Source organism: Variovorax sp. 01N425, from assembly GCF_056399465.1.
This window is the reverse complement of the sequence record NZ_JBFTRJ010000005.1, coordinates 113,169-167,435: the sequence shown is the minus strand read 5'-3', so window position 1 is coordinate 167,435 and position 54,267 is coordinate 113,169. Positions and strand designations below refer to the sequence as shown.

Genomic DNA, 54,267 nt, shown 5'->3' with positions numbered 1-54,267 from the left:
GGACGACGCCGCCTTGTTCGGCGCGCGCCAGCCGGTGGGCACCGCGGCGCCGCACGACGCCGTCTATGCGCTGCTGCGCGCAGTGCGGGGCGGTGCCTGATGGCGACGGTACTGCTCACCGGCGCCGGCGGCGGCATCGGCCGTGCGGCGGCGCTGGGCCTCGCGCGCGCCGGCTGGCACTGCGTGCTGGTCGATGCCGATGCGCAGGCGCTGCAGCGCCTCGAAGCGCTCTGGCCCGCCGAGGCCGAGCGGCCGCTCGGCCTGGTGGCCGACCTGACCGATGCCGCGCGGATCGAGCGCCTGGGCCAGGAGATCCCGCCGCTCGATGCCCTCATCAACAACGCAGGCCTGTCGGCCGGCGGCACCGAGGCCACGTCCGCCCCCGACGACGGCACGGCCGCACGCCTGCTGGCGCTCAACCTGTCGGCCCCGGCCCGCATGGTGCAGGCCTGCGCGCCGCGGCTTCGGCCGGGCGCGCGCGTCGTCAACGTGGCGTCCGGCGCGGGGCTGCGCGCCATTCCGTGGCGCGGGCTCTACAGCCCGAGCAAGGCCGGACTGATCGCGCAGGGCAGGGCGCTCGCGCAGGCCCGGCCCGATTGGACGGTGACCACGCTCGCGCCGGGCTTCGTGCGAACCGAGCTCGTGCAGCGCCTGATCGATGGTGGCCGGCTGAACCTGGCGCAGGCGGTCTCGAAGATTCCGATGGGCCGGATGGCCGAGCCCGAGGACATGGCCGAGGCGCTGTGCTTCCTGGCCGGCGCGGATGCGCGCGTGCTCACCGGGCAGCTGCTGGTGCTGGATGGCGGCTCCTCCATCTGCGGCGGCAGCCAGCCCTTGCCGCCATGCGCGCATGCGCCGTTGCCGTTGGAGGCACCGCTGCAGCCGCATTGCGAGGCGGTGCGCGAGGCGCAGTGGCAAGCAGCGCTGGACGAGTGGGCGCGTTCGCATGCGGACCGCGCCGGCATCCAGAGCTACCCCGCCGTCATCGACGGCCGCGCTCTCGATGCGCCGCCGGGCGCGCAGCTCGATGCCGTGCTCGATGCGGCCCGCCGCTTCCGCGCGCGCCATGCGGCGCTGGCCAGCCTCACGCTGCTGTTGCCGCGGCCTGCTGCGCGGTTGCCCTGGGAGCTGGCCGGCGACGCCGAAGCCGCCCGCATGCTGGTCGCCACGCTGGCCGCCGAATGGGGCGCGCATGGACTGCGCATCAACGCACTCGAACTGCAGCCCGGCCTCGCACCGGACGGCTGCCTGCCGCTGCTCGGCTACATGGCCGGCGCGCGCGCGCAGTTCCTGACCGGGCAGGTGCTGCGGCCCGGCGCCGGCGCGGCCGAACGCTGAACCAAAGACAAGGAGACCTCCGCATGATCGACACCCTCGTTTCCCGCCGCCGCCTGCTGGCCGGCGCGGGCCTGCTCGCGCTGCAAGCGCGGCTGCACGCCAGCGAAGCCGGCGGCTGGCCGGCACGGCCCATCCGCATGGTCGTGTCCGGCCCCGCCGGTGCGGGCTCGGACATCTTCGCGCGCCTTCTGGCCGGGCCGCTGCAGCAGGCGCTCGGGCAGCCCGTGGTGGTGGACAACAAGCCCGGCGCCAACGGCCTGATCGGCAACGATGCGGTCGCCAAGGCACCGCACGACGGCTACACGATCCTGCTGTCGCCGTCCTCGGCCATCGCGATCAACCCGGTCATCCAGCCGAAGATGCCCTATGGCGCGCAGAAGGACCTGCTGCCCGTCGCCCAGGTCGGCGCCGCGGGCATCCTGCTGGTGGCGAACCCGGCCACGGGCCTCGCGTCGCTGGCGGACCTGGTGCGCCATGCCAAGGCCAACCCCGGCAAGCTGGCCTATGGCTCCTGGGGCAGCGGATCGACCGGCCACCTGGTGATGGAGGGCCTCAAGGCGCAGTACGGCATGGACCTGGTGCACGTGCCCTACAAGGGCGTCTCGCCGCTGCTGAGCGACCTGCTGGGCAACAGCATCGGCGTGGGCTTTGTCGACATCGCGTCGCCGGTGCCCCACATCCGCAGCGGCAAGCTGCGGGCACTGGGCTGCACCGGCTCCGCGCGCGGGCCGGCACTGCCCGACGTGCCCACGCTGACCGAGCAGGGCTACCGCTTCGATGCGGACGGCTGGTACGGCGTCTTCGCGCCGGCCGGCACGCCGCGCGAGGTGGTGCTGCGCCTGAACCAGGAGATCAACCGCATTCTCTCGGCCGACGAGATCGTCCAGAAGTTCGCCGCGCAGAACATGCCGCGCCCGCCCGTCAAGGATGCCGACCAGTTCGCGGCCACCGTGCGGCGCGATCTTGCGGCCTGGCAGTCGCTGGCCAAGGTTGCCAGGCTGCGGCTCGACTAGCGCTCGCCCGAACTATTTGGCCGTAGCCTCGTACCGGACACCCACGACGATTGATTGCCAGGAGTCACCTCTTGAACACCGTACAGATCGCAAGCAAGGCGAATGCGCCACGCATTTCCTCGTGCGGTTGATTTTGGTGCTGCACGGCGCTGCTGTTGCTTCTCTGCCCGGCTCCTGCCGTCGCCTCCCTCGCCAGGCGCTCGCCGATTCCGGCTACCCGGCGTTCTCGTGCCGATGCGTCGGCGAGGATAGGCCTCACGCTGCTGGTCGTTCCGTTCGCAACGCAGAACATCGCCCCGCGGCGGTACGTGCTGGCGACCCAGACGGCGGCGCGTGTCTGGCGAGGCCCCGAAGAAGTTTGAGGTCAGGGAGGCGGCAAGCCTTCGCCTGAGCCGCCCGAACCCGGCTCATAGCCTGCCTCCCGCTGGTGGCGCAAGGCCAGCACCGTGACCACATCCCCCTCGCCAGCGTAGCGGTACAGCGCCACGTAGCCACTTGCGCCAAAGTCGATCACCCACTCGCGGTATTCAGGCGGCAGATCCTCCAGCGGCCGGCCCACCATCGGCTGTTTGCGCAGGACCTGGACTGCCTTGATGATGGTTTCCCCCGCACGCGCGGCAACTGCCGGGCTCTTCGGTCGCAGAAACTCCCGCAAGCGCTCCAGATCGCGGAGTGCCGCCGGCGCGAACCTCACTTGTGGCATGCAGGCGCTGGCAACTCTTCGTCAGTACCCCAGGTTTCCAGCCAGGCAACCATCTCGTTATCCGAGACGTGCAGACCGGTCTCCTCGAACTCTGCCCATGCGGCCACCGCGTCCTGGTGCAGGGCTTGGCGCCTTTCTTCGCGATCGACGTACTGGGCAATGGCCTCGCGCATCAGCCAATGCGGCGCTCGGTGGCGCGCCGTGGCCAGGCGCTTCAGGCGCACTTTGAGTTCGGGGTCGAGCTTGACCGGCGTCGGGCTGATGGCGGTATTCATAGGTAATACTCTACCAATGATGCCTTGGCCAGCCAACAGGCGCGCCTCGATGGCCACACAACGTGCAGTGCATATGTTGCAACGCGATGGCTCAGGCTGCATGCGGTCCTGCCCGGATACGCTGCGATTCGGGACATGGGCGGCGGTCAGCCCAACCCGCGCCAAGCGCGATTCAGTATTTCATCCCGTTCGTCCCTGGCCCGGGCGCGACGGGACCTGCGTGAAGGAATGCGCGGGGCGTCGATTGCGTACTCCGCTGGATTTCTTGCCCGATCCAATGGCGGCAGCGCGCCTTGGCAGATGGAGACGGGCCGGCGGGTTAGAGTCTTTTGCAAAGGCTCCAAGCAGCATGGCCCCCAGACACCACGACACGGCCGCCGAGGGCAGGCCGCCACAGCACGCGATGGCGCAGGTCATCGGCGCGCGCACGCCGGGCGCGGGCGACTTCGAAACACCGATCGCGGGCCTGGCCTTCTTCAGGCGCGAATGCCCCGCGCCGCCCGCCGTCTGCATGATCGAGCCGAGCATCGTGCTCGTTGCCCAGGGCGCCAAGCAGATGTGGGTGGGCGGCGAGGCTTATGCCTACGACACCTCGCGGTTCCTCGTCACCTCGCTGAACGTGCCCGCCAATTCGGAGGTGATAGTGGCAAGCCCCGGGCAGCCCTGCCTGGGCCTGGTCCTGAAGCTCGACGTGCGCATACTGGCCGAGCTGATTGCGCAGGGCGGCCTGCCGCCGCCGCGCGATCGCCCGGTCGGCGTGGGGGTGGGCATCGGCGCGGCCACGCCTGCGATCCTGGGGCCGTTCGCGCGCCTGCTCGAACTGCTGGACGAGCCGCATGCCATTCCCGTTCTTGCCCCGCTGATCCAGCGCGAGATCCACTACCGGCTGCTGATGAGCGACCAGGCCGCCCGGCTGCGGCAGATCGCCTCGGTGGACGGACAGGGCTACCGGATCGCGCGGGCCATCGACTGGCTGAAGCTGAACTACGCCTTGCCGCTTCGCATCGACGAACTCGCGGCGCGCGTGCAGATGAGTGCGCCCACCTTCCACCACCACTTTCGCCAGCTCACCGCGATGAGCCCGCTGCAGTACCAGAAATGGCTGCGGCTGAACGAAGCGAAACGCTTGATGCTGAGCGAACACTTCGATGCAGCGGGCGCGGCGTTCAGGGTCGGCTATGAAAGTCCCTCGCAGTTCAGCCGCGAGTACAGCCGGCTGTTCGGTGCGCCGCCCAAGCGGGACATCGAGGTGCTGCGCGGGGCGGCCAGGGGCACCGATATGCCCAGGCACGCGCTGGCGAACCCGGCATAGGAACTTCCGTTCTCAGGAGCTTTCGAGCTCAGCGGATCGGGCAAGAAAACAAGCGGAATGCCCTACCAATCCCCGCGCGGCGCCAGAAAAATAAGGAGCCGAAGACACGATGAAACTGTTCGCAGGTGCATGGCATCCGTTCTCCTATTGCGACCGCCGATGGCGCGTGATATCAGAAAGGGAAACGATGGCCGATCGATGCACCCGAACCTCGAACAACAGGAGCCGACATGGACAGTCCCACGATTCCCTTGATCTCGCGGCGCGACGCGCTCATTGCCGGCGCCGCCACCGCCACTGCCGCGGCGGTTTCTTCTTCGGCACCTGCCGAAGCCGCGGCCCCCAAAGCAGCCGCAACGCCAGGACCCCGCGCGAAGCTCTCGCTGAACGTCAACGGGCAGGTCCACGCGCTCGATCTCGACACGCGCACCACCTTGCTCGATGCACTGCGCGAGCACCTGCACCTGGCCGGCACCAAGAAGGGCTGCGACCATGGCCAGTGCGGCGCCTGCACGGTCATCCTCGATGGCCGGCGCATCAATTCCTGCCTGACGCTCGCGGTCATGCATGACGGCGCGCAGGTCACCACCATCGAGGGCCTGGGCACGCCGCAGAACATGCACCCGCTGCAGGCCGCCTTCGTCAAGCACGACGGCTACCAGTGCGGCTACTGCACGCCCGGGCAGATCTGCTCGGCGGTGGCCGTGCTCGACGAGATCAAGCGCGGCGTGCCGAGCCACGTGAGCGCCGATCTCACCGCGCGTCCGCTGCTGTCGGCCGAGGAATTGCGCGAGCGCATGAGCGGCAACATCTGCCGCTGCGGCGCCTACTCCAACATCGTCGATGCCATCACCGAGGTGGCCGGGAGCCGCACATGAAGCCATTCACCTACGAGAAAGCGCAGTCGCCCGCGCAGGCCGCGGCGGCGGTCGCGCGCCACCCAGGCGCCAAGTTCATTGCGGGCGGCACCAACCTGCTGGACCTGATGAAGCTGCAGATCGAGGCGCCCACGCACCTGGTCGACGTGAACGGCCTGGCGCTGGACAAGATCGAGCCGACACCCGAGGGCGGCCTGCGCATCGGCGCGCTGGTGCGCAACACCGACCTGGCCGCCGACGAGCGCGTGCGCCGCGACTACGGCGTGCTGTCGCGCGCACTGCTGGCCGGCGCCTCCGGCCAGTTGCGCAACAAGGCCACGACGGCGGGCAACCTGCTGCAGCGCACGCGCTGCCCCTACTTCTACGACACCGACCAGCCCTGCAACAAGCGCCAGCCGGGCAGCGGCTGCAGTGCCATCGGCGGCATCACGCGACAGCATGCGGTGGTCGGTACGAGCACGGCCTGCATCGCGACGAATCCAAGCGACATGGCCGTGGCGATGCGCGTGCTCGACGCGGCGGTGGAGACGGTGCGCCCCGACGGCCGCACGCGCGTGATCCCGATCGCCGACTTTCACCGCCTGCCTGGCAACACGCCGCACATCGAGACGGCGTTGGAGCGGGACGAGCTGATCACCGGCGTGACGCTCCCCAAGCCGATCGGCGGCACGCAGATCTACCGCAAGGTGCGCGACCGCGCCTCCTACGCCTTCGCGCTGGTGTCGGTGGCAGCGGTCGTGCAGCGCGACGGCTCGGGGCGCGTGGCGCTGGGCGGGGTGGCGCACAAGCCGTGGCGCGTGGAGGCCGCGGAGGCCGCGATGCCGCAGGGCGCCAAGGCGGTGGCCGCGCGACTGCTGGCCGGCGCGCAGACTACGCACGAGAACGCATTCAAGTTGCCGTTGGCCGAGCGCGCGCTGGCCGCGGCACTGGCGCAAGCAAGGAGCTGAGCAGCATGAAATTCGACACGCCCGCCACGACCAATCCGATCGACCAGCTCAAGATCATCGGCAAGCCGACGGACCGCATCGACGGCCCGATGAAGACCACCGGCACCGCGCGCTACGCCTACGAACGCCACACCGAAGTACCCAACGCCGCCTACGGCTGGGTGGTGGGCGCCGGCATCGCGAAAGGCCGCATCGCCTCGATGGACCTGGACGCCGCGCGCGCCGCACCGGGCGTGCTGGCCATCGTCACGGCGCGCAATGCCGGCAAGCTCGGCAAGGGCGACTTCAACACGGCCAAGCTCCTGGGCGGCCCCGAGATCGACCACTACCACCAGGCGGTCGCACTGGTCGTGGCCAACACCTTCGAGCAGGCGCGCGCCGCGGCGCAGCTGGTGCGCATCGCCTACACGCGTGCGCCGGGCCGCTTCGACCTGGCCGCCGAAAAGGATGCGGCGCAGATGCCCAAGGCCGATCCGTTTTCCGGCGAGCCGCTGACAAAGGCGGGCGACTTCGCGGGCGCGTTCGCCGCGGCCCCCGTGCAGCTCGATGCCACCTACACCACGCCCGACGAATCGCACGCCATGATGGAGCCGCACGCCTCCATCGCGCAGTGGCAGGGCGACAAGCTCACCATCTGGACCTCGAACCAGATGATTGCCTGGGGCGCCGGCGATGTCGCCAAGACGCTCGGCATTCCGAAGGCGAACGTGCGCCTTGTTTCGCCTTTCATCGGCGGCGGCTTTGGCGGCAAGCTGTTCGTGCGCGCCGATGCATTGCTGGCCGCGCTGGGCGCCCGGGCGGCCAGGCGGCCCGTGAAGGTGGCCTTGCAGCGGCCCTTGATGATGAACAACACCACCCACCGGCCCGCCACCATCCAGCGCATCCGCATCGGCGCCGAGAGAGACGGCAAGATCACCGCCATTGCGCACGAAGGCTGGTCCGGCGACCTGCCGGGCGGACAGCCGGAAACCGCGGTCAACCAGAGCCGGCTGCTGTACGCCGGTGCCAACCGCCTGACGACCACGCGGCTGGCCGTGCTGGACCTGCCCGAGGGCAACGCCATGCGCGCGCCCGGCGAGGCGCCGGGCATGATGGCGCTGGAAATCGCGATGGACGAGATGGCGGAGAAGCTCGCGCTCGACCCGGTCGAATTCCGCGTGCGCAACGACACGCAGGTCGATCCGGAGAAGCCGCAGCGTCCGTTTTCGCAGCGCAGGCTGGTCGAATGCCTGCGCACGGGCGCCGAGCGCTTCGGCTGGAGCCGGCGCAATGCCACGCCGGGGCAGCAGCGCGACGGTCGCTGGCTCGTGGGAATGGGCATGGCCGCGGCGTTCCGCAACAACCTCCTGATGAAGTCGGCCGCGCGCGTGCGGCTGGACAACCGGGGCATGGTCACGGTGGAAACCGACATGACCGACATCGGCACCGGCACGTACACCATCATTGCGCAGACCGCCGCCGAGACGATGGGCGTGCCGCTGGACCGGGTGCTCGTGCGCCTGGGCGATTCGGCCTATCCCGTGTCGTCCGGCTCGGGCGGGCAGTGGGGCGCCAACAACTCGACCTCGGGTGTCTATGCAGCCTGCATGAAGCTGCGCGAAGCCGTGGCAAGCAAGCTGGGCTTCGGCGCGGCCGACGTGGAATTCGCGGACGGCATGGTGCGCGCCGGCGAACGTGCGGTGCCGCTCGCCGAAGCGGCGGGCGCCGAAGGTTTGATGGCCGAGGACGGCATCGAGTACGGCGACCTCGACAAGAAGTACCAGCAGTCCACCTTCGGCGCGCATTTCGTGGAGGTGGGCGTCGACGCCGCCACCGGCGAGATCCGCGTGCGGCGCATGCTCGCGGTGTGCGCGGCGGGGCGCATCCTGAACCCCAAATCGGCGCGCAGCCAGGTGATCGGTGCCATGACGATGGGCGTCGGCGGGGCGCTGATGGAAGAGCTGGCGCTCGACAAGCGGCATGGTTTCTTCGTCAACCACGACCTCGCGGGCTACGAGGTGCCGGTGCATGCCGACATTCCCCACCAGGAGGTGATCTTCCTCGACGAGACCGACCCGATCTCCTCGCCGATGAAGGCCAAGGGCGTCGGGGAACTGGGCATATGCGGCGTCGCGGCCGCAGTGGCCAACGCGGTCTACAACGCCACGGGCGTCCGGGTGCGCAACTATCCGATCACGCTCGACAAGCTGCTGGACCGGTTGCCGCCGGTGGTGTGAGGAGAGGAGCGCGGTCGCGAAGGCGATCGTGCGTGGCCGATATTCAACAGATTGGACCGCCCCGTGCGCCTGAGAAGACGACGGATCGATCTTGCTTGAGCTGCAAGGGCTGGGAAGGCTCTAAAATGAGCAAAATATTGAGCACTTCTCGGCTCTCGGAGATTCGCATGTCTATTTCCGTTCGCGACATTGTTCCGTTTTCAACAGCGCGCACCCACCTTTCGGACCTCGTACTCGAAGTGCAGAACGGCGCGGAAAAAATCATCACGAAGAACGGCGAACCGGCTGTGGCCGTGATCGATGCCAAACGGCTTGACCACTACCACCGGCTGGAGCGTGCACGCATCCACCTGCTGCTGCTCGACGAGGTCGAACGGGGGTTGGCGGATGTGCAGGCCGGCCGCACGGTCGATGCGCTGGAAGGCCTGGCGGAGCTGAAACTGAAGCGCAAGGCGCGTTCCGGCGGCACTGCCGGCTGAAATGGCTGGCCGCGAAGAAGAAGGGGCGGCACTGGCGCGCGTGCAGTACGCGCGCAACTTTGCATCGAACCTCGAAAGCATCGAAGCATTCTGGCTCGACAACGACTTTGCACAAGGCTATGAGCGCCTGCTCGATGCGCTGACCGATGTCGTTGTTCCGAACCTGCAGCGGCACCCTCGCATGGGTCGGCATTTTCTGAAACGGGCCGTCGAATCCGTCGAGGCGAAGCGGCTTCTCGAGCGCATTGGCTTGCAGCTGTCCGCTTTGGGCCCCAATGCCGAGCTGCGCGAATACGTGATGGATGAATACCTGGTCCTGTACCTTGTGTCCGATGGCGATCCAGGTGATGCGGGCATTGTTCAGTTGTTGGCGATCAAGCACCACAGGCAGCTCGGCTTCGATTGGCCAACCCGCTAACCCATCATCGCCGCAGCCGCCTTGATCGCTTCGCGCACGCGCCCATAGGTGCCGCAGCGGCACACGTTCTCGATCGCGTCGATGTCCGCGTCGGTGGGGTTGCGGGTGCGCCGCAGCAGGTCGACCGCCGCCATGATCTGGCCTGGCTGGCAGAAGCCGCATTGCGGCACGTCGAGGTTCATCCAGGCCTGCTGCACCGGATGCAGCGTGTTGCCGTTGGCCAGGCCCTCGATGGTCGTGACCTGCCGGCCGCGCACGTCGGCGACCCGCGTGGAGCAGGTGGTGACCGCCTTGCCGTCCACGTGGCAGGTGCAGGCCTTGCACACGTTGATGCCGCAGCCGTACTTCGGGCCGGTGATGCCGAGCTTGTCGCGCAGCACCCAGAGCAGGGCCATGTCGTCAGGCGCCTCGACGTCGACGTTGCCGCCGTTCACCTTGAAAGATTGCACAGGCATGGCGGGCTCCTCAGTGGGGTACCGGCACGACGACCGGCGTGGGCAGCTTGCCCGGGGGGATGGGGGTGAAATCGACGGGGAAGTTCAGCGGAAAACTCCGCGGCTTCTTGCCGGTGGCGCGCGCATAGGCGTTGGCGATCGCGCCCGAGCTGGCCGACAGGCCCACCTCGCCCAGGCCGCCGATCGCCTCGCCGCTCGTGGGGGGCATGATGATGACCTTCACGTCCTTCGGGTAGTTCTTCATGCGCGCGAAGTGGTACTGCGAGTAGCTGCCTTCCAGCGGCAGGCCGTTCTGGATGTGCAGGCCGGCCGTCAGCACGATGGAGATCGACTCGCACAGGCCGCCCTGCATCTGCGCCTCGATGCCCGAGGGGTTGATGGGGGTGCCGACGTCGATCGCGATGGTGGCGCGGGTCACCTTGAGGTCGGTGGGCACGCGCGCGTCGAGCTCGACGATGCAGGCGGTGAAGGACTTCGACTCCTGGTGCACGCCCACGCCCTGTGCGAAGCCCGCCGGCATGGCCTTGCCCCATTGCGCCGCCTCGGCCACGGCCTTGAGCACCGCGCGTGCGCGCGGCAGGCGCAGGTATTCGAGGCGGAAGGCGACGGGGTCCTTGTGCAGCGCCCTGGCCATCTCGTCGACCAGGATCTCCTCCACCATGCGCGAGGGCTGGATGTGCACCGAGCGGTAGGAGCAGGTGTTGATGTCCATCGCGACCGGCGTCAGCAGCTTGGTGGTGACGCCGAAGTTGTACGGCGAGCTGACCATGGTCTTGAACATGACCTGCTCGATGGCGAAGTTGCCCACCGTCTGCGGAAATCCGTTGGGCAGCGCGATGGCCGCGGCGCCCAGCATCTCGCCGAAACCGTGGCGCGTATCGAGCCGCACGCCCGCGATGCGCTGCTCGAAGGAGATGACCTGGCCCAGCAGCATCGTGGCGCGCGCCCGATGGAACATGGGCGGGCGCACGCGGCCGTGGCGCATGTCGTCGGTGCGGTGGTACATCAGGCGGCAGGGCCGGCCCAGCGCCTTGGAGATCTGTACTGCTTGCAGCGTCGCGTCCCAGAACAGCCGCCGCCCGAAGGAGCCGCCGGAGGGCACCGCATGCACCTTGACCTTGTCCAGCGGCAGGCCCAGGTCGGCGGCCACCGCCTGCTGCGTGACGATCGGGCTCTGCAGGCCGGACCAGATCTCGGCGCGGTCGGCGCGCACGTCGGCAATGGCGCATTCTGTTTCCATCGGGCAGTGCGAGACCGCCGCGAACTCGAACTCGCCCTCGACCGTCAACGCGCCCAGCGGCGGCAGCAGGAAGGGCAGCAGCGCGGATTTGAGCTTCTGCTGGATGCTGGCGTTGGACTCGCCGGCGACCGGGCCCGCGGTCCAGGTGACGTCGAGCGCGTTCACCGCGGCCCAGGCCTGCCCGAAGGTCTCGGCCATCACCGCCACGCCGGGCGGCGTGGGCACGATGCCGTTGGTGGCGGGAATCGGCGCGATGCCCAGCACGCCGGGCATGCCCATCACCGCGGTCGTGTTGTTGATGCGCACGAACTGGCCGTTGATGGTGGGCGGCCGGCACACCATGGTCGGCTTCGCGTCGGGCACGGCCTGGTCGAGCGTGAACTTCTTGCGTCCGGTCACGATGTCCAGCGCGTCCAGCCGCGTCACGCGCTGGCCGACCACCGCGCTGGCGGAGCCCGCGGCCAGCCCGCCGATCAGCGGCATGCCCGCATGCAGCGAGCGCACGCTCGAGGAGCCTCCGGTGAGCTGGTTGTACATCAGCTCCGGGCTGGCGTCGGCGGAGCCCACCTCGATCGCGTTCAGCGGCAGGCCCAGCTTGTCGGCCAGCATCATCGCGGCGGCGGTGGCGATGCCCTGGCCCGACTCGAAGCGCGGCAGCTCCAGCCGGACGCGGCCGTTCGCAAGCTTGCTCACCTTGACCAGCGGCATGGTCGGCAGCGCCGTCACCGTCACCGCATCGCCGATGTCGACCAGGTCGGTCGTGTCGGGCGGGGTCATCGGCAGTATCGCGGCCCGGGCCGACGAAGGGGCCGCGAGGCCGCCGAGCCCCGCGGCGGCCGAGATCAGCGGCGCGGAGGCCGCATATCCCAGCAGGTCGCGCCGGCGCATGCCGGGCGGTTCGTCATGAGAGGGCGCAGGCGTGGGGCCCGCGCCGGATTCGGGATGTTCCATCCTTGTCTCCAGTCTTATGGTTGTGTGGCGAACGGGAGTCAATATGTCATGATCGCCGCGACAAAAATGTCTTTTCAAAGACATTACTTACGGATGTGTTCGCCCGCCTTCCCACGCAGGCCCCGGTGTGCACGGAGGAGCGAGCAAGCAACAGGCGAGCGAGGCAAGCACGTATGTCGTCGAAGGCCATGGAGACCATGCTCCGCGAGAGCTTGTGGGCGCAGACCCTGGCGGCCGAGGAACTCGACCGCGTGGTGCGCGAGTCGTACGAGCGCGAGGTGCCGGCCGGCGGTTTCGTGATGCGCCGCGGCGAGCCCGCGGACCTCTGGCTCGGCGTCATCGAGGGCCTGGTGAAGATGTCGCTCTCGCTGGCCGATGGCCGCGTCTCCACATTCACCGGCGTGACCTCCGGCGGCTGGGCCGGCGAAGGCTCGCTGCTGAAACCCGGCCCCTGGCGCTACGACGGCGTGGCCATGCGTCCGACGCGCGTGGCCTGCGTGCCGCGCCATACCTTCGAACGCCTGGTGTCGACGAACCTCGAGTTCGACCGGTTCCTGCTGTCGCACATCAATGCGCGCCTGAGCCTGTTCATCGGACTCATGGAGTTCGACCGCCTGCTGGGCCCCGACGCGCGCATTGCACGCTGCCTGGCCAGCCTGTTCGACCCGATCCTCTATCCGCAGGCGAGCAGCTTCGTACGCCTGACCCAGGACGAGATCGGCCTCCTGTCCGCGGTCTCGCGCCAGCGCGCCAACCGGGCGCTGCATGCGCTCGAGCGCGCAGGCCTGCTGCGGGTGGAGCACGGCGGCGTGGAGGTGATCGATCTTGAAGGCCTGCGCAACTACCTTGGTGAAGGGAGCTCCTAGCGCAGCCGGCGGTATCCGGGTTTATCCTCGTTTTTTGGTTATGGATCAAAACTACATTGGTTATCTTCAATAACCTTTGTGGCCGACGGTGCCGCCGGCCGAGGAGACCAGCATGGATCACATCGTGTCATCGTCCTGGCGGTCGGCATGGGCCGCGGTGGGTGCGGCCGCATTGCTCGCGGCCTGCGGCGGAGGTGGCGGCGGCGGGAGCGGCGGCTTTGCATTCCTGCCGATCGTTCCGGCCGCGCCGGCGGCACCGCCGCCTGCGCCACCCGCACCGCCGCCCGCGGCCTCGCGGGAGGCGAGGCCCGGCACGCTGCAGTCGTGCAGCGACCTCGCGAGCAAGGCCGCCTTCAATGGCACGGCCTACACCAGCATCACTTCCGTGGCGGCCGGCACCCTCACGGTGGCGGGCGTGGGCACACCCACGCCGGCGCACTGCCTGGTGCAGGGAAAGATGAACGAGCGCAGCAGCAGCGTCGACGGCCGCACCTATGCGATCGGCTTCGAGATGCGCCTGCCGGTCGACTGGAACGGGCGCTTCTTCTACCAGGCCAACGGCGGGCTCGACGGAAGCGTGGTGCCGGCCACGGGCGGCGTCGGGGGCGGGTCGCCCACGACCACGGCGCTGCACATGGGCTTTGCCGTGATCAGCTCCGATGCGGGCCACTCGGGCGCGCAGAACCCGGTCTTCGGCATCGATCCGCAGGCGCGCCTGGACTACGGCTACAACGCCGTCGCGCAGCTCACGCCGATGGCCAAGAACCTGATCGCCAAGGCCTATGGCCGCGCGGCCGACCGCTCCTACTTCGGCGGCTGCTCGAACGGCGGCCGCCATGCGATGGTGGCGGCCGCGCGCTCCGCCAACGATTACGACGGCATCCTGGCCGGCAATCCCGGCTTCAACCTGCCGAAGGCCGCGGTCGCGCAGCTCTACGGCGTGCAGCAGTACGTGCAGGTGACGACCGCCAACACGCCGGCCGGCAAGCCGGACCTGCAGACGGCCTTCACGCAGGCGGAGATGGACACGGTCGCCGGCGCCGTGCGGGCCAAGTGCGACGCGCTCGACGGCGCAACCGATGGCATCGTCGCGAACGTGCAGGCCTGCAAGACGGCCTTCAAGCTGGCCACCGACGTGCCCACCTGCAGCGGCGCGCGCGACGGCAGCTGCCTCACGGCGGCGCAGAAGACCGTGCTCGACAACGTCTTCGGCGGTGCGCGCAACACCGCGGGCGCCGCGCTCTACAACGGCTTTCCGTATGACGCGGGCATCAACGGCGCCGATTGGCGGCAATGGAAGTTCTCCAACTCGCAGAACCTGGACACGGCCGCGGTCGGCTTCGTGTTCAGCTCGCCGCCGCTGGGCACGAGCCGCCCCTCGGGCATCGACTTTGCGCTGGGCTTCAGCATGGACGCCGATGCGCCGGGCATCTTCGCGACCACGGCGCTCTACACCGAGTCGGCCATGTCCTTCATGACGCCGCCGAACCCGGGCAACCTCGCGGTGCTGCGCGACCGCGGCAGCAAGCTCATGGTCTACCACGGCACCAGCGACGCGGTGTTCTCGTCGGACGACACGACGCGCTGGTACGACGAACTGCGCGCGGCCAATGGCGGCGATGCCTCCGGCTTTGCGCGCTTCTTCCCGGTGCCCGGCATGAACCACTGCGGGCGAGGCCCGGCCACGGACCAGTTCGACATGCTGACGCCGCTGGTGGCCTGGGTGGAGAAGGGCAAGGCGCCGGATGCCGTGGTCGCCGCCGCGCGCGGTGCGGGGGCCAACGTGGTCAACACGGAACTGCCCGCCGGCTGGTCGGCCACCCGCACGCGGCCCCTGTGCCCGTACCCGAAGGTGGCGACCTACGTGGGCGGCGATCTCGAATCGGCTGCCAGCTTCGCCTGCAAGTAGGCGGGCCTACACGCGAAGCAACCCGCGAAAGCCCCTGGCCGCGTAGTACGACTGCGCGCCGTTGTGATAGACGAACACCCGGCCATAGCGCCGGTCGCCGAAGAGGGCGCCGCCGAGCGCCCGGATCTCCGGCGGTGCCTGGATCCAGCTCGAGGTCTTGAGGTCGAACTCGCCGAGCGCCTGCAGGTCCCGGTACTGTTCTTCGGTGAGAAGCTCGATGCCCATCGCGGCGGCCATCTCGACCGCGCCGCTCTTTGGCTTGTGTTCCTTGCGGGCGTCGAGCGCTTCGCGGTCGTAGCAGAGGCTGCGGCGGCCGCCGGGGGTCTCCACGGAACAATCGCAGAAGCTGAGGCGGCCGGTCTTCCTGTCCTGGCCGATGAGGTCGGGTTCCCCGCCCGTGGCCTCCATCTCGCGCAGCGACTTCAGCGCGCCGGGATGGGCCTCGAGCCTGGCTTGCACGTCGGCCCAGGCGATGGCCTTGTGCCGGTGCATGTTCTTCTCGAAGCGGGTCTTCAGGGCCTGGAGCAGCGCTTCCCGTTCTTGCGCCTTCATGGTTCTTGAATGAGTGCGTTGGGGTTGGTTGCAGGTCTGCCTTGCGCGTGACAGTTTGCCAGATGACATGCGCGGCCCGCGGGATTAAGCTTTTGCCCCGCGCAGGAAATCGCTTGCGATGGAGGTCTCGCCATGACCAGTCCAGCCCGTTCGTTGCTCCGCACTCCGGCACCGGGGAAAGAGATCGATCTTCCGGCCAGGATGGTGGGCGAGGGGTTCCAGATTGCCGCCCGCTCGCAGAAGACCTACGTCGCCACGGGCGCGCCCGTGGTCTTCTTCGACGTCCTCTCCGACAACGGCGAGCGCATCGGCATGGCCAATGCGATCCTCGAGCCGCGTTCCGAGGCCGTGGCGGGCATCGGGCATGTCTGCGTGACGCTGAGCGAGGCGCACGCTTCCGTGGAGCTGCTGACGCAGGTCGCCGATGTCCTGGTCGACTACGCCCTCGATTCGGGCCTGCGCGAAGTCATGATCGTGGTGCCGCAATCGCATGCAGATTCGGTCGAGGCGTGCTGCAGGCTCGACCCGGTCTCGTCCGGCGCAACGCACCTCGGGCACGGCGTCGAGGGGCAGGTCTACATGTATCGACGGTAGCGGGGCACCTGCGGGATTTCACCAAGGCCCTGCGGCGGCTGGCGCGGCGCATACTTGCCGCAGCGCCGCTCGCCGGCCCCTCCGGGGCTCCGGGCGACTGTCAGGAGGCACGCCCTTGCAGCGAACCGACATTGCCAACCCGGCCTATTTCCACAAGGTCGTCGATTGCCAGTACGCCTGCCCGGCGCACACCCCCGTCCCCGAATACATCCGCATGATCGCGCAGCGCCGCTATGGCGACGCCTACATGGTCAACTGGGTGTCCAACGTCTTTCCCGGCATCCTGGGGCGCACCTGCGACCGGCCTTGCGAGCCGGCCTGCCGGCGCGGGCGGGTGGAGGAAAGTAACTCAAAGAATCCTGAGCCGGTGGCGATCTGCCGGCTCAAGCGCGTGGCGGCCGACATGAAGGAGGACGTGCGCGCGCGCATGCCCAAGCCCGCGCCCGGCAACGGCAAGCGCATCGCCTGCGTGGGCGCGGGGCCGGCCTCGCTCACCGTCGCGCGCGACCTGGCGCCGCTGGGCTACGAGGTGACGGTGTTCGACGAGGAGGCCAAGGCCGGCGGCTTCATCCGCACCCAGATCCCGCGCTTTCGGCTGCCGGAGTCGGTGATCGACGAGGAGACCGGCTACATCCTGGACCTGGGCGTCGAGTTCCGCGGCGGCGAGCGCATCGGCTCGATGAAGGCGCTGATGGCCGAGGGGTGGGACGCGATCTTCGTCGGCTGCGGTGCGCCGCGCGGGCGCGACCTGGACATTCCCGGGCGCCGGGAAGCGGCGGCCGCCATCCACATCGGCATCGACTGGCTCAATTCCGTGTCCTTCGGCCACGTGAGCCGCATCGGCCGGCGCGTGATCGTGCTGGGCGGCGGCAACACGGCGATGGACTGCTGCCGCTCGGCCCGGCGCCTGGGCGGCAGCGACGTGAAGGTGATCGTGCGCAGCGGCTTCGACGACATGAAGGCCTCGCCCTGGGAGAAGGAAGACGCGCAGCACGAAGGCATTCCGATCATCGACTTCCATGTGCCCAAGGCCTTTGTCCACGACGAGGGCCGGCTGCTGGGCATGACCTTCGAGCGGGTCCGCGCCGAGTACGACGCGCAGGGCCGCCGCACGCTGGTGCCCACCGGCGAGCCCGATGCCTGGTTCGAATGCGACGAGGTGCTGGTGGCGGTGGGTCAGGAGAACGCCTTTCCGTGGATCGAGCGCGACTGCGGCCTCGCCTTCGACACCTCGGGCCTGCCCGTGCTCGACAAGAACACCTTCCAGTCGACGGTGCCCCATGTGCTGTTCGGCGGCGATGCGGCCTTCGGCCCCAAGAACATCATCACGGCCGTGGCCCACGGCCACGAGGCGGCGGTGTCGATCGACCGGCTGCTGCGCGCCGAGCCGGTGTATGTGCGCCCGGCGCCCATGACCAACCTGGTGTCGCAGAAGATGGGCATCCACGAGTGGAGCTACGACAACGACACCTCCAACGACCTGCGCTACAAGGTGCCGTGGGCCAAGGCCGAGAAGGCGCTGGCCAGCATCGCGGTGGAGGTGGAACTGGGCTTCGACGCCGCCACCGCCTTCAAGGAGGCCGAGCGCTGCCTGAACTGCGATGTGCAGACGGTGTTCACCGAATCCGCCTGCATCGAATGCGATGCCTGCGTGGACATCTGCCCGATGGACTGCATCAGCTTCACCACCAACGGCGACGAGGCGGATCTGCGCCAGCGGCTCAAGGCGCCGGCGCTCAACCTGGCGCAGGACCTGTATGTTTCGGGCGGGCTCAAGACGGGCCGGGTGATGGTCAAGGACGAGGACGTCTGCCTGCACTGCGGCCTGTGCGCCGAGCGTTGCCCCACGGGCGCCTGGGACATGCAGAAGTTCCTGCTGAAGATGACACCTGCGGGGCAGGGGGCCACTGCATGAGCGCCATTCCACAAATTGAGGCGGTCAACGATTTCGTCATCAAGTTCGCCAACGTCAACGGCTCGGGATCGGCCTCGGCCAACGAGCTGTTCGCCAAGGCCATCCTGCGCATGGGCGTGCCGGTGAGCCCGCGCAACATCTTCCCGAGCAACATCCAGGGCCTGCCGACCTGGTACGAGGTGCGCGTGACCGAAGACGGCCACCTGGGCCGGCGCGGCGGCACCGACATGATGGTGGCGATGAACCCGCAGACCTGGGACGCCGACGTGGCCGAGCTGGAGCCCGGCGGCTACCTGTTCTACGACAGCACGCGGCCGCTGCCGCCCTCGAAGTTCCGCAGCGACGTCCGCGTGATCGGCATGCCGCTGACCGAGATCTGCAACGCCGTCTACCAGGACCCGCGGCAGCGCCAGCTGTTCAAGAACATCGTCTACGTGGGCGCGCTGGCCATCCTGCTGGGCATCGATCCGGAAGTGGTCGAGAAGCTGTTCGGCGAGCAGTACAAGGGCAAGGAAAAATTGCTCGCCTCCAACGTGCAGGCGCTGCACCTGGGCTGCGACTTCGCGCGCGAGAACCTCGAGCCGCTGGGCCTCAGGGTGCGGCGCGCCGACCGGGTGGGCGACCGCATCTTCGTGGACGGCAACAGCGCCGCGGCGCTGGGCTGCGTGTACGGCGGCGCCACGGTGGCGGCCTGGTATCCGATCACGCCGTCGTCCTCGGTGGCCGAGGCCTTCCAGAAGTACTGCGCCAAATTCCGCGTGGACCCGGCCACCGGGCAGCACCGCTTTGCCATCGTGCAGGCGGAGGACGAGCTGGCTTCCATCGGCATGGTGGTCGGCGCGGGCTGGAACGGCGCACGCGCCTTCACGGCGACCTCGGGGCCCGGCATCTCGCTGATGGCCGAGTTCATCGGCCTGGCCTACTTTGCCGAGATCCCGGTCACGCTCATCAACGTGCAGCGCGGCGGCCCATCGACGGGCATGCCCACGCGCACGCAGCAGGCCGACATCCTGGCCTGCGCCTATGCCTCGCACGGCGACACCAAGCACGTGCTGCTGTTTCCGGAAGACCCGCACGAGTGCTTCGAGCATGCGGCGGCGGCGCTGGACCTGGCCGACCGGCTGCAGACGCCGGTGTTCCTGATGACGGACCTGGACATCGGCATGAACCAGCGCCTGTGCGCGCCCTTTGCCTGGGACGACAGCCAGGCCTACGACCGCGGCAAGCTCATGAGCGCCGAGGAGCTCGAGGCCGGCCGCGACTTCGGCCGCTACAAGGACGTGGACGGCGACGGCATCCCCTGGCGTACGCTGCCGGGCACGCACCCGAGCAAGGGCAGCTACTTCACCCGCGGCACCACGCGCGATGCCTATGCCCGGTACTCGGAGCGCGGGCCGGACTACATCTACAACATGGAGCGGCTGCTGAAGAAGTTCGCGACCGCGGCCGCGCTGGTGCCGCAGCCGGTGCTGCGCCCGGCCGCCGAAAAGACCGACCTGGGCGTGATCTATTTCGGTTCGACCAGCCCGTCGATGCACGAGGCGCTGCAGGCACTGGAAGCACGCGGCATCCACCTCGATGCGCTGCGGCTGCGCGCCTTTCCGTTTCCAGAGAGCGTGGTGCAGTTCCTCGCGCAGCACCGGCAGGTGTTCGTGGTCGAGCAGAACCGCGATGCGCAGATGCGCAGCCTGCTGGTCAACGAGCTGGACATCGATCCCGCCCGGCTGGTGCGGGTGCTGCATTTCGACGGCACGCCCATCACGGCGCGCTTCATCGTCCAGGCCATCAGCACGCATGTGCAGGAGACGCAAGCCTCTGGCACGAAGGAATCGGCATGACCTACCTCGCCAAGCCCCGGCTGCACCATCCGACGCTGGCCACCAACAAGGTCGGCTACACGCGGCGCGACTACGAGGGCAAGATCTCCACGCTGTGCGCCGGCTGCGGACACGACTCCATCTCCGCCGCCATCATCGAGGCCTGCTGGGAGCTGGACATCGAGCCGCACCGCGTGGCCAAGCTCTCGGGCATCGGCTGCAGCTCCAAGACGCCGGACTACTTCCTGGGCGCCTCGCACGGCTTCAACACGGTGCACGGCCGCATGCCCAGCGTGCTGACCGGCGCCAACCTGGCCAACCGCGACCTGCTGTACCTGGGCGTCTCGGGCGACGGCGATTCGGCGTCCATCGGCCTGGGCCAGTTCGCCCACGCGATGCGGCGCGGCGTGCGCATGGCCTACATCGTGGAGAACAACGGCGTCTACGGCCTGACCAAGGGCCAGTTCTCGGCCACGGCCGACCAGGGCTCCAGGAGCAAGAAGGGCGTGGTCAACAGCGACAGCCCGGTGGACCTGGTGGCCATGGCGCTGCAGCTGGGCGCGAGCTACGTGGGGCGGGGCTTCTCGGGCAACAAGGCGCAGCTGGTGCCGCTCATCAAGGGGGCGATCAGCCACGGCGGCGCCGCCTTCATCGACGTGATCAGCCCCTGCGTCGCCTTCAACAACCACCCGGGCAGCACCAAGAGCTACGACTACGTGCGCGAGCACAACGAGGCGGTCAGCCGCATCGACTTCATCAGCGGGCGGGAAGAGATCACCGTCGACATGGCGCCGGGCGAAGTGATGGACGTGCGCCAGCACGACGGCACCCTGCTGCGCCTGCGCAGCCTGCATCCGGGCTACGACCCCGGCGACCGCCATGCCGCCATGGCCCACATGCAGCGGCACCAGGAGATGGGCGAGGTGGTGACCGGGCTGCTCTTCGTCGATCCGCTGGCCAGCGACCTGCACACGGCGCTCAACACCAGCGACCGGCCGCTCAATGCGCTGGGCCCGGCCGAGCTGTGCCCCGGCGCCGAGGCGCTCGCGCGGCTCAACGCGTCCTTGCGCTGAGCGGCGTCCGGCGGCACCATTGGGTTCCTTTCCGGAGGGCGCACCATGGCCGAGCGCACCGTTTTCCAATCCATCTCGCGCAAGCACGTGATCAGCCTGGGTCCGCAGGCCAGCGCGCGCGACGCCGCGTGCGTGATGACGCGCGCCAACTGCGGCAGCGTGCTCGTGCTGGAACTGCCCGACATCCTGCTGGGCATCCTGACCGAGCGCGACTTGATGACCCGCGTGCTGGCGCGGGGGCTCGACCCCGACCGAACGACGGTGCGCGAGGTCATGACGCCCAACCCGATCTGCGTGCCGCCCGAAACGCCGGTGTCCGACGCCGTGGTGCTGATGCTCGAACGGGGCTTTCGCCACCTGCCGCTGGTGGCGGGAACGAAGATCCTGGGCGTGTTCTCGGTGCGCGACGCGCTGCCGCGGGAGCTCGGCACGGCGGTCAGCCTGACGGAGTTCCGCGAGCAGGTGAACGACGCGCTGGGGTAAGGTGGAGGATGGCGTCCCGTCCGGATCAACCTCCTGCGGTGGTGTCGCCATCGAAAGCCTTCCCCACATGCTGAATCCCCTTCGTTCCGACTGCCAACTTGGACAACGGTTGGCGTCGCAGTACGGCATCGACGCCGTGCAGTCACTCGTGAGCAGGTCGCGCCGCGGCTGCGAGCTGGGCGTCGCCCGGATGCGCTATGAGTTGCCGCATCTGTTCGTGCTCGCGCCTCTCCCGCTCGAGAACGCATTCCTGCTCAGCGTGGAGATCAATCCGGGCGGCAGCCGGCGCATCGTCCGTGACGGCAAATCCCGGCAACTGGGCCTGCAGCAGGAGGGCGCCTTTCACATTGCCGATCTTTCGCAGCACGCCTCGGCCTACGTGAGCAGCCCGTTCCATTCGATGTTCTTCCACCTGCCGCGCGCAACCATCGATGCGTTCACCGAAGAAATGGAGATGCCGCGTGTCGATCGGCTGGACTGCGCCGCCGGCACGCTGGACCCGGTGGTCGCCCATCTGGGCCGGGCCATGCTGCCGGTGCTGATGCATCCGCAGGATGCGAGCCGGCTGTTCGTGGAACACCTGGCGCTGGCACTGAAGGCGCACGTGGTGCATGTCTACGGCGGCGCGGCCGGGCCGGCGCCCGTGCACACCCGAGGCCTCGCGCCGTGGCAAGAGCGCCGCGCCAAGGACTTTCTCGTGGCGCACCTCGCAGGGGACGTATCGCTGGGCGACGCGGCGCGCGAATGTGCGCTGTCGCGCAGCCACTTCAGCAAGGCGTTCAAGCAGACGACGGGGCAGACGCCGCATGCATGGCTTGTAGCGCAGCGCGTGCAAGCGGCGCGTCGGCTGCTGGGGCAGCCGCATCTTCCGATTGCCGAGATTGCCACGGCCTGCGGTTTTTCCGATCAGAGCCACCTGACGCGGGTTTTCACCGCGCACACAGGCACATCTCCGGCGCGGTGGCGGCGCCTGAACGCGGGCTGATTCGCGCGCCGGCCAAGGCCGGTCAGGCCGACCTTGGCAGCAGCGCCGGAACCAGCTGCCGGTTCAGCTGCTTCACCCACCACTGGAGCGCCTTTCCCTTGGCGCCGGTCTTCCATGCGAGCCAGAAGGCCTCGGGTGCGCGCGGCTCTTCGGTCTGCAGCTCGACGAGCGTGCCGCGCTTCAGGTCGCCCTCGATGCAGGCGCGCGGTAAGAATCCGTGTCCCAGGCCCGCGGCCTGGCAGGCGATCTTCGCGGCCATGCTGGGTACGGCGACGTGGTGCTGGCCGGCAAGCAGCCCCACGGTGCGGTCGGAAAGGGTGCGCGCGCTGTCGCTCACCACGATGGCGTTGCACTCCAGCAGGTCGCCGCGCTGCAGCGGCCGGCCCAGGCGCGTGAGCGGATGCGTGGGCGCCACGCAGAAAGCGAAGTCGAGGCTTCCCACCATCACCGCCTGGTAACCCCCGCCGGCCGGCCCTTCGCCCGCGGCCACGACGATGTCGGCGCGTCCTTCGCGCAATGCCTCCCAGCTGCCGGTGAGCGCCTCGCACCCGATGCGCAGCCGCGTGCCGCAGCGCAGCGCCTCGAACGCGCGAATGTCGTCGATCAGCGCCTGTGTGGGAATCAGCGAGTCGTGCACCAGCCGCAGCTCCGATTCGAACCCGGTGGCGATCTGCCGCATGCGCGACTCGAGGTCGCCGGCGGCGCCAAGCAGCCAGCGGCCTTCCTTGAGCATTTCTTCGCCGGCCGCGGTGAGCGTCACGCGCGGGCCGTTGCGCACGAACAGCAGCATGCCCAACTGCTCCTCGAGCTTGCCCACCGCGTACGAGATGGTGGAGGGCACCTTGTTCAGGCGCGCGGCGGCGCCTGCGAATGAGCCGTGGCGAGCGATGGCGTCCACGAGTTCGATGGCTTCGAGACTGAGCTTGAGCACGGCTGGTCCTTGGAAATGAATCATCGAAAAATTCGATGATTGACGGCTAAAAGTTTCGTCAACAGGCCTCGATGAAAGAAAGATGATTCAGCCATGCATCGGGGATTCTTCTCCGAAGCGATTGTGAATCACATCGAACCAAACGACCATCAAGGACCCCAATCATGTTGGAAATTCGCAGCGCCAATGACCGCGGACTTGCAGACTTCGGCTGGCTCAAGTCCCGCCACACCTTCTCTTTCGGCCACTACCACGACCCGGAGCAGGAAGGCTTCTCCGACCTGCTGGTGATCAACGACGACCGCGTGCATCCGGGCCGCGGCTTCGGCACCCATCCACACCGCGACATGGAAATCTTCTCGTACGTGCTCGACGGCGCGCTCGAGCACAAGGACTCGATGGGCACCGGCTCGGTCATCCGCCCGGGCGACGTTCAGATGATGAGCGCCGGTACCGGCGTGCGCCACAGCGAGTTCAATTCCTCCTCCACCGATCCGCTGCACTTCCTGCAGATCTGGATCGTGCCCAACGCCAAGGGCGTAGCGCCCCGCTACCAGCAAGTGCACTTCGCACCCGAGGAAAAGCGCGGCCGGCTGCGGCTGATCGTCTCGCCGGAGGGCGCCGGCGGCTCGCTTGCCGTGCACCAGGACGCCCGCGTCTACGCCGGCCTGTTCGACGGCGATGAAGCCGCCTCGCTCGCGCTCGGCCCCGATCGCCATGCCTATGTGCATGTGGCACGTGGCAGCGTGGAAGTGAACGGCCAGCGGCTGGGCGAGGGCGACGGCGCGCGGGCGCGCGGCGAGCAGCGGCTCGAGCTGGCGCGCGGCGAGGGCGCCGAGGTGCTGGTGTTCGACCTGCGCCCGAAAGAGTTGCCTTCCTTCTGACATTGCGCGTGCGCCCCTTGGCGGCGCGGACGCAAATGTCCAAACGGCCTCACTAATCGACAAGACATGCATCGGCGCTGAAACGACGATGCATGGCAACGCAAGACCCAATTTCTTTCACCAACTCACGGAGAGTCCCATGTCCATCAAAGCCACCCCCACCGCCGGCGCCAAGCTGCTCACCCCCACCGACCACACGCTGGTGATGATCGACTTCCAGTCGCAGATGGCCTTTGCCACGCACTCGATCGACGCGGTGAACCTGCGCAACAACGCGGCCCTCGTGGCCCATGCGGCGGCCGGCTTCAAGGTGTCGACCATCCTCACGACCGTGGCCGAGAAGAGTTTTTCGGGCCCGATGTTCAGCGAGATCACCGACGCCTTCCCGGGCCAGAAGATGCTCGACCGCACCTCGATGAACACCTGGGAAGACGCGGCCGTGATCGAGCGCATCAACGAGATCGGCAAGAAGCGCATCGTGCTCTCGGGCCTGTGGACCGGCGTGTGCATCGTCGGGCCGGCGCTGTCGGCCATCGACCAGGGCTTCGAGGTGTTCGTGATCGCCGACGCCTGCGGCGACGTCTCGGCCGAGGCGCACAACCGCGCGATGGACCGCATGGTGCAGGCCGGCGCGCAGCCGATGACCTCGCTGCAATACCTGCTCGAGCTGCAGCGCGACTGGGCCCGCACGGACACCTATGAAATGACCACCGGCATCGCAAAGAAGTTCGGCGGCGCCTACGGCCTGGGCGTAACCTACGCCAAGACCATGTTCGGCGCGCACGAAGGCTGATCGCCGCGGTGACCAAGATGAAGCCCTATGTCCTGTCGCTCGCGCTCGGCCTGCTGGTCGGCGTGATCTACGCACTGTTCCAGGTGCGTTCGCCGGCGCCGCCGGTCATCGCCCTGGTCGGGCTTCTCGGGATCCTGCTCGGCGAGCAGATCCCGCCGCTCATCAAGAGCGTGATCAAGCCCGAGGCGGCCGCCACCTCGTGGCTGCAGCACCAGGTCAAGCCGCATGTGTTCGGCGAACTGCCGCAGTGCGCCAAGGGCGAGGCCGGCGCCGCGGCCGGAAGGAAGGCATGAGCGATTCATTCGACGAACAGCGCCGGCGCCTTTGCCTCGGTACGCTTGGCGCCGCTCTTGCCGGTACGGCAATGGCCCAATCCAACCCCTCAAGGACACCCGACATGGCAGGCACCACCGCCCCCCACCTGATCCTGCACAACGGCCGCTTCACCACGCTGGACCGCGCCAACCCCGTGGCCGACGCCGTGGCCATCAAGGACGGCCGCTTCACCCGCGTGGGCCGCGCGCAGGACATCCTGCCGCTCGCGGACGGCGGCACCCGCGTGATCGACCTGCAAGGCAGGCGCGTGCTGCCGGGCCTCATCGACAACCACCTGCACATCATCCGCGGCGGCCTCAATTTCAACCTCGAACTGCGCTGGGACGGCGTGCGCAGCCTGGCCGATGCCATGGGCATGCTCAAGCGCCAGGTCGCGATCACGCCCGCGCCGCAGTGGGTGCGCGTGGTGGGCGGCTTCACGGAGCACCAGTTCGCCGAAAAGCGCCTGCCGACCATCGAGGAGCTCAACGCCGTGGCGCCCGACACGCCGGTGTTCCTGCTACACCTGTACGACCGCGCGCTGCTCAACGGCGCCGCGCTGCGCGCCGTCGGCTACACCAAGGACACGCCCGCGCCGCCCGGCGGCGAGATCGTGCGCGACGCAGCCGGCAACCCCACGGGCCTGCTGCTGGCCAAACCCAATGCGTCGATCCTCTATGCGACCCTGGCCAAGGGCCCGAAGCTGCCCTTCGAATACCAGCTCAATTCCACGCGCCACTTCATGCGCGAGCTCAACCGGCTGGGCGTGACCGGTGCCATCGACGCGGGCGGCGGCTTCCAGAATTTTCCCGAGGACTACCAGGTGATCCAGCAGCTGGCCGATGCCGGCCAGCTCACCATCCGCCTGGCCTACAACCTGTTCACGCAGAAGCCCAAGCAGGAGAAGGAAGACTTCCTCCACTGGACCGCCACCTCGAAGTACAAGCAGGGCGACGACTACTTCCGCCACAACGGCGCGGGCGAGATGCTGGTGTTCTCGGCCGCCGACTTCGAGGACTTCCGCCAGCCGCGCCCCGACATGGCGCCCGAGATGGAGGGCGATCTCGAAGAGGTGGTGCGCGTGCTGGTGCAGAACAAGTGGCCGTGGCGCCTGCATGCCACCTACGACGAGACCATCGACCGCGCGCTCGACGTGTTCGAGAAGGTGAACCGCGACACGCCGCTCGCCGGCCTGAACTGGTTCTTCGACCATTGCGAAACCATTTCGGAAAAATCGATCGACCGCATCGCCGCGCTGGGCGGCGGCATCGCGGTGCAGCACCGCATGGCCTACCAGGGCGAATACTTCGTCGAGCGCTACGGCGCCGGCGCGGCCGAGGCCACGCCGCCGGTCAAGCGCATGCTCGAGAAGGGCGTGAAGGTGTCGGCCGGCACCGATGCGACGCGCGTCGCCTCGTACAACCCGTGGGTGTCGCTGTCGTGGCTGGTCACGGGCAAGACGGTGGGCGGCATGCAGCTCTACCCGCAGCGCAACTGCCTGGACCGCGAGGCCGCGCTGCGCATGTGGACCGAGAACGTGACCTGGTTCTCCAACGAGGTCGGCAAGAAGGGCCGCATCGAAGCCGGCATGCTCGCCGACCTCGTGGTGCCCGACCGCGACTTCTTCGCCTGCCCGGAATCGGAGATTGCCGACACCACCGCGCTCCTGACCATGGTCGGCGGCAAGGTGGTCTATGGCGCCGGCCCGTTCGCAGCGCACGACGAAGGCGCGCCGCCGCCGGCCATGCCCGACTGGTCGCCGGTGCGCCGCTTCGGCGGCTACGCCGGCTGGGGCGATGCCGAGGGCGCGCCGCTGCAGAAGGCCATGCGCCACGCGGCCATGTCCTGCGCCTGCGCCAACGACTGCAACGTGCACGGCCACCAGCATGCGACGGCCTGGAGCAGCAAGCTGCCGATCGCCGACCTCAAGAGCTTCTGGGGCGCGCTCGGCTGCGCCTGCTGGGCGGTGTGATGCGCTGGACCATTTCACCCGCCGTGCGCTGGCTCGCCTTGCTGCTGCTGTGCGCGGCCTATCTTCAGGGCGGGCTCAACAAGGCCATGGACTTCAACGCGGCCATCGCCGAGATGAACCACTTCGGCCTCTCGCCCGCAGGGCCCCTGGCCGCCGCGGTGATCGTGCTGGAGCTCGGCGCGGCCGCGTTCATCCTCACGGGCTTTCATCGCTGGCTCGGCGCGCTGGCGCTCGCGGGCTTCACCTTGATGGCGACCTTCGTCGCGCTGCGCTTCTGGGAGATGCCGCAGCCCGAGCGCTTCATGGCGGCCAATTCCTTCTTCGAGCACCTGGGGCTGGTCGGCGGCTTCGTGCTGGTGGCCTGGCACGACCTGAAGGAGCGAGCGAATGGCTGATCTCGCAGGTGCCGCCGATGCCGCGAAGCCGAGCAGCAGCTTCGCACCGCTGCGCCAGCCGGTCTTTGCCGTGCTGTGGGCGGCCACCGTGCTCGGCAACATCGGCAGCTTCATGCGCGACGTGGCGAGCTCCTGGCTCGTGACCGACCTGTCGGCCAGCCCCACGGCGGTGGCGCTGATCCAGACCGCGGCCACGCTGCCGATCTTCCTGCTCGCGATTCCAGCCGGGGTGCTGTCCGACATCCTCGACCGCCGGCGTTTCCTGATCTTCGTGCAGCTAGTGCTGGCGGGCGTGAGCGGCACGCTGCTGGTGCTCTCGCACACCGGCGCGCTCACCGTCGAGTACCTGATCGCGCTGACCTTCGTCGGCGGCATCGGCGCCGCGCTCATGGGGCCGACCTGGCAGTCGATCGTGCCCGAGCTGGTGCCGCGCGCCGACCTCAAGAACGCGGTGGCGCTGAACTCGCTGGGCATCAATATTGCGCGCTCCATCGGGCCGGCCGCGGGCGGCCTGATCCTCGCGAGCTTCGGCGCCGCCCTGACCTATGGCGCCGACGTGCTCAGCTATGTGTTCGTGATCGCGGCGCTGCTGTGGTGGAAGCGTCCGGCGGCCGCCGACAGCGGGCTGTCGGAGAACTTCCTGGGCGCCTTCCGCGCCGGCCTGCGCTACACGCGCGCCAGCCGCGAGCTGCACCGCGTGCTGCTGCGCGCGGCGGTGTTCTTCCTGTTCGCCAGTTCGGTGTGGGCGCTGCTGCCGCTGGTGGCGCGACAGATGCTGGGCGGCAGTGCCGGCTTCTACGGCATCCTGCTGGGCGCCGTGGGTGCGGGCGCCATCGGCGGCGCGCTGGTGATGCCGCGGCTGCGCGCGGGCTTCAATGCCGACGGCATGCTGCTGCTGGCCTCGCTGCTGACCGCCGGCGTGATGGGCAGCCTGGTGTTCGCGCCGCCGCAGTGGCTCGCAGTGTTGTTGCTGCTGGTGCTGGGCCTGGGCTGGATCATCGCGCTCACCACGCTCAATGGCGTGGCGCAGTCGATCCTGCCGAACTGGGTGCGCGGGCGCGGCCTGGCCGTGTACCTCACGGTGTTCAACGGCGCAATGGCGGCCGGCAGCCTGGGCTGGGGCCTGGTGGCGCAGGAGATCGGCGTGCCGTACACGCTGGTGGCGGGCGCTGCCGGGCTGGTGGTCGTGGCCCTGCTGTTCCACCGTGCACGCCTGCCCACCGGCGATTCGGACCTGCAGGCCTCGAACCACTGGCCCGAGCCACTGGTGGCCGAGCCTGTCGCGCACGACCGCGGTCCCGTGATGGTGCAGGTCGAGTACCGCATCCGCAAGGAAGACCGCCCGGCGTTCCTGGACGCGATGAAGCGGCTGTCGCTCGAGCGCCGCCGCGACGGCGCCTACGCATGGGGCGTGACCGAGCACACCAGCGACCCCGAGCGCGTGATGGAGTGGTTCCTGGTCGAGTCCTGGGCCGAGCACCTGCGCCAGCACCACCGCGTGTCGCATGCCGACGCCGACCTGCAGAACGAAGCCGTGCGCTTTCACATCGGGCCCGGCAGGCCCGAGGTCCACCACTTCCTGTCTCTCTGATTTCCTTCTTCTCCCTTTCTTTTCATCAAACTGGAAAAACCATGACCACACTCACCCTGCGCGACGGCACCGAGCTCTACTACAAGGACTGGGGCTCGGGCCAGCCCATCCTCTTCAGCCACGGCTGGCCGCTGAGCGCCGACATGTGGGACGCCCAGATGCTGTTCTTCGCCGAACGCGGCTACCGCGCGATCGCCTTCGACCGGCGCGGCTTCGGCCGCTCCAGCCAGCCGTGGACCGGCTACGACTACGACACCTTCGCCGACGACATCGCGGAGCTGGTCGAGACGCTCGACCTCAAGGACGTGGTGCTCGTGGGCTTCTCGATGGGCGGCGGCGACGTGGCGCGCTACATCGCGCGCAAGGGCAGCGCACGCGTGGCGAAGCTCGCGCTCATCAGCGCCGTGACGCCGCTGTTCATGAAGACGCCCGACCATCCGGTGGGCCCGGATGCCTCGCTCTTCGCCGGCATCCGCGCCGGGCTGGCCGCGGACCGTCCGCAGTTCCTCGACGACTTCAGCACGCTCTTCTACGGCACCAACCGCCCCGGTGCGAAGGTCTCGCAAGGCATCTTCAAGCAGACGCTGCAGATCGCGCTGCAGGCCTCGGCCAAGGCCACCATCGACTGCGTGACCGCGTTCTCCGAAACCGACTTCCGCCCCGACATGGCGAAGATCGACGTGCCCACGCTCGTGATTCACGGCGGCGACGACCAGGTCGTGCCCCTGGAGGCCACGGGCAAGCTCGCGGCCGAGATGATCAAGGGCAGCCAGCTCAAGGTCTATGCCGGTGCGCCGCACGCCACCTGCACCACGCACAAGGACCAGGTGAACGCCGACCTGCTGGCGTTCATCCAGGCCTGAGCGTTCGGCGGACGCGGGCATGCAAGGCGCCTACGGCGATCTCCTGGGGCGGTACTTCGAGCTGCCTTGCGCGCCCGCCCTCGTCATGCTGCCGGCGCCGACGACGCCCTTCGTCGCCACGCGCATCACCTGCCTGCCCGACCAGCTGGGCATGAAGCAGGAGATCCCGCCGCAGGACGCCTTTGCCGTGACCCTGCACCTTGCCGGTGTGAGCCACCACGAGCTCTGGGTGCGGGGCCGGCCTTCGGTGGTGCGCGGCTATGCGCCCGGGGCGATCAGCATCGTCGACCTGCGCGACGAGGTGGCGAGCTACCTGGGCAGTCCGCTGGATGCCCTTCACTTCTACGTGCCGCGCGCGCTGGTGGATGCCGTGACCGATGCGGCGGGCCTGGCGCGCGTGAGCGGCATTGCCTGCATGCCGGGGCTGGTCGATCCAGTGATGGAAAACCTGGGTGCGGCGGTGCTGGCCTTGCTCGAGCGGCCGCAGCGCGCAAGCTCGGCGACGAGCGAGCACCTGGCGATCGCGATCTGTGCGCACCTGGTCCATCGCTTCGGAAGCACGGCCGACGGCGATGCGGCCGCGTCCTTGGCGCCGCGGCATTCGCGGTGCATGCACTGAACGCCACCCCTTTCCATTCGAGACCCTTCTCATGACCACGCCTTCTTCACCCTCCGTCCAAGACAACCCGTCCAAGCACCGTTTCGAATTCGAATCGCAAGGCGAGCGCGCGGTCGCGATCTACAGCCTGGCGGGCGACGTCATCACCTTCATCCACACGCTGGTGCCCGAGGCGCTGCAAGGCCAGGGCGTGGCCCGGCAGCTGGTACTCGCGGGCCTGGCTTCCGCGCGCGAACGGGGCCTGCGCGTCATTCCACAATGCCCGGTGTTCGCGGCCTACATGCGCTCGCATCCCGAGACGCACGACCTGCTGGCCGACGAAGGCCGCGCGCTGCTGGGCCTCTGAGCCGCCGGGCCGGAGCTTCTTCAGTGGTGGGGGCCGGGCGCTTCGGCGGCCTCGCCCTCGTGCGTGGCGCGCTGGAGCAGCACGGCGCAGGCCGCCAGCACCGGCGGAACCACGAAGCACCAGACATTCAGCTGGCTGTAGATGAGCGCGGCGGCGGCGCAGCCCGCGGCGAACACCGCGACGCTGGCGGCCATGCGCCGCAGCCGGGCGCGCGCCACGGCGGCTTCTTCCGGCGCCAGGCCGCGCAGCAGGTCGGCGATGTCGATCATCACCTGCGTGGTCGTGCCGGTCATGAGCGTGGTCGGCGGGGCGCTGCCCAGATGCAGCCGGTGCACGGCGTTCTGGATCGCCATGGCCGACACCAGCGACATGCCGGTGAGCATCGCGAGGCCGCTGTCGCTGTCCTTGAACGGGCCGTAGCAGATGGCAAAGGCCGCGCCCGCCGCCAGCAGCAGCGTCTTGAGCACCAGCATCGTGCGCAGCACCGGCAAGCCCAGGGCGGGCAGCCCGTGGCCGAGCCATCGCGCGAGCACCACCACGGCGCAGAACACCGGCAGCGCCACCAGCTTGGTCAGCGCGCCCGAGGTGCCATGCACCAGCGCCGCGCCGATGGTCACGAAGTTGCCCGTGACATGGGCCGTGAACAGGCCCTGCAGCGCCAGGAAGCCGGCAGTGTCCACGAAGCCGCCGTTGAGGCTCATGAGCAGGGGGAGGGAGGGTTTCATGAAGTGACCTTCGCGTGAGGAGGAGGAAAGAGGCGGGAATGCGCGGCCCATGGTGCGTCATTTCGCACGCACCGTCTTGTCGGCTTGGCGGCTGCTTTGCACATTCGTGCGCACCCGGTGCATTCAAGGCGGGCGACTCTTGTTCAAGACACGGGCGAGCCGGCGCGGTACACATCCCGTCGAGACATCCCGCAGCAAGAATTCCAATGACCCACCCCCACAGCCGACCCCCGACCCTGACCACCGCGGGCGGCGCGCCCGTCGCGGACAGCCAGCACTCGATCACCGCGGGCCCGCGCGGGCCGATCCTGCGGCAGGACTACCAGATGAGCGAGAAGCTGGCCTACCTGGCGCGCGAACGCATTCCGGAACGGGTGCTGCATGCCAAGGGCGCGGCCGCCTTCGGCACGCTGCGCATCACGGGCGACGTCTCGCGCCACACGCGCGCACGGGTGCTGCAGCCGGGGCAGTGCACGCCCGTGCTGGTCCGCTTCTCTGGGCTGACGGGCGAGCAGGGCTGCGCGGACGCCGAGCGCGACCTGCGCGGCTTCGCCATCAAGGCGTACACCGAGGAAGGCAACTGGGACCTGGTCGGCAGCCACCTGCCGGTCGCCTGCATCCGCGATCCGCAGAAATTTCCCGACCTGGTGCGGGCGCTGAAGCGGCATCCGGTGCGGCATGTGCGCTCGCCCACGGCGATCTGGGATTTCTGGTCGCTGTCGCCCGAGAGCCTGCACCAGATCGTGATGCTGTTCTCCGACCGCGGCCTGCCGGCGGGCTTTCGCCACATGCACGGCTATGGCGCGCATGCCTTCGGGCTGGTCAACGCGGCCGGCGAGCGGGTCTGGATCAAGTTCCATCTGCGCACGCTGCAGGGCATCCGGTGCCTGACCAACGGGGAAGCCCGCGAGCTGATCGCCGACGACCGCGAAAGCGCGCAGCGCGATCTGTTCGACGCCATTGAACGAGGCGAGCTCCCGCGCTGGTTGCTGCAGGTCCAGCTGATGAGCGAGGCAGAGGCAGCGCAGCTGCCGTTCAACCCGTTCGACGCGACCAAGGTCTGGCCGCAGCGGGAGTTTCCACTCGTCGACGTCGGCGTCCTCGAGCTCGACACGAACCCCGACAACTACTTCGCACAGGTCGAGCAAGCCACCTTCAATCCCGCCAACATCGTGCCCGGCATCTGCTTCTCGCCCGACAAGCTGCTGCAGGGGCGGCTGCTGGCCTATGCCGACGCGCAGCGCTACCGCGTGGGGACGCACCACGAGGCCCTGCCGGTGAACCGGCCCCGGTCGCCGGTGCACACCTATCACGCCGACGGCGCGATGCGCCTGGACGTTCCCGCCCGCACCGATGCCTACTACGAGCCGAACTCGTTCGGAGGACCACGCCCTGACCGCACGCTGGCCGAGCCGCCGCTGCCCCTGGAAGGCGATGCCACGCGCTTCGATGACCGCCAAGGGCTTGGAGACCATGCACAGGCGGCGGCCCTGTACCGCAGCATGGACGAGGGCCAGAGACAGCGGCTGTTCGAGAACATCGCCAGCTCGATGGCGGGTGTGCCCGAGCTGATCCAGCGGCGCCAGGTCGCGCACTTCCGGCTCGTCGACGCCTCGCTGGGCGAGGGCGTGGCCGGCCGGCTCGGTCTCTAGCGCGGCTGAGGGCGATCCCTAGTTTTCAACCCGCATCCTGCGCCGCCAGATGCCTGGCGGGACCCCGGAATGCCGGGAGAAAACGCGGGTGAAGTGGCTTTGATCGGCAAAGCCGCAGGCCGCGGCAATCTCGGCGAGCGAGGTATCGACGTCCATGAGAAGTGCGCGCGCGTGCTCCAGCCGCTGCGCAATCAGCCATTGATGGGGGGTGTGGCCGGTGGTCTCGCGAAAGGCATGAATGAAATAGCTGCGTGAAAGCCCGCACGCGTCGGCGATCTCGGTGATGGAAATGCGGCCGTCGATCCTGTTGCGCAGCATCTCCTTGGCGCGTGCCTCGTGCGAGCGCGAGAGGATCCGATTCGTTCTCGGCTCGGTCGTGGCTGCGCCGCCGTAGGTTTCGACGAGATAGCTCGTCATGGCAACGCTCAGCTGTTCGACGAACAGCATGCTTGCGCGTGCGGGGTCCTCGAGTGCCGGCGCCAGGGCCTCTGCGAGATTGAGCAGCACCTCGTCCCGCACGCCGGCCACATGGGCGAGGCTGCCGACGCGCTTGCCCGGTTTTTCCTCGATGGCCCGTTCGAGGCTGGCCTGCGATATCTCGAGCAGCACGAAGTCGAAAGGACGCTGGATGTCGGCACGATAACGTTCGGCGAAACCGCGAATGTAGATCGATCCCCTGTCGAAATCGTGGCACGAGGCATGCCGCCCGGCCACGATGCGCCGGCTGTGGCCATCGCGCATCGAGATGCCGAGCAGCACGCCGCGAGCGCTGGGCTCCGTCTCCACCTGGTGAAGTTGATGCGTATCCATCGTCTTGCGAAGGATTGCGACGCCGTTCGCACAGAGGCCCTGATCCCGTTGAAGGTGGCCGGACATGCACCCCAGCGTGTCTTTGGGGACACGACCGAGGCGCTGTGACGGAGAAGCTTCCTGTACCGACGGGGACATATGCCTGCTTTGTGCGAAATTATTCATGCCGTGCGGCAGGCCCGGGTGGGCCTTCAGGGTCGCGTTCTTGAATGGGGAAACCGCTGCGAGGACGCCGCAAAGCGGCCGATGCTACTCCTCGATTGTCCCGCCCGCAGATGGACCGCTCGCCGATCCCGGGGCCGCCTGCGCCAGGTGGCCGCCCACCGTCGAGAGCAGGCTGCGCAGCCAGCGATGCGCGCCCTGGTGCTGTGAGCGCTCGTGCCACAGCTGGTAGAAGCGCATGCGCGGAAATCCTTCGGGGGCCGCCACGCTCACCACCGGCAGGCTGCGCGTGAACTGCTCGGCAAAGTGGCGCGCGGTGGTGAACACGAGGTCGCTCTCGGCCACCAGGTAGGGCGCCATGGCGTAGTAGGGCACGAAGACGCGCGCATCGCGGGTTTGCCGCAGCCCGGCCAGGTGGCTGTCGACCACCGCGCGATGCGACTTGGCAAACGGCGTGGGCACCACGTGGGCGGCTGCCAGGTAGCGCTGCAGCGTCATCGCGCCTGGTGCGGCCAGCGGGTTGCCCGGACTCATCATGCAGACCAGCTCGTCCTCGATCAGCAGCGACAGGTGCATGCGCTCGGGCGGCAGCGGCCAGTTGCCGATCACGATGTCGAGCTCGCCCTGCGCCAGTGCGCGCTCGTAGTCGTAGCCGGGCGTCAGCGGATGGATCAGCAGGCGCGCCTGCGGCGCCTCGGCGCGAAAGCGCGCCACCACCTCGGCCATGAAGCTGGCGGCCAGGTAGTCCGGCGTGGCGATGGTGAAGGTCATGGTGCTGGCACCGGGCTCGAAGCGCTCCGGCCCGGCCAGCATGCGATCGATCTCGCCCAGCACCTCGCGTGCGCTCTCGCGCAACTGCAGCGCCCGCGCGGTGGGCACCATGCCGCCGCGCTCGCGCACCAGGATCGGATCGCCGAAGGCGTCGCGCAGGCGCCGCAGCGCTGCGCTGATGGCCGGCTGCGTCTGGTTCATGCGTACCGCGGCGCGCGAGACGCTGCGCTCAGCCACCAGTGCCGCCAGCACGCGCAGCAGGTGGATGTCGACAAGGTCCTGGCTTCTCGTCATTTGTCTTCTAGGGGTTCGACCGGATGGCGCGCCTTGCTGGGGCACGACCTATCGCGCTGGTTTATGCCGCACATTCCGCGCACCGTGCGCGCGCCGGGGCCATTCTGCCTACAGTGGCCCCGCAGGCGGCGTTCCCTTTTGGCGGAGCGGTCCGCAACGCCCCACATCCAGGACCGAGGAGATACGCATGACATCCACCGCAGCGGCAGCACCCGTTCGGCTTTCCGCCGCCCCGTCCGAACTGGACGGGGTCTACCGCAAGATCATCTGGCGGCTCATCCCCTTCCTGATGCTGCTGTGGGTGCTGGCCTGGATCGACCGGGTCAACATCGGGTTCATCAAGCTGACCATGCTCGACGAGCTCCAATGGAACGAGGCGATGTACGGCCTGGGCGCGGGCATCTTCTTCCTGGGCTACTTCTTCTTCGAGGTGCCCAGCAACCTGCTCCTGCAGCGCATCGGGGCCAAGAAGACCATCATGCGCATCACGATCGGCTGGGGCCTGACCTCGATCGCCACGATGTTCGTGAAGACGCCGGAGATGTTCTATTTCCTGCGCTTCGTGCTGGGGGTGTTCGAGGCCGGCTTCTACCCCGGCATCATCCTCTACCTGACCTACTGGTTCCCCAATGACCGGCGCGCCAAGGCCTTCGGCATGTTCATGTCGGCCTCGGCCTTCGCTGGCGTGATCGGCGGCCCGATGGCCGGCACCATCATGACCGGCATGCATGGCCTGAACGGCTGGTCGGGCTGGCAGTGGGTGCTGCTGCTGGAGGGCATTCCCTCGGTCGTCGCGGGCTTCGTCACCTATTTCTACCTGACCGACCGGCCCGAGCAGGCCCATTGGCTCACGGCACGCGAGCGCCAGCTGGTGCATGAAGACCTGGAGCGCGACGGCCGCTCGCTGGGCCAGCGCGAACACGGCATGCTGGCCTCGCTCAGGAGCGGGCGCATCTGGCTCCTGATCCTGATCTTCTTCTGCATCATCGCCGCCAATTCCTCGCTGACCTTCTACGGCCCCACGCTGGTCAAGGAAGTGGGTTTCACCAGCCCGGTGGCGGTGGGCTGGATCATGGCCGTGGCCTACCTGTGCGGCGCCGCCGGCATGATCTGGAACGGCTTCCACTCCGACAAGCAGCAGGAATCGCGCTGGCACTGCGGCCTGGCCGCTGCACTGGGCGCGGTGTCGCTGCTGGGTGTCGCGCTCTTCCTGGGGCACAGCGCGCTGGCGGTGCTGGTGGGCCTCACCTTGGCCATTGTCGGCACCATGAGCGCCATCCCGGTGTTCTGGCAGATGCCCAACCGCTTCCTGGCCGGCACCGCGGCGGCCGGCGGCGTGGCGCTGATCAACTCCATCGCCAACCTGGCCGGCTTCGGCGCACCCTGGATGCTGGGCCTGATCAAGACCTCCACGGGCAGCCTCTCGTCAGGCCTCTACGTGGTGGCGGCAATCGAGATCTGCGCCACCTTGCTGATCCTGGCCTGCGTGCCCGCCTACCGCAAGCAGCCGGCCGCCGCAGCAGCCGCCCCCGCACGTTGAGAACCAACCGATGACCCTCACCGCCACCCGCCTGAACCTGGCCGCGCTCAACGACATGGACCGCGACGCTTTCGTCGCGGCCGTCGGCCCGGCCTTCGAGAACGCCCCCTGGATCGCGCAGGCCGCCTGGACGCGCAGGCCCTTCGCCAGCATCGATGCGCTGCATGGCGCCATGCTCGACGTGGTTCGCCAAGCGCCCCAGGAGCACCGCCTCGCCTTCCTGCGCGGCCACCCGGAACTGGCCGGCCGCGAGGCCCGGGCCGGCACCATGACGGCCGAGTCCGTCGGCGAGCAGCGCAGCGCAGGCCTCGACGCGCTCAGCCGCGAAGAGCTGGGCGAGATGCAGCGCCTGAACCGCAGCTACCGCGAGCGCCATGGCTTTCCTTTCATCATCGCCGTGCGCCGCAATACCAAGGATCAGATATTCGAGGCGCTGCGCATGCGTGCGGCGGCGAGCACAGAGGCCGAGCACCGTGCCGCGCTCGAGCAGATCGGCTTCATCACCCGCGGGCGCATCGACGCCCTGGTGGACGGCTGAGGCCTTGTCGCCAGCCCCCCTTCACAACGACAGGAGACAACCATGGCGAATCAAGTCGTATCCCATCCCGCGCGCAGGCAGTTCGCGCTCTCGGGCCTGGCCCTGGGCGCGGCGGCGATCGCGTCGCGCGGGGCGCTGGCGCAACAGCCGAATGCCGCGCCGGCCGGCCCTGCCCGGGCCAGCGGTCCCATCGTGCTGCACGGCGTGAGCCCGCGCCTGACGGTGCACGCGCTGGACACCTTCCACGGCGCGGCCGCCACCGGCCTGCGCATCGACTTCTCCCGCCTGGAAGGTGGCAGCTACAAGCTGCTGCGCAGTACCGTCATGAACGCCAACGGCCGCTCCGACGATCCGCTGCTGGTCGGCGAGAGCTACCAGGCGGGCGACTACGAGCTGCTGCTGCACGTGGACGACTACTTTGCCGGCAGGAAGGCCGTGCTGCCCGTGCCGCCTTTCCTGACGAAGCTGCCGGTGCGCATCCGCGTCGCCAACGTTGCCGAGCGCATCCACCTGCCGATCCAGTTCGGCCCCTGGAGCTACACCTATTCGCGCGGAAGCTGAGCGCATCGCATTCACGACAGAGGACACGACATGACCGGCATCTCGACGCATGTGCTCGACATCACCAACGGCCGGCCCCTGGCGGGCCTGCAGGTGGAGCTCTACGACATGGCGACCCATCCGCCCACGCGGCTGAACAACACCCGCACCAACGCCGACGGCCGCACCGATGCGCCCGTGCTCGCCGCCAAGGATGCGCGCACCGGCCACTTCGAACTGCGCTTCCACGTCGGCGATCACTTCAAGGCCGCCGACGGGCTCTCGGACGTGGTGCCCGTGCGCTTTTCCATCTTCGACGCCGCGCAGCACTACCACGTGCCGATGCTGTGCGCACCCTGGTTCTTTTCAATGTATCGCGGCAGCTGATCGCCGCAGGAGTTCCGACCGATGTCTCAGCCCGATCCCAACGCAGAAAAATACATGCTTGACGCCATCCGCCTGGCCATGCGGAACGTGCGCGAGCGCAGGACCTGGCCCTTCGGTGCCGTGCTGGTGCGCGAAGGCAAGGTGCTGGCCCGGGCCGTCAACGAGGTCGACGCCCTGTGCGACCCCACGGCCCACGCCGAGATGCAGGCCGTGCGCATGGCGGCCAAGGCGCAGGGCGGCACGGACCTGTCGGGCAGCGTCGTGTACGCCAGCGGCTACCCGTGTCCCATGTGCCTGACGGCCATGTTCCTGGCCGGCGTGAAGGAGGTCTGCTACGCCTACTCCAACGAGGACGGCGAACCGCACGACCTCTCGGCCGAACGCGGCTACCTGGAGATCGCGCGGCCGATCGAGCTGCGCGAGATGCCCGTGCGATCGCTGCCCGTGCGCGACGAAGGCGAGGACCTGTACGACGCCTGGTCACGCGCGACGCGCTGACATGCTCGCGGCCGCCAAGGCCGAGGCGTTCCCGGGCTCGAGACTCGAGGCCGTGGGAGCTACCATCGCGTCGTCGTTCAAACGGCCGCTTCAAGGAGAGGTCCATGCGTTCCATCGCGAAAGTCACGAGCCAGCTCTTCAAGGTTCCCCTCGCTGAAGTCCTGACGGACGCCAAGCACGGCGCGCACACCCATTTCGAACTGGTGACTGCAACGGTGGTGCTTTCGGATGGCAGCCGGGGCACGGGCTACACCTACACCGGCGGCAAGGGAGGACATGCGATCAAAGCCATGATCGACCACGACCTGGCGCCCGCGATGATCGGCATGGACGCGGCGGATGTCGAAGGCATCCACGATTTCAGCGAATGGCATGTGCACTATGTCGGCCGCGGCGGCATCGCGTCGTTTGCGATCTCCGCGATCGACATCGCGCTCTGGGACCTCCGCGGCAAGGCCGCAGGCCAGCCGCTCTGGCAACTGGCGGGCGGCGCTGCGGACACCTGCAATGCCTACTGCGGGGGCATCGACCTGGCGTTTCCGCTCGAGAAGCTGCTGGACAACGTGCGCGGCTATCTCGCCAAGGGTGCCGGCGGCGTCAAGATCAAGATCGGCCGCCCGAACCTCGACGAAGACATCGAGCGCATCCGGGCGGTGCGGCAACTGATCGGCGACGGCATGGCCTTGATGGTGGATGCCAACTACGCGATGAACGTGGACCAGGCCATCGCTGCGGCCGAGCGCATCAAGCCCTTCGGTGTCCTGTGGTTCGAGGAGCCGACCATTCCGGACGACTACCGGGGCTATGCGCGCATCGCGGCCGCGACCGGCGTTCCGTTGGCAATGGGCGAGAACCTGCACACGATCCATGAATTCGATCATGCGTTCGAGCAGGCGCGGCTCTCCTTCATCCAGCCGGACGCCTCGAACTGCGGCGGCATCACGGGTTGGCTGAAGGTGGCCGAGCGCTCGCGCCGCCACGGGATCCCGGTGTGCTCGCATGGCATGCAGGAGTTGCATGTGAGCTTGCTGGCGGCGCAGCCGAACGCAGGCTGGCTGGAGATCCACAGTTTTCCGATCGACGAGTACACGATGCGGCCGCTGGTCCTTGAAAACCATCGCGCCGTGGCACCGGACGAGCCGGGCGTCGGGGTGGACTTCGACTGGGCGAAACTTGCGCCGTACCTGGTTGATCCGTCCCGGGGCTCTTCGTGAAAACTGCGGCGAGGCCGCGTACCAGCGCCACCCTCAGCTGCGGTACGGACGAATGTGATCCAGTTCGGATTCGATGACCCCGCGCACGACTTCCTTGAAGGCTGACACAAGCCGGGAATGAGGCGCATCGGGCGCGAGCAGGAGCGCAAGGCGCACGGTGATGGCAGGCTTGAAGGGCCGCACCTCGAAATCGAGATTGCGCTGCTCATCGAGCGCCGCCAGCGGATTGATCACGCTCACGCCCAGGCCCGCAGCGACCAGCGAGCAGACGGAGGCGCCCAGGTCGGACTCCAGCACCGTCCGGGTCTTGACGCCTGCGGCGGCCAATACCTGGTCGATGCGTTCCCTCGGGCCGCTGCCCAGCGGGAACGAGATGAAGGCTTCGCCGTCCAGGTCCGAGGCACGAACCTGCCTGGCCCGCGCCAGGCGATGTTCCCTGGGAAGCAGCGCGACGCAATCCATGCCCAGCAGCGTTTCGACACACATGCCGGGCGGATCATCGCCATACAGGATGGCGAGGCCCAGGTCGCACAGGCCCGAGCTCACCCAGGTGTCGACGGTCGCGGCCGCGCCGGAGTGGATCGTGACGAGCGTCTCGGTGTGCTCGCGCTTGAACCGGACGACCGCCTGGCTGAGGACGCCTCCGGCAATTCGCGCCATGGCGGCCACCGCCAGGCGGTCGCCGCCGAACGTCCGGATGTTCGATGCCGCGGACTCCAGGCCCTGCAGTCCGGCGAATGCCTTCTCGACTTCCTGGAAGAAGCGTTTGCCTTCGAGCGAAGGCGCCAGGCGCGTGCCGCTGCGTTCGAAAAGCGCAAACCCGATGATCGCTTCCAGCTGCGAAACAAGGCGGCTCACCTGGGGCTGCGAGGTGTGAAGCCGCCGCGAGGCTTCGGTCATCGACCCCGTCTGCACGACCACCCGGAAGGCCTCGATGTGCTTCAAGGTCATGCGTCGGCTGCTCATATCAATATTGTATGGTGCGCTGTTGAGTACGCATTTGCAGTATTGGTCGCCCAAAAGAATACTTGCGTCCATGCCTGACAGAACCCTGCACTTTGCCGACGCCGGACTGCCGCGCAGTCCATGCGCGGCTGGCGCCGTGGTGGACCTGCGCAGCGACACCGTGACGCTGCCGACCCCGTCGATGTACGCCCGCATGCAAACAGCCGCGCTGGGAGACGACGGCCTGGACGGCGACCCGACCGTGCGCGCGCTCGAGGCACTGGCGGCCAGCATGCTGGGCAAGGAATCTGCTCTGTATGTACCGACCGCCACGATGGGCAACCTCCTGGCCGTGCTGTCGCAGGCGGAGCGCCGGTCGCAGGTCGTGCTCGAGGAGTTCGCACACATGTTCGTTTCCGAGCGCGGCGGCGCCGTGTTCAGCGGCGTGACCTATACCGGCATTCCGGGCGTGGCTGGCGCAATGGACCTGGAGAGCCTGGCGCTGGTGCTGAAGTCGTCCGGCGAATTGCGCACGGATCTGGTCTGCATGGAAACGACGCACGGCAACGCGGGAGGAGCGGTGCTGCCGCTGGACCACATGCAGGCGGTCTGGAAGGCATCCAGCGAGGCCGGAGTGCGCGTCCACCTCGATGGCGCCCGGCTCTTCAATGCCGCCGTGGCGCTGAACGTCGATCCAGCCGCGATCGCGTGCTGCGCCGACACGGTGACCCTCTGCCTTTCCAAGGGCCTGAGCGCGCCTGCAGGTGCGGTGCTCGCCGGCCCGTCCGCCACCATGGCCAGCGCCAGACGGCTGCGCAAGATGCTCGGGGGCACGCAGCGCCAGATCGGCGTGGTTGCCGCCGCGGGACTGGACGCCCTGGAAACCATGCCCGGCCGGCTCGCGCAAGACCATGCTTTGGCGTCGTGCCTGAGCGAGGCATTGCGCGCCGTGTTGCCCGGCTCCGTCGGTATCAGCACGCCGCCCACCAACATCGTCTTCGTCGACGTGCCCGAGGCCGCAGCCGACAGTCTCGCCTGGGCGGAGGCACTCAAGGAATGCGATGTCCTGGTCCGCCCGTGGGGTCCGCGCCGGATCCGGCTCGTGACGCACCGCCATATCGACGCGGCCTGCGTGGATGCCGCCGCCACCGGATTCCGGCGTGCCGCGCAATCGCTGCTTGCCTGAATGCGTTCTCGCAAGGACGCGCCTCCCTTCGAACACATCGCGTACTACCAGGAGCCTTGACCATGCCTTCCATCGGCCGCCGGGACTTTGTCGCCTCTGCCTTCCTGATGGCCGCCGGCCTGGGGAGCGGCCGCGCATTTGCCAGCGGCTTTCCCAGCCGGCCCATCCGCCTGATCGTGCCGTACGGGCCCGGAGGCGGTTCCGATTTTGTCGCGCGCCTGATTGCCCAGAAACTGACCGAAACGGCGGGGTGGAATGTCGTCGTGGACAACAAGGCCGGGGCCTCGGGGCTGATCGGCACCGATGCCGCGGCCAAGAGCGCCGCGGACGGCTACACCTTGTTCCTTGCGGACGCCGCGCACGCCACCAATGCCGCGGTACAGCCCAAATTGCCCTTTGATCCGATCAAGGATTTCTCGCCGCTCACGCTCGTGGGCTCTTCGCCGCAACTGCTGGTGGCGCATCCGTCGCTTCCGGCCAACTCCCTGCGCGAACTGATCGCGCTGCCGCGTGCCCGAGTGCGCGAATACGGCGTCGGAACACCAGGGCAGGGGTCCGCGCCCCACCTGCTGTGCGAGACGCTCAAGCGCAAGACGGGCATGGAGCTGGTGCACGTGCCCTACAAGGGCGGCAGCGCCGCCTTGACCGATGCCGTCGGCGGGCAGGTTGCCATGGTGATCAATTCCGTGCCGGCTTGCATGCCGCACATCGAAGCGAAGAGGCTCAAGGTTCTTGCCATTGCCAGCGCGACGCGGCATCCGAAATTGCCGGACGTGCAGACCTTCTCCGAAAGCGTGCCGGGCATGGTGGGAGGCGCCTGGTATGGCGTGATGGCACCTGCCGGGGTGCCCGCGGATCTGCTGCAGCAGCTGAACGCGGCCGTCGACAAGGTGCTGGAACTGCCGGAAGTCAAGGCCCGGCTGGAAAGCTCGTTCGTGGATTCCATGCCCCGCGGGCCGCAGGCGTTCTCCAAGTACCTGAGCGAAGAAATCGCGCGCTGGAAATCGGTCGTGAAAGAGACGGGGGTCACGGTCAACAGCTGAGGCTCTTCGGGTGTTGCTTTGCTGCCCAAGGCGGCGGCAAGTGCATGGTGCTGTCAGCTTGCTGACATGCCAGCCTGCAGGTTCGGAGCCTGTGTTAGCACTTGACCTTAACTAAATTCGGTATATATCTACTCTTCAGGCACTCGAAGATCGCCATGCCGACCATCTCCAACATCAAGTCAATCTCATACCTGAAAAGCCATGCCGCTCAAATCTCCGAGGATCTGGAGATGAACGGCACGCCCTTCTTCATCACCCAGAATGGCGAGGCCTGCATGGTGATTGAAAGCGTCAAGCAGTTTCAGGAAAAAGAATCGCTGATCGCCGCCTTGAAGATCATTGCCTTGGGTGAGAAAGAGCGCATGAAGGGCAAAGGTATTTCCGCTGCCGAATCCCGTGCGCAACTGGCCGCAGCTCGCCAACGCCGCAAGTAGTGGCTATCTTCATTCTTCGCGATACCCAGGAGGACACTTTCGTCTATGCCGTTGCGGGACATCGGCAAGACTATCCAACGCTCTTGATGAAGCGCCTTCTGAGGATTTGAAGGGAATGGATTCGAGCTGCCTCCCGCGCAGCGATCATCAACAAGCCATGGCGATCACTGGCCTCTCGACTCCGAACTGGTCGCCGATAAAGAACCAGCTGGTCACCGGCCCTCTGCATGCGCATCACGACAAGGCCAAGCGCGACTTGCTGGAGCGCAGGGCAAATCGAGGCCTGTAGACTTCGCCGCCATGTTTCGTCTACGGTTGTCGTTCGCCTTTGCGGTTCTTGTTGCACTGGTGTGCTGCCAGGCCGCCTTTGTCTACTGGGGCTCCAATCGCGTCAACGAATACGCCGCACACAGCCGGCTGACGAGCGACATTCTTTCCGAGCTCCTCGAGATTTCAGCCAACAAGCAAAGGCTGCGCGTGTGGGCCTCGCAGCGGCTCATGAATGCGGAGGCGACCTCGGCGGTGCGGGACCAGCTGCTCGAGCGGATGCGGACCGGCGCTGCGCGGCTGGACGCCATGTCCCGCCTGCACCTGGACTCGTGGCGGAAGCTGTCCTCGCGGGAGGACATCGCCGTGCCGCAAGAGGTTCTCCAGCTGGTCGAGATCAGCAAGCTGCTGGACGGCAACATCCTCGAGGTGCAGGCGCAGCTTCAGGACTTGCAGCCGCTGTCGCCCGGCGCGGAATTCCCGAATGTCTGGCGGCAGGTGGCGCAGGTCTTCGACATGACCCAGGGCCGCGACCTTCGCGAGCTGCTCAACGGTGCCATCGAAGGACAGCGCAAGGCGGTTCCCATTGCCCGTGCCGCAACCGAGCGGGGCCTGGACCGGCTGCGGCAGCAGGCGATTGCGATGGCGATCATCGCCCTTGTCGCAGCGGTGCTGTGGGCGCTGCATCTGCGCGGTCGCCTCAAGCGCCCCCTGGAGCTGCTGCTGCAAGGCACGCGGGCCCTGCAGTCCGGTTCGCTCGAGCACCGCATCGACCTTGCATCGGGCGACGAATTCGAAGTGGTGGCGCGCCATTTCAACCAGATGGCCGCGGAACTTCAGCAGCATCGCCAGCAGGCCGACGAAGCCCGCCGGCGCCTGGAAGACGCGGTCCAGGACCGGACGCGGGAATTGCAGTCGGCGCACGACACGCTCCAGCTCCTGGACCATCGGCGGCGGCAGCTCTTCGTCGACCTCAGCCATGAGCTGCGGACACCGGCGACGGCGATTCGCGGAGAGGCGGAGATCACGCTTCGCGGCGGCGACAAGCCGGCCGAGGAGTACCGCCATGCCCTGAAACGCATCGTCGGCACCGTTCAGCAGTTGACCAAGGTGATTGGCGATCTGCTCCTGATCGCGCGGGCCGAAGCCGACCAGCTGGTGATCCAGCCGTCCCCCTTGGATCTCTCGATGCTGCTGAGCGAGGTCGTGGAACAGGGCGAGGCCCTGGCGGCGCTGCATGGGGCCGCGCTGACCTGCGAGCCCGTGGTGGAAACGGTCATGGTTCGCGCAGACGGCGACCGGCTGCGCCAGGCGGTGATGATCGTCTTGGACAACGCCATCCGCTATTCCCGTCCAGACGGCAAGGTGCGTCTGGGCTGCCACGTTGCCGCAGACGAAGTCGCCATCGTGGTCCGCGACCACGGCATCGGCATCGGCGAAGACGAGTTGCCCCGGGTGTTCGAGCGCTTCGTCCGCGGCCAGCGGGCACGCGCGCACCGGGCGGATGGCAGCGGCATCGGCCTTTCCATCGCGCAGGCCATCGTCAAGGCTCATCGCGGGCACATCGAGATCCAGAGCTGGCCCGAGGAAGGGACTGAAGTTCGCATCGTTCTTGCACGCCTGCCGATCCACGAATTCGAGGCCAGTGCCCTGCAGCCATGAACAGAAGCATCCTGATTGTCGAAGACGATCCCCGTGTCGCCGATTTCCTGGTCCGCGGGCTGAAGGCGGAAGGCTTTGCGGTGACGCATGCCCGCACCGGTCCGCAGGGGCTGGAGCTGGCGCGCCGCGGAGACCTCGCGCTTTTGATCCTCGATCTGATGCTGCCGGGCATCAACGGCCTGGAGCTGTGCCAGACCTTCCGCGCCGAGGGCGGCCAGACGCCGGTGCTGATGCTGACCGCCATGAGCACGACCGAAGACAAGGTGAACGGCCTGCGCCTCGGCGCCGACGACTACCTGACCAAGCCCTTCGACTTCGAGGAACTGCTCGCGCGCATCGAGGCGCTGCTGCGCCGCGGCCGGGACCTCAGGCCGCGGGTCACGACCTTGCGGGTGGCCAACCTGGTGCTGGACCGCGAACGCATGCGCGTGGAGCGCGCGGGGCAGCCGATCACGCTGACGGCCAAGGAACTGGCATTTCTCGAGCTGCTCATGAGCGCACCCGGGCGGGTGTACAGCCGCGAACGCATCCTGGCCAATGTCTGGGGCACGCACGAGGATCCGCTCACCAATATCGTGGATGTCTACGTGCGGCGACTTCGCATGAAGATCGACGGCGACCACGCGGTGCAGCTGCTGCAGACCGTGCGCGGCCTCGGATACCGCATCAGCGAGACGGCGGGCTAGCCAGGCCGTTCATTCGGCGTTCATCTTGTGTTCGACACACGTTCATCGCCGCCGCGATGGATGTTCATTCGCCCCTCGAACAATGAGTCCTGTGTTTAACCACTTGCATGAATGGACTCTTCGATGATCCCGCGTTTTTCCAAGCTTCTTCCCGCTGCCGCTGTGTTGGCGCTTTGCATGTCGACCTCCGTGTTGGCACAGACGGCCGCGAGCGCAAGTTGTGTTCCCGCCAGCGAACGCCAGATCGAGGCACTGTTCGATCGCTGGAATGCCTCCCTCGCCACGCAGGATCCCGACAAGGTGGTGGCCAACTACGCTCCTGACGGCGTGCTGCTGGCCACGGTGTCGAACCAGCCGCGCACCAGTCCGGCCGAAATCCGCGACTACTTCGTCAAGTTCCTCAAGGGGGCGCCGCAAGGCAAGATCGATTCGCGCACGATCCGGGTCGGCTGCAATGTCGCGCAGGACATCGGCACCTACACCTTCAAGTTCAAGGACGGCAAGGCGGTGCACGCCCGCTACACCTATGTGTACGAATGGCTCAACGGCCAGTGGCTGATTGCGCACCATCACTCGTCGGCAATGCCCGAGAGCATTGCGGCGAAGTAAAAAGGGGGGCGCCCACGGTGGGGCGCGCGTCGTCGCTGCCGTGCTAAGCAGGCGCCGCGCCCTGGGTCGCCGTATAGACGGCATACAACGACTGGCTGGCCGCCATGAACAGGCGGTTGCGCTTGGGACCACCGAAGCAGATGTTGCCGCAGACCTCCGGCAGCCGGATGCGACCGATCAGCCGGCCTTGCGGCGTCCATACCGTGACGCCGTTGTAGCCCACGCTGCGGCCGGCGTTGCTGGAGCACCAGAGGTTGCCGTCGACGTCGGCACGCACGCCGTCGGGGCCGCACTTCACGCCATCGATCGTGAAGTTGCCAAAGAGCTTGCCGTTGTGGAGCTTGTTGTCGGTACCGACGTCGAACACGTACATGTCGCCCTTGCCGCCGGCGACGGTGTCGCCCGGCCCCTGCCCGGTGCTGACGACATAGAGCTTCTTGAAGTCGGGCGAGAAGCACAGGCCGTTCGGGTCCGGCACCAGGTCTTCGCCGGCGACCTGCGTGAGCGTTCCGCTCTTGTCGAGGCGGTAGACCGCAGTCGGCAGTTCGCGCTTGTAGAAGCCGATCTCCGGCGGCTGCCCGAGCCTGGGGTTCAGCCGGCCGGCCTTGTTCGCGGGTCCGCCCGCGGCATCGACCGTGCCCTCGTAGAGCTGGGCGCCGTAGGGCGGGTCGGTGAACCAGTAGCTGCCGTCGGGATGCGGGACGACGTCGTTGGGCGAATTGAGCCGCTTGCCGTTGAAGCTCGACGCGAGGACGGTCACCGAGCCGTCGAGCTCGTAGCGCACCACGCGCCGCGTCAGATGCTCGCAGGACAGCTGCCTTCCCTGGTGGTCGAAGGAGTTGCCGTTGCTGTTGTTGGACGGCGAGCGGAAAACGCTGACGTGGCCGTCGTCCTCGCTCCATCGCAGTTGGCAATTGTTCGGGATGTCGCTCCAGACCAGAAAGCGGCCGACCGAATTCCATGCCGGTCCTTCGGACCACAACGCGCCGGTCCACAGCCGCTGGATCGAGGCGTTGGGCTGGCGCAGGCCATCGAACACCGGATCGACGGTGAGCACGTCGGGATCGGTGAAGTAGGTGGTGGGAGCCCCGCGCGCACTGAAGTCGCGCGGCGGCTGGGTGATGGTGCTCGGCGGCGCCGCCGGTCCGCCCGCGGCGGCCTGTGCATGCGCCCATCGTGGCAGGACGATGGAGGCGCCTACCGCGGCGCCCACGCCGCGAAGAAGCCGGCGGCGTAGTACCGAACTATTCACTACGAAATCGATTTTTTCCTGTGCCACAACCCACTCCATGAAACCGATGGAAGAAGCGTTGGAGAACGCGAGTTCGCAAAGCCGGTCGCATGCTACGCGCTTCTCTGGCGCCGTACTAGATTGCGTCACTGCAGGCGGTGCTGGTCGTCCGAACTGCGCGTTGAGCAGCGTCTTGAATCGACTAGCGGAGCAATTTCCGTCCAGGACTTGACCCACATGCAGGTCCTTGTCGACTTGCCAGAGTTGAGGCCCAGAGGCACTTTCAGAGGCGGGCGAGTTCCGCCACGGCGGCGGCGAAAGCCTGGGGCGCCTCCTGGGGCAGGTTGTGCCCGATCCCGCCGCTGACCACGCGATGTTCGTACCTGCCCGAGAACTTCCCGGCGTAGGCGCTCGCCTCAGGATGCGGTGCACCGTTGGCATCGCCTTCGAAAGTGATCGTGGGGACGGTGATGACCGGAGCCTTGGCGAGCCGGTTCTCCAGGTCGTCGTACTTCGATTCGCCTTCGGCCAGGCCGAGCCGCCAGCGGTAGTTGTGGATCACGACGGCGACATGGTCCGGGTTCTCCAGGGCGGCAGCGCTGCGGTCGAAGGTGGCATCGTCGAAGGCCCATTTGGGAGAAGCGATCTGCCAGATCAGTTTCGAGAAGTCGTGCCGGTTCTTCTCGTAGCCGGCACGGCCGCGCTCGGTGGCGAAGTAGTACTGGTACCACCACTGCAGTTCGGCTTTCGGTGGCAAAGGAGCCTTGCCCGACTCCCTGTTGCCGATCAGATAACCGCTGACGGAGACAAGGGCCTTGACGCGCTCCGGCCACAAGGCTGCGAGGATGCAGGCCGTCCGAGCGCCCCAATCGCAGCCGCCGACAGTGGCCTGCTGGATCTTCAGCGCATCCATCAACGCAATGATGTCAACGGCCAGCACCGCCTGTTGACCGTTGCGAGGCGTCTCGCTGGAAATGAATTGCGTCGTGCCATAGCCGCGCACATACGGGACGATGACTCTGTACCCCTGCGAGGCCAGGATCGGCGCAACCTCGGCATAGGTATGGATGTCGTAGGGCCAGCCATGCAAAAGCAGGATCGGTGCGCCGTTCGCAGGCCCCAGTTCCGCATAGCCGATGTTCAGCACGCCGGCCTCGATGCTCTTGAGTGGCTCGAGGCGCTTGAGCGGCCTCGACGCGGCGCGCGTCTGTGCGAAAGCTGGAACGCCTGCCGCGAACTGGGAGGTAACGACACCGATGGCCGCTTTCTCCAGAAATGAGCGGCGGGGCAATTTGTTTGGATCGGACATCGGGAAATCCTGGTGGGTGAAGAAGGGTTCTCCCCTGGATCGGGAGTGCGGTGTTGCGCAAGCTCAACGCGTGCGGCGGTCCGCGCGCACCAGTTCGAGCACCGCGTCCGCAAACGCCCCTGGCGCCTCTTGCGGCAGGTTGTGTCCCGCCCCCGGTATCACGCGGTGTGTGCGTGGCCCGGTGAACTTCGCCGCCTGGGCCGAACCGTCGGTCGGGCCATGGGCGCTGTCGTCGGAGCCGTCCAGTGTCACCGTCCGCACCGGTATCGCGGGCAGCGATGCAAGCCTGCGATCGATCTCGGCATAGGCGGGGTCTCCCTTGACTGCGCCGAATCGGTGGCGGAACGAATGGATGGAGACATCGACGTGGTCGGGGTTGTCGAACGATCCGGCGGTGCGCGCAAAGGTCGCGTCGTCGAAGCGCCAGGTCGGGGACCACTGCTTCCAGAAGAACCGGTTCATCTCGCGGCGGTACTTTGTGTAGCCGGCGCGCCCTCTCTCGGTCTGGAAGTAGAACTGCCACCAGAGCGGAATCTCGCTTTCGGGCAGCGCCGGAACCAATGCCGCGGACGGTTCCGTGAAGGCATAGCCGTTGCCCGACACCAAGCCCGCGCAGCGCTCGGGCCAGAGGGCGGCCACGGCGCTGGCCGCCTTGCCGCCCCAGTCGTATCCCGCCAGCACCGCACGCGGCAACGCCAATGCATCGAGCAGCGCCAGCAGGTCCGCGCCGAATGCCGCGAATTCGCCCGAACGCAGCGTGCCTGCATTCAGGAAGCGCGTGGGGCCGAAGCCGCGCAGATAGGGAACGATCACGCGGCAACCCGCGGACGCGAGGAGGGGGGCGACCTCCGCGTACGCCTCGATGTCATACGGGAAACCGTGAAGCAGCACCACCGCGGGGCCGTCTGCCGGGCCTGCCTCGCAGTAGGCGATGTTCAGGACGCCGGCATCGACGTTCTTCAAGCGGCCCAGTGCGAGGGCGGGGAATCCGATGCCCTTCGCGAATGCCACGCTGCCGCCCAGCGCCAGGCCCAGTCCAGCGATGCCCGCACCCGCCACCGCGCCGCGCAGCAGTCCGCGCCGCACGAAGTCCATGCGGTCGTCCATGCGGGTCGGGGTTACTGAATCCGTCATCTGAATCTTTCCGTGCGTGTGTGAGGATCTTGATAGCCGCTTCGATCGTAGGTTTGAGCAGGGAGGGCTACTAGCCACGTGCGGGGCTGCACCGTGTTGAGCGACGGACATCAATCGGTTCGATGGCGTGATCCGAGCCGCTGGTCGCGCCCGCAAGACAGCCTTGGCCGGTATGTACTTTCCAGCGCCAAGGTTTGTCGTGCGCAGGACTGCCGACAGCGCAGCGATGCCCTAACATCGCCTCCCGCCGCCGATCCAGCAAGCCCTCGAGTACAAGAACCATGAAGAAGCTCATCGCCGCCGCCATCACACTCGCCACGGCGTTCGTCACGTCGCTCGCGGCACATGGGCAGGATGCCCCGCTGGATCCCGACACGGGCCTGCCGTTGTCGCCGCCTTTCGATTTCCCCGAGCGGGGACCGGCCGCACCATTCTGGGCGAAGCGCCTCACCGGTTACTTCAAGATATCCGACGGAATCAGGCTGCGCTACAGCGTGCTCCTGCCGAAGGCATCGGGCAGGTTCCCCGTCATCTTGAGCATCAACGGGTACGACGCCGGCTCGATCGGAGGAACGCCCTATCTCCAGTACAAGACATCGATGTCCATCGAACTCGACAGGCGGCTTGTCGACGCCGGCTATGCGGTGATGGGCGTCAACGCCGCGGGCAGCGGATGCTCCGCAGGCCCGCTGGAGTACACGCGGCCACAGCTCGGAAGACACGGCGCCGAGGCCGTCGAGTTCGCGGCGTCGCAAGCGTGGTCCAACGCCAAGGTCGGCATGGTCAACTGGTCGTACGGTGGTTCTTCCCAACTGGCGACGGCGCAGCACCGGCCGCCGCACCTTCGGGCCATCGTGCCCGGCATGGTGTTGACGGACTTCCGCGACGCCTTGATGCCCGGCGGCGTGCCGGCGCCCGGCTTCATCACGCCGCTGCGCGGCTCCATGCGCGCCTACTGGGAGAAGGTGGTCGCGCAGACGGCAAGGGAAGAGGGCGATGCCGCCTGCCTGGCGCAGATCCCGAAGAACCTCGCGGCCGAAGACACGAACTCCGTGATGCACCTGTTCCTGTCGCATCCCTTGCGGGACGAGCGCATGAAGAGCTTCGACCTGGCGCCGCATGCCGACCGCGTGCAGGTTCCCGTGCTGTCGCTCGAAGCGTTCCAGGACCAGGCCATCACGCCGCGCAGCGGCTACTACCAGTCCCGGCTCGATCCCGCCAGGCTGTGGTCGGTGCAGACCAACGGCCGGCACGACATGTACCTGGCCGCGGATTTCCAGGCGATGGCCGTGCGTTTTCTCGACCGCTTCGTCAAGGGAGAGAACAACGGATTCGAGCGTGACACACCACGCACCACCGTATGGATGGAAAGCTCCGAAGCAGGCGGCAACGCACTGGAGCGGCGCGTTTCCGCCAGGGCCCGCTGGGTGGTGCAAAGAGGCTCGATCCGCAGCGATGACCTGGCCGTCAAGGCGTTCCACCTGGGTGCGGGCCAGACCCTCGCCGATGCCCCTGGCTCCGGCGCTGCCGATAGCTTCGACTACCCGGGCGCCGGTGTGGCCGTCAACGACATTGCGGGAAGGAGCTTCTGGGGCCCGCTGCCTGGCGACTGGAAGACCACGGGCGTGGCCTACACATCGCCGCCATTGGATGAGGACATGATGGTCTACGGACCGGGCAGCGCCGACCTCTGGGTCACGGCCGGCGCCGGCGACGCCGACCTGCAGGTCACCGTCACGGAACTCCGGCCGGACGGGCAGGAGATCTATGTCCAGCGCGGCTGGCTGCGCTTGTCGAACCGCGCCCTGGACACGGCGCGCTCGACCCCGCTGTTGCCCGTTCGGCTCGAACGGCCGGAGCAGCCGATGCCGCTGCTGCCGGGCCGGCCGGTCCTCGCCCGCGTCGAGATCCACAAGATGGGCCACTACTTTCGCGCCGGCTCGCGGCTGCGGATCTGGATCGACACGCCCGCACAGACCGGTGGCCTGGTGTTCGACACCTTCACGCAGAAGCAGCGCGTCCATGTGCTGCACAACGCCAGGTACGACTCCGTGGTGCGGCTCGGCGTGCTGAAGGACGTGAAGGGACCTGCAGGCTATCCGGCGTGCGGCGAGACGATCCTGCAGCCGTGCCGGCCGGACCCGCTGGCCATTCGCTGAGCACGGACAGATGTCCATGCCCTACAACCCGGCGCTCGACGGCGTTCGCGCGCTGTCCATCCTCGCGGTCGTGCTGTTTCACTGCGAAGTCCCCGGTGCGCGCGGCGGCTTTATCGGGCTGGACGTTTTTTTCGTTCTTTCCGGCTATCTCATCACTTCGCTGCTGACGGCGGAATACCGTCATGGCGGCATCGAGATCGGCCGCTTCTATGCGCGCCGGGCGTTGCGCTTGTATCCGACGCTGCTGCTCATGGTTGCGGTCTACGTGGGGCTGGCCCCCATCCTCTGGCCGGCGGACGATCGCTGGCTGTCCGCCGTGCTCGCCGCACTCTACGTCTACGACTATGCGCTGGCCTTCCGGGAGCTGGCCTACACCATCGGCCACACATGGTCCCTCGGCGTGGAAGAAAAGTTCTACCTGCTGTGGCCTCTCGTGCTGCCGCTCTTTCTGCGAACGCGGCGTCCGGTCGGATGGCTGGTGTCGGCATTTTTGGCAGTGACTGCATGGCGGTATTTCGTGGCCATGAACTGGACCTGGCAGCAGGCGTATTTCCGTTTCGACACGCGAATGAGCGGCATCCTGCTCGGGGCCATTGCGGCACTGGCCCATTTCAAGGTGTCGAAGCACGCGCTCGCCATGGCTTGCATGGCGCTGCTGGTCCTGATCGCCCTGCCTTCGCTGCCGACGAGCGACCAGGTCCAGGCGGTCACGCTGCGCATCACATCGGCGGAGTTGTCGGCCTTCGTGCTGATCTGCTTTGCCGCAGAACATGGGCGAGCGGCATTCCTCGCGTCGCGGCCCATGGCCTACATCGGCAGGCTGTCCTATGGCATCTATCTCTGGCACTTCCCCTTGGCTTTGCTGCTGCGCAGTACGCAGCCGTTGTGGATCACGCTGAGCGCGACCCTTGCGTTCTCGTTCACGATGGCGGCGATCTGCCTGCATCTGGTGGACACGCCTCTGAAGAGATGGCGCCAGAAGGCATGGCCCTTCAGGCCAGCGCCATGCCACCGTCGACCTTCAGGTTGACGCCCGTGACGAACACGCTGTCGTCGCTCGCCAGGAACAGCGCCGCTTGCGCCAGGTCATTCGGCTGGCCCAGGCGACCCAACGGGATCGCTGCCGCCATGCGCTGGTCGAAATCAGGCCGTGCGGATTCCGTGATGCCCAGCTTTGCGAGGATCGGCGTGTCGACCGGGCCGGGGCTCAGCACGTTGACCCGGATGCGGCGGTCCTTGAGCTCGAGTGCCCAGTTGCGTGCAAAGGCCTCGATGGCGGCCTTGCTGCCGGCGTAGACCGCGTGGTTGTCCATCACCTTGCTGCCGGCGATCGAGCTCGTGAG

At 67.8% G+C, this 54,267-nt stretch carries 55 protein-coding genes (2 of these 55 running past the window's edge); 41 read left to right on the top strand and 14 right to left on the bottom strand.

What is annotated here, in order from left to right; translation table 11 throughout:
• The 3 genes in view from AC1DSC_RS10740 to AC1DSC_RS10730 are tightly spaced (at most 23 nt apart) and all read left to right on the top strand, a layout consistent with a single transcriptional unit that may run on beyond the window.
• A protein-coding gene (locus AC1DSC_RS10740) for a nuclear transport factor 2 family protein (protein WP_018907160.1) crosses the window boundary here: on the top strand, positions 1–100 show its 3' portion. Its footprint begins 449 nt before the window's first position; only the last 100 of its 549 coding nucleotides appear in the window; the start codon falls outside the window, past its left edge; it ends in the stop codon at positions 98–100.
• Positions 100–1,338 (top strand): SDR family NAD(P)-dependent oxidoreductase, encoded by a 1,239-nt coding sequence (locus AC1DSC_RS10735; RefSeq protein ID WP_436288746.1) that lies wholly within the window; start codon positions 100–102, stop codon positions 1,336–1,338. Before AC1DSC_RS10740 ends, AC1DSC_RS10735 begins: the two co-directional genes overlap by 1 nt.
• Positions 1,339–1,361: 23 nt before the next feature.
• On the top strand, positions 1,362–2,351 hold the full coding sequence (locus tag AC1DSC_RS10730) for a Bug family tripartite tricarboxylate transporter substrate binding protein (protein ID WP_436288747.1): 990 nt from the start codon (positions 1,362–1,364) through the stop codon (positions 2,349–2,351).
• Between the two features lie 364 nt (positions 2,352–2,715).
• Here the strand turns inward: AC1DSC_RS10730 and AC1DSC_RS10725 are convergent, their stop codons facing one another.
• Positions 2,716–3,054: a type II toxin-antitoxin system RelE/ParE family toxin gene (locus AC1DSC_RS10725; RefSeq protein WP_038108164.1), complete on the bottom strand. Its 339-nt coding sequence runs from the start codon at positions 3,052–3,054 to the stop codon at positions 2,716–2,718.
• Positions 3,042–3,329 carry a CopG family ribbon-helix-helix protein gene (locus AC1DSC_RS10720; RefSeq protein WP_018907156.1) on the bottom strand — a complete coding sequence of 96 codons (288 nt, stop codon included), beginning with the start codon at positions 3,327–3,329 and terminating at the stop codon, positions 3,042–3,044. The genes AC1DSC_RS10725 and AC1DSC_RS10720 overlap by 13 nt, the downstream gene beginning before the upstream one ends.
• 349 nt (positions 3,330–3,678) lie before the next feature.
• Between AC1DSC_RS10720 and AC1DSC_RS10715 the strand changes: the two genes are divergently transcribed.
• From AC1DSC_RS10715 to AC1DSC_RS10690, 6 genes are all read left to right on the top strand, one after another.
• Complete coding sequence (locus AC1DSC_RS10715) at positions 3,679–4,641, top strand: AraC family transcriptional regulator (protein WP_018907155.1); 963 nt, start codon at positions 3,679–3,681, stop codon at positions 4,639–4,641.
• A gap of 230 nt (positions 4,642–4,871) precedes the next feature.
• Positions 4,872–5,519: an aldehyde dehydrogenase iron-sulfur subunit PaoA gene (gene paoA / locus AC1DSC_RS10710; RefSeq protein ID WP_018907154.1), complete on the top strand. Its 648-nt coding sequence runs from the start codon at positions 4,872–4,874 to the stop codon at positions 5,517–5,519.
• Positions 5,516–6,466, top strand: coding sequence for an FAD binding domain-containing protein (locus AC1DSC_RS10705; protein ID WP_018907153.1), 951 nt, complete (start codon positions 5,516–5,518; stop codon positions 6,464–6,466). Before paoA ends, AC1DSC_RS10705 begins: the two co-directional genes overlap by 4 nt.
• A 5-nt stretch (positions 6,467–6,471) precedes the next feature.
• On the top strand, positions 6,472–8,682 hold the full coding sequence (paoC, locus tag AC1DSC_RS10700; protein ID WP_436288748.1) for an aldehyde oxidoreductase molybdenum-binding subunit PaoC: 2,211 nt from the start codon (positions 6,472–6,474) through the stop codon (positions 8,680–8,682).
• A 167-nt stretch (positions 8,683–8,849) separates the two neighbouring features.
• Positions 8,850–9,161, top strand: a complete 312-nt coding sequence (locus AC1DSC_RS10695; RefSeq protein WP_018907149.1) for a type II toxin-antitoxin system Phd/YefM family antitoxin — start codon at positions 8,850–8,852, stop codon at positions 9,159–9,161.
• Between the two features lies 1 nt (position 9,162).
• Positions 9,163–9,579 carry a type II toxin-antitoxin system RelE/ParE family toxin gene (locus AC1DSC_RS10690; protein ID WP_062364805.1) on the top strand — a complete coding sequence of 139 codons (417 nt, stop codon included), beginning with the start codon at positions 9,163–9,165 and terminating at the stop codon, positions 9,577–9,579.
• On the opposite strand, the gene AC1DSC_RS10685 is transcribed toward AC1DSC_RS10690, so the two are convergent.
• Both AC1DSC_RS10685 and AC1DSC_RS10680 read right to left on the bottom strand, forming a co-directional pair.
• Entirely contained in the window at positions 9,576–10,034 is a 459-nt protein-coding gene (locus AC1DSC_RS10685; protein ID WP_062364804.1) for a (2Fe-2S)-binding protein, read from the bottom strand. The genes AC1DSC_RS10690 and AC1DSC_RS10685 overlap by 4 nt on opposite strands.
• A gap of 10 nt (positions 10,035–10,044) precedes the next feature.
• A complete protein-coding gene (locus tag AC1DSC_RS10680; RefSeq protein WP_062364803.1) occupies positions 10,045–12,225 on the bottom strand; it encodes a xanthine dehydrogenase family protein molybdopterin-binding subunit in 2,181 nt (726 codons plus the stop codon).
• A gap of 173 nt (positions 12,226–12,398) precedes the next feature.
• Here AC1DSC_RS10680 and AC1DSC_RS10675 point away from each other — a divergent pair, with 173 nt between their 5' ends.
• Together AC1DSC_RS10675 and AC1DSC_RS10670 are read left to right on the top strand one after the other, a co-directional pair.
• Positions 12,399–13,091, top strand: coding sequence for a Crp/Fnr family transcriptional regulator (locus tag AC1DSC_RS10675; protein WP_081247562.1), 693 nt, complete (start codon positions 12,399–12,401; stop codon positions 13,089–13,091).
• A gap of 112 nt (positions 13,092–13,203) precedes the next feature.
• A complete protein-coding gene (locus AC1DSC_RS10670) occupies positions 13,204–15,000 on the top strand; it encodes a tannase/feruloyl esterase family alpha/beta hydrolase (RefSeq protein ID WP_062365378.1) in 1,797 nt (598 codons plus the stop codon).
• Between the two features lie 6 nt (positions 15,001–15,006).
• Here AC1DSC_RS10670 and AC1DSC_RS10665 read toward each other — a convergent pair whose 3' ends face one another.
• Positions 15,007–15,552 carry a DUF4256 domain-containing protein gene (locus AC1DSC_RS10665; RefSeq protein WP_062364802.1) on the bottom strand — a complete coding sequence of 182 codons (546 nt, stop codon included), beginning with the start codon at positions 15,550–15,552 and terminating at the stop codon, positions 15,007–15,009.
• A 132-nt stretch (positions 15,553–15,684) separates the two neighbouring features.
• On the opposite strand from AC1DSC_RS10665, the gene AC1DSC_RS10660 reads away from it, so the two are divergent.
• The 6 genes from AC1DSC_RS10660 to AC1DSC_RS10635 all read left to right on the top strand — a co-directional run bounded on the left by AC1DSC_RS10660 (position 15,685) and on the right by AC1DSC_RS10635 (position 22,419).
• Positions 15,685–16,146: a hypothetical protein gene (locus AC1DSC_RS10660; RefSeq protein ID WP_062364801.1), complete on the top strand. Its 462-nt coding sequence runs from the start codon at positions 15,685–15,687 to the stop codon at positions 16,144–16,146.
• A gap of 115 nt (positions 16,147–16,261) precedes the next feature.
• Positions 16,262–18,061: an FAD-dependent oxidoreductase gene (locus AC1DSC_RS10655; RefSeq protein ID WP_062364800.1), complete on the top strand. Its 1,800-nt coding sequence runs from the start codon at positions 16,262–16,264 to the stop codon at positions 18,059–18,061.
• The gene (locus AC1DSC_RS10650; protein ID WP_436288749.1) at positions 18,058–19,899 is read left to right on the top strand and encodes a 2-oxoacid:acceptor oxidoreductase subunit alpha; all 1,842 of its coding nucleotides are present in this window, start codon (positions 18,058–18,060) and stop codon (positions 19,897–19,899) included. The genes AC1DSC_RS10655 and AC1DSC_RS10650 overlap by 4 nt, the downstream gene beginning before the upstream one ends.
• A complete protein-coding gene (locus AC1DSC_RS10645; protein ID WP_018907134.1) occupies positions 19,896–20,951 on the top strand; it encodes a 2-oxoacid:ferredoxin oxidoreductase subunit beta in 1,056 nt (351 codons plus the stop codon). The genes AC1DSC_RS10650 and AC1DSC_RS10645 overlap by 4 nt, the downstream gene beginning before the upstream one ends.
• 45 nt (positions 20,952–20,996) lie before the next feature.
• Positions 20,997–21,434: a CBS domain-containing protein gene (locus AC1DSC_RS10640; protein ID WP_015865532.1), complete on the top strand. Its 438-nt coding sequence runs from the start codon at positions 20,997–20,999 to the stop codon at positions 21,432–21,434.
• 1 nt (position 21,435) lies between these two features.
• Positions 21,436–22,419 carry an AraC family transcriptional regulator gene (locus AC1DSC_RS10635; protein ID WP_230537980.1) on the top strand — a complete coding sequence of 328 codons (984 nt, stop codon included), beginning with the start codon at positions 21,436–21,438 and terminating at the stop codon, positions 22,417–22,419.
• Between the two features lie 22 nt (positions 22,420–22,441).
• Here the strand turns inward: AC1DSC_RS10635 and AC1DSC_RS10630 are convergent, their stop codons facing one another.
• Positions 22,442–23,350 (bottom strand): LysR family transcriptional regulator, encoded by a 909-nt coding sequence (locus tag AC1DSC_RS10630; protein ID WP_018907132.1) that lies wholly within the window; start codon positions 23,348–23,350, stop codon positions 22,442–22,444.
• Positions 23,351–23,514: 164 nt separating this feature from the next.
• Here AC1DSC_RS10630 and AC1DSC_RS10625 point away from each other — a divergent pair, with 164 nt between their 5' ends.
• The 9 genes from AC1DSC_RS10625 to AC1DSC_RS10585 all read left to right on the top strand — a co-directional run bounded on the left by AC1DSC_RS10625 (position 23,515) and on the right by AC1DSC_RS10585 (position 31,128).
• A complete protein-coding gene (locus AC1DSC_RS10625; protein WP_062364798.1) occupies positions 23,515–24,234 on the top strand; it encodes a pirin family protein in 720 nt (239 codons plus the stop codon).
• 139 nt (positions 24,235–24,373) lie between these two features.
• On the top strand, positions 24,374–25,027 hold the full coding sequence (locus AC1DSC_RS10620) for a hydrolase (RefSeq protein WP_015865528.1): 654 nt from the start codon (positions 24,374–24,376) through the stop codon (positions 25,025–25,027).
• A 17-nt stretch (positions 25,028–25,044) separates the two neighbouring features.
• Positions 25,045–25,320, top strand: coding sequence for a DUF1427 family protein (locus tag AC1DSC_RS10615; RefSeq protein WP_015865527.1), 276 nt, complete (start codon positions 25,045–25,047; stop codon positions 25,318–25,320).
• Positions 25,321–25,424: 104 nt separating this feature from the next.
• Positions 25,425–27,314, top strand: a complete 1,890-nt coding sequence (locus AC1DSC_RS10610; RefSeq protein ID WP_062364797.1) for an amidohydrolase — start codon at positions 25,425–25,427, stop codon at positions 27,312–27,314.
• Entirely contained in the window at positions 27,314–27,709 is a 396-nt protein-coding gene (locus tag AC1DSC_RS10605; protein WP_015865525.1) for a DoxX family protein, read from the top strand. The genes AC1DSC_RS10610 and AC1DSC_RS10605 overlap by 1 nt, the downstream gene beginning before the upstream one ends.
• Entirely contained in the window at positions 27,702–29,300 is a 1,599-nt protein-coding gene (locus AC1DSC_RS10600) for an MFS transporter (protein ID WP_062364796.1), read from the top strand. The genes AC1DSC_RS10605 and AC1DSC_RS10600 overlap by 8 nt, the downstream gene beginning before the upstream one ends.
• Before the next feature lie 41 nt (positions 29,301–29,341).
• A complete protein-coding gene (locus AC1DSC_RS10595) occupies positions 29,342–30,163 on the top strand; it encodes an alpha/beta fold hydrolase (protein WP_028253947.1) in 822 nt (273 codons plus the stop codon).
• Positions 30,164–30,182: 19 nt separating this feature from the next.
• Entirely contained in the window at positions 30,183–30,782 is a 600-nt protein-coding gene (locus AC1DSC_RS10590; protein WP_028253948.1) for a hypothetical protein, read from the top strand.
• Positions 30,783–30,813: 31 nt separating this feature from the next.
• Positions 30,814–31,128 (top strand): GNAT family N-acetyltransferase, encoded by a 315-nt coding sequence (locus AC1DSC_RS10585; protein ID WP_062364795.1) that lies wholly within the window; start codon positions 30,814–30,816, stop codon positions 31,126–31,128.
• Positions 31,129–31,148: 20 nt separating this feature from the next.
• Here the strand turns inward: AC1DSC_RS10585 and AC1DSC_RS10580 are convergent, their stop codons facing one another.
• Complete coding sequence (locus tag AC1DSC_RS10580) at positions 31,149–31,853, bottom strand: YoaK family protein (RefSeq protein WP_018907124.1); 705 nt, start codon at positions 31,851–31,853, stop codon at positions 31,149–31,151.
• 206 nt (positions 31,854–32,059) lie between these two features.
• Here AC1DSC_RS10580 and AC1DSC_RS10575 point away from each other — a divergent pair, with 206 nt between their 5' ends.
• Entirely contained in the window at positions 32,060–33,505 is a 1,446-nt protein-coding gene (locus AC1DSC_RS10575; protein WP_028253949.1) for a catalase, read from the top strand.
• An 18-nt stretch (positions 33,506–33,523) separates the two neighbouring features.
• Here AC1DSC_RS10575 and AC1DSC_RS10570 read toward each other — a convergent pair whose 3' ends face one another.
• Positions 33,524–34,381 carry a helix-turn-helix transcriptional regulator gene (locus AC1DSC_RS10570; protein WP_081247560.1) on the bottom strand — a complete coding sequence of 286 codons (858 nt, stop codon included), beginning with the start codon at positions 34,379–34,381 and terminating at the stop codon, positions 33,524–33,526.
• Positions 34,382–34,564: 183 nt separating this feature from the next.
• On the bottom strand, positions 34,565–35,542 hold the full coding sequence (locus tag AC1DSC_RS10565) for a LysR substrate-binding domain-containing protein (protein ID WP_015865518.1): 978 nt from the start codon (positions 35,540–35,542) through the stop codon (positions 34,565–34,567).
• Between the two features lie 187 nt (positions 35,543–35,729).
• Between AC1DSC_RS10565 and AC1DSC_RS10560 the strand changes: the two genes are divergently transcribed.
• The 6 genes from AC1DSC_RS10560 (at position 35,730) to AC1DSC_RS10535 (ending at position 40,259) form a co-directional block, all read left to right on the top strand.
• The gene (locus AC1DSC_RS10560; RefSeq protein ID WP_015865517.1) at positions 35,730–37,082 is read left to right on the top strand and encodes an MFS transporter; all 1,353 of its coding nucleotides are present in this window, start codon (positions 35,730–35,732) and stop codon (positions 37,080–37,082) included.
• 10 nt (positions 37,083–37,092) lie between these two features.
• Complete coding sequence (gene uraD / locus AC1DSC_RS10555) at positions 37,093–37,620, top strand: 2-oxo-4-hydroxy-4-carboxy-5-ureidoimidazoline decarboxylase (RefSeq protein ID WP_015865516.1); 528 nt, start codon at positions 37,093–37,095, stop codon at positions 37,618–37,620.
• 42 nt (positions 37,621–37,662) lie between these two features.
• On the top strand, positions 37,663–38,181 hold the full coding sequence (locus AC1DSC_RS10550; RefSeq protein ID WP_015865515.1) for a hydroxyisourate hydrolase: 519 nt from the start codon (positions 37,663–37,665) through the stop codon (positions 38,179–38,181).
• Between the two features lie 30 nt (positions 38,182–38,211).
• A complete protein-coding gene (gene uraH, locus AC1DSC_RS10545) occupies positions 38,212–38,547 on the top strand; it encodes a hydroxyisourate hydrolase (RefSeq protein ID WP_436288750.1) in 336 nt (111 codons plus the stop codon).
• A 21-nt stretch (positions 38,548–38,568) separates the two neighbouring features.
• A complete protein-coding gene (locus AC1DSC_RS10540; RefSeq protein WP_015865513.1) occupies positions 38,569–39,045 on the top strand; it encodes a nucleoside deaminase in 477 nt (158 codons plus the stop codon).
• A gap of 104 nt (positions 39,046–39,149) precedes the next feature.
• Positions 39,150–40,259, top strand: a complete 1,110-nt coding sequence (locus tag AC1DSC_RS10535; protein WP_436288751.1) for a mandelate racemase/muconate lactonizing enzyme family protein — start codon at positions 39,150–39,152, stop codon at positions 40,257–40,259.
• A 33-nt stretch (positions 40,260–40,292) separates the two neighbouring features.
• Here AC1DSC_RS10535 and AC1DSC_RS10530 read toward each other — a convergent pair whose 3' ends face one another.
• Complete coding sequence (locus tag AC1DSC_RS10530) at positions 40,293–41,210, bottom strand: LysR substrate-binding domain-containing protein (protein ID WP_020610574.1); 918 nt, start codon at positions 41,208–41,210, stop codon at positions 40,293–40,295.
• 85 nt (positions 41,211–41,295) lie between these two features.
• On the opposite strand from AC1DSC_RS10530, the gene AC1DSC_RS10525 reads away from it, so the two are divergent.
• The 6 genes from AC1DSC_RS10525 (at position 41,296) to AC1DSC_RS10500 (ending at position 47,091) form a co-directional block, all read left to right on the top strand.
• Entirely contained in the window at positions 41,296–42,390 is a 1,095-nt protein-coding gene (locus AC1DSC_RS10525; protein WP_028253951.1) for a threonine aldolase family protein, read from the top strand.
• A gap of 62 nt (positions 42,391–42,452) precedes the next feature.
• Positions 42,453–43,433 (top strand): tripartite tricarboxylate transporter substrate binding protein, encoded by a 981-nt coding sequence (locus AC1DSC_RS10520; protein ID WP_062364791.1) that lies wholly within the window; start codon positions 42,453–42,455, stop codon positions 43,431–43,433.
• A gap of 155 nt (positions 43,434–43,588) precedes the next feature.
• The gene (locus tag AC1DSC_RS10515; protein WP_015865508.1) at positions 43,589–43,867 is read left to right on the top strand and encodes a type II toxin-antitoxin system Phd/YefM family antitoxin; all 279 of its coding nucleotides are present in this window, start codon (positions 43,589–43,591) and stop codon (positions 43,865–43,867) included.
• Positions 43,868–44,167: 300 nt separating this feature from the next.
• Positions 44,168–45,796 (top strand): sensor histidine kinase, encoded by a 1,629-nt coding sequence (locus AC1DSC_RS10510; RefSeq protein ID WP_015865506.1) that lies wholly within the window; start codon positions 44,168–44,170, stop codon positions 45,794–45,796.
• Positions 45,793–46,482, top strand: a complete 690-nt coding sequence (locus AC1DSC_RS10505) for a response regulator transcription factor (protein WP_062364790.1) — start codon at positions 45,793–45,795, stop codon at positions 46,480–46,482. Before AC1DSC_RS10510 ends, AC1DSC_RS10505 begins: the two co-directional genes overlap by 4 nt.
• A gap of 111 nt (positions 46,483–46,593) precedes the next feature.
• Positions 46,594–47,091: an SgcJ/EcaC family oxidoreductase gene (locus AC1DSC_RS10500; RefSeq protein WP_018904436.1), complete on the top strand. Its 498-nt coding sequence runs from the start codon at positions 46,594–46,596 to the stop codon at positions 47,089–47,091.
• Between the two features lie 43 nt (positions 47,092–47,134).
• Here AC1DSC_RS10500 and AC1DSC_RS10495 read toward each other — a convergent pair whose 3' ends face one another.
• The 3 genes from AC1DSC_RS10495 to AC1DSC_RS10485 all read right to left on the bottom strand — a co-directional run bounded on the left by AC1DSC_RS10495 (position 47,135) and on the right by AC1DSC_RS10485 (position 50,738).
• Positions 47,135–48,343, bottom strand: coding sequence for an SMP-30/gluconolactonase/LRE family protein (locus AC1DSC_RS10495; protein ID WP_370880695.1), 1,209 nt, complete (start codon positions 48,341–48,343; stop codon positions 47,135–47,137).
• 262 nt (positions 48,344–48,605) lie between these two features.
• On the bottom strand, positions 48,606–49,631 hold the full coding sequence (locus tag AC1DSC_RS10490; RefSeq protein WP_436288752.1) for an alpha/beta fold hydrolase: 1,026 nt from the start codon (positions 49,629–49,631) through the stop codon (positions 48,606–48,608).
• Between the two features lie 63 nt (positions 49,632–49,694).
• A complete protein-coding gene (locus AC1DSC_RS10485; RefSeq protein WP_244883538.1) occupies positions 49,695–50,738 on the bottom strand; it encodes an alpha/beta fold hydrolase in 1,044 nt (347 codons plus the stop codon).
• Between the two features lie 308 nt (positions 50,739–51,046).
• On the opposite strand from AC1DSC_RS10485, the gene AC1DSC_RS10480 reads away from it, so the two are divergent.
• Positions 51,047–52,924, top strand: a complete 1,878-nt coding sequence (locus AC1DSC_RS10480; protein ID WP_478131812.1) for a CocE/NonD family hydrolase — start codon at positions 51,047–51,049, stop codon at positions 52,922–52,924.
• Positions 52,925–52,940: 16 nt separating this feature from the next.
• On the top strand, positions 52,941–53,954 hold the full coding sequence (locus AC1DSC_RS10475) for an acyltransferase family protein (protein WP_230537781.1): 1,014 nt from the start codon (positions 52,941–52,943) through the stop codon (positions 53,952–53,954).
• On the opposite strand, the gene AC1DSC_RS10470 is transcribed toward AC1DSC_RS10475, so the two are convergent.
• Positions 53,917–54,267, bottom strand: the 3' portion of a protein-coding gene (locus AC1DSC_RS10470) for an SDR family NAD(P)-dependent oxidoreductase (protein WP_015865498.1). 399 nt of this gene lie beyond the right edge of the window; only the last 351 of its 750 coding nucleotides appear in the window; its start codon lies off the right edge, out of view — the gene reads right to left on this strand; its stop codon occupies positions 53,917–53,919. The two genes, AC1DSC_RS10475 and AC1DSC_RS10470, sit on opposite strands and share 38 nt — an antisense overlap.

What these genes read in the sequence shown, in the direction of transcription:
- uraD (WP_015865516.1), top strand. Translation starts at nt 37,093, where the DNA reads ATGACCCTCACCGCCACCCGCCTGAACCTGGCCGCGCTCAACGACATG.
- AC1DSC_RS10520 (WP_062364791.1), top strand. Translation starts at nt 42,453, where the DNA reads ATGCCTTCCATCGGCCGCCGGGACTTTGTCGCCTCTGCCTTCCTGATG.
- AC1DSC_RS10625 (WP_062364798.1), top strand. Translation starts at nt 23,515, where the DNA reads ATGTTGGAAATTCGCAGCGCCAATGACCGCGGACTTGCAGACTTCGGC.
- AC1DSC_RS10645 (WP_018907134.1), top strand. Translation starts at nt 19,896, where the DNA reads ATGACCTACCTCGCCAAGCCCCGGCTGCACCATCCGACGCTGGCCACC.
- AC1DSC_RS10735 (WP_436288746.1), top strand. Translation starts at nt 100, where the DNA reads ATGGCGACGGTACTGCTCACCGGCGCCGGCGGCGGCATCGGCCGTGCG.
- AC1DSC_RS10535 (WP_436288751.1), top strand. Translation starts at nt 39,150, where the DNA reads ATGCGTTCCATCGCGAAAGTCACGAGCCAGCTCTTCAAGGTTCCCCTC.
- AC1DSC_RS10600 (WP_062364796.1), top strand. Translation starts at nt 27,702, where the DNA reads ATGGCTGATCTCGCAGGTGCCGCCGATGCCGCGAAGCCGAGCAGCAGC.
- AC1DSC_RS10480 (WP_478131812.1), top strand. Translation starts at nt 51,047, where the DNA reads ATGAAGAAGCTCATCGCCGCCGCCATCACACTCGCCACGGCGTTCGTC.
- AC1DSC_RS10640 (WP_015865532.1), top strand. Translation starts at nt 20,997, where the DNA reads ATGGCCGAGCGCACCGTTTTCCAATCCATCTCGCGCAAGCACGTGATC.
- AC1DSC_RS10570 (WP_081247560.1), bottom strand. Translation starts at nt 34,381, where the DNA reads ATGTCCGGCCACCTTCAACGGGATCAGGGCCTCTGTGCGAACGGCGTC.
- AC1DSC_RS10485 (WP_244883538.1), bottom strand. Translation starts at nt 50,738, where the DNA reads ATGGACGACCGCATGGACTTCGTGCGGCGCGGACTGCTGCGCGGCGCG.
- AC1DSC_RS10675 (WP_081247562.1), top strand. Translation starts at nt 12,399, where the DNA reads ATGTCGTCGAAGGCCATGGAGACCATGCTCCGCGAGAGCTTGTGGGCG.
- AC1DSC_RS10685 (WP_062364804.1), bottom strand. Translation starts at nt 10,034, where the DNA reads ATGCCTGTGCAATCTTTCAAGGTGAACGGCGGCAACGTCGACGTCGAG.
- AC1DSC_RS10565 (WP_015865518.1), bottom strand. Translation starts at nt 35,542, where the DNA reads ATGACGAGAAGCCAGGACCTTGTCGACATCCACCTGCTGCGCGTGCTG.
- AC1DSC_RS10490 (WP_436288752.1), bottom strand. Translation starts at nt 49,631, where the DNA reads ATGTCCGATCCAAACAAATTGCCCCGCCGCTCATTTCTGGAGAAAGCG.
- AC1DSC_RS10670 (WP_062365378.1), top strand. Translation starts at nt 13,204, where the DNA reads ATGGATCACATCGTGTCATCGTCCTGGCGGTCGGCATGGGCCGCGGTG.
- AC1DSC_RS10500 (WP_018904436.1), top strand. Translation starts at nt 46,594, where the DNA reads ATGGACTCTTCGATGATCCCGCGTTTTTCCAAGCTTCTTCCCGCTGCC.
- uraH (WP_436288750.1), top strand. Translation starts at nt 38,212, where the DNA reads ATGACCGGCATCTCGACGCATGTGCTCGACATCACCAACGGCCGGCCC.
- AC1DSC_RS10620 (WP_015865528.1), top strand. Translation starts at nt 24,374, where the DNA reads ATGTCCATCAAAGCCACCCCCACCGCCGGCGCCAAGCTGCTCACCCCC.
- AC1DSC_RS10615 (WP_015865527.1), top strand. Translation starts at nt 25,045, where the DNA reads ATGAAGCCCTATGTCCTGTCGCTCGCGCTCGGCCTGCTGGTCGGCGTG.
- AC1DSC_RS10680 (WP_062364803.1), bottom strand. Translation starts at nt 12,225, where the DNA reads ATGGAACATCCCGAATCCGGCGCGGGCCCCACGCCTGCGCCCTCTCAT.
- AC1DSC_RS10525 (WP_028253951.1), top strand. Translation starts at nt 41,296, where the DNA reads ATGCCTGACAGAACCCTGCACTTTGCCGACGCCGGACTGCCGCGCAGT.
- AC1DSC_RS10715 (WP_018907155.1), top strand. Translation starts at nt 3,679, where the DNA reads ATGGCCCCCAGACACCACGACACGGCCGCCGAGGGCAGGCCGCCACAG.
- AC1DSC_RS10580 (WP_018907124.1), bottom strand. Translation starts at nt 31,853, where the DNA reads ATGAAACCCTCCCTCCCCCTGCTCATGAGCCTCAACGGCGGCTTCGTG.
- AC1DSC_RS10660 (WP_062364801.1), top strand. Translation starts at nt 15,685, where the DNA reads ATGACCAGTCCAGCCCGTTCGTTGCTCCGCACTCCGGCACCGGGGAAA.
- AC1DSC_RS10505 (WP_062364790.1), top strand. Translation starts at nt 45,793, where the DNA reads ATGAACAGAAGCATCCTGATTGTCGAAGACGATCCCCGTGTCGCCGAT.
- AC1DSC_RS10720 (WP_018907156.1), bottom strand. Translation starts at nt 3,329, where the DNA reads ATGAATACCGCCATCAGCCCGACGCCGGTCAAGCTCGACCCCGAACTC.
- AC1DSC_RS10560 (WP_015865517.1), top strand. Translation starts at nt 35,730, where the DNA reads ATGACATCCACCGCAGCGGCAGCACCCGTTCGGCTTTCCGCCGCCCCG.
- AC1DSC_RS10550 (WP_015865515.1), top strand. Translation starts at nt 37,663, where the DNA reads ATGGCGAATCAAGTCGTATCCCATCCCGCGCGCAGGCAGTTCGCGCTC.
- AC1DSC_RS10510 (WP_015865506.1), top strand. Translation starts at nt 44,168, where the DNA reads ATGTTTCGTCTACGGTTGTCGTTCGCCTTTGCGGTTCTTGTTGCACTG.
- AC1DSC_RS10515 (WP_015865508.1), top strand. Translation starts at nt 43,589, where the DNA reads ATGCCGACCATCTCCAACATCAAGTCAATCTCATACCTGAAAAGCCAT.
- AC1DSC_RS10595 (WP_028253947.1), top strand. Translation starts at nt 29,342, where the DNA reads ATGACCACACTCACCCTGCGCGACGGCACCGAGCTCTACTACAAGGAC.
- AC1DSC_RS10585 (WP_062364795.1), top strand. Translation starts at nt 30,814, where the DNA reads ATGACCACGCCTTCTTCACCCTCCGTCCAAGACAACCCGTCCAAGCAC.
- AC1DSC_RS10475 (WP_230537781.1), top strand. Translation starts at nt 52,941, where the DNA reads ATGCCCTACAACCCGGCGCTCGACGGCGTTCGCGCGCTGTCCATCCTC.
- AC1DSC_RS10665 (WP_062364802.1), bottom strand. Translation starts at nt 15,552, where the DNA reads ATGAAGGCGCAAGAACGGGAAGCGCTGCTCCAGGCCCTGAAGACCCGC.
- AC1DSC_RS10690 (WP_062364805.1), top strand. Translation starts at nt 9,163, where the DNA reads ATGGCTGGCCGCGAAGAAGAAGGGGCGGCACTGGCGCGCGTGCAGTAC.
- AC1DSC_RS10705 (WP_018907153.1), top strand. Translation starts at nt 5,516, where the DNA reads ATGAAGCCATTCACCTACGAGAAAGCGCAGTCGCCCGCGCAGGCCGCG.
- paoA (WP_018907154.1), top strand. Translation starts at nt 4,872, where the DNA reads ATGGACAGTCCCACGATTCCCTTGATCTCGCGGCGCGACGCGCTCATT.
- AC1DSC_RS10695 (WP_018907149.1), top strand. Translation starts at nt 8,850, where the DNA reads ATGTCTATTTCCGTTCGCGACATTGTTCCGTTTTCAACAGCGCGCACC.
- paoC (WP_436288748.1), top strand. Translation starts at nt 6,472, where the DNA reads ATGAAATTCGACACGCCCGCCACGACCAATCCGATCGACCAGCTCAAG.
- AC1DSC_RS10650 (WP_436288749.1), top strand. Translation starts at nt 18,058, where the DNA reads ATGAGCGCCATTCCACAAATTGAGGCGGTCAACGATTTCGTCATCAAG.
- AC1DSC_RS10610 (WP_062364797.1), top strand. Translation starts at nt 25,425, where the DNA reads ATGGCAGGCACCACCGCCCCCCACCTGATCCTGCACAACGGCCGCTTC.
- AC1DSC_RS10540 (WP_015865513.1), top strand. Translation starts at nt 38,569, where the DNA reads ATGTCTCAGCCCGATCCCAACGCAGAAAAATACATGCTTGACGCCATC.
- AC1DSC_RS10605 (WP_015865525.1), top strand. Translation starts at nt 27,314, where the DNA reads ATGCGCTGGACCATTTCACCCGCCGTGCGCTGGCTCGCCTTGCTGCTG.
- AC1DSC_RS10730 (WP_436288747.1), top strand. Translation starts at nt 1,362, where the DNA reads ATGATCGACACCCTCGTTTCCCGCCGCCGCCTGCTGGCCGGCGCGGGC.
- AC1DSC_RS10725 (WP_038108164.1), bottom strand. Translation starts at nt 3,054, where the DNA reads ATGCCACAAGTGAGGTTCGCGCCGGCGGCACTCCGCGATCTGGAGCGC.
- AC1DSC_RS10530 (WP_020610574.1), bottom strand. Translation starts at nt 41,210, where the DNA reads ATGACCTTGAAGCACATCGAGGCCTTCCGGGTGGTCGTGCAGACGGGG.
- AC1DSC_RS10590 (WP_028253948.1), top strand. Translation starts at nt 30,183, where the DNA reads ATGCAAGGCGCCTACGGCGATCTCCTGGGGCGGTACTTCGAGCTGCCT.
- AC1DSC_RS10575 (WP_028253949.1), top strand. Translation starts at nt 32,060, where the DNA reads ATGACCCACCCCCACAGCCGACCCCCGACCCTGACCACCGCGGGCGGC.